Genomic DNA, 55,451 nt, shown 5'->3' with positions numbered 1-55,451 from the left:
TTTGCGTTGTCTTGTCGACGGCGGACGCCAAGGGCCCGCTGGTCGCCTGGAACGGCGCAGCCTGAGCTGGAGCAGCCTGACCCTGGGCCAGCGCTGTCCCGCTAGCCGCCATCAGCAGCAGGCCCAGAAAAAGCGCTCTATTCATGCCGCACCTCCGACCTCTCACTACGCCTAGCGCACACCTTCGGCAAACTATCGTCGCTTCGGCGGCAATCGCAACTAACTGGTAAGGCATGAGGATTAAGCCAGTCAGATGCGAGTGGGGGGCGGCGCCGTGCATACGGCGCAGCAAGCATGCGTTGGCAAACCTTCGAAGGTCCGGAGTGCATGTTGGACGAGCAACAGGTCGAAACCACGGTTTACTCCTTAGCAGGCGTCCCGAAGGCGCCCGCCGAGCGTCGAAGCTGCGAACGCTACTTAAGCCTCCTCCGGGTCGGATCGCTCCTGATTGACGACCGGCGCGAGCTTTGCCTGATCAAGAACATATCGGCAGGCGGCATGCTGATCCGTGCCTATTCCGACATTCCCGAAGCTGCGCGGCTCTATATCGAGCTCAAGCAGGGCGAGCCGATCGGTGGCAAGGCGTTGTGGGTGAACGGCGAGCATGTGGGCGTTGAGTTCGACACCCCGATCGATGTGCTGTCGCTCATCTCCGGCTCCGCTGATGGCCTCCGCCCACGGATGCCGCGCATCGAGATCGAATGTAACGCATGGGTTCGCCAGGGCGCCACGATGCATCGCGCACGGACCGTCAACGTCTCGCAAGGCGGCTTGCGCGTCGAGGCGACCAGGGAACTGCCGGTCGGCGCGAACGTGGTCGTCACGCTTCCCGGCCTCTCGCCTGAGCAGGGCGTTGTCCGTTGGGCCGATGGCGAGACCTGCGGGATTACGTTCAATCGCGTGCTGGCCCTCTCACAGTTGGTGGGCTGGCTTGGCGAGCGCCAGGATCGCGATCGCGCCGCGAACTAGCCTTTGCCGTCTTTCGGCGGGCGCGTCATTTCTTCGAACCAGCGGCGCTCTTCCGCATTCATTCCGCGTTGGGTCACCGCTGGTCGTCGGTGAAGGGGCTGATCCTTTTGCCGGACGGCCGCCCGCGGAATGTGCTGCATTACCACCTCGCGATTCAGACTGTTGGTGAACGCGATTCCCGCGAGATTGCCGCGCACCCAGGCCACATGACCACCGACGCTCAGGTCCTTGCGACGGAGGATTACGGGCACGTCACGGGCGACCAGCCCGTTTCCTTGGATCAGCGCGCCATGCTCTGAAAGGTCCCGCAGTACGACGGTCCGCGCCCGGTCCGGCCACTCGAGCGTCGCCGCAAGGAATACCTTCGATCGAGGAGATCCACGGCGACTTTGCTCTGACGGGGGTTGACCGAGAGGTTGCATTCTCTCGGCATATCATTCGCCGTTACCGGCGATGGTTATCGATTGGTCCGATCTGGACGCAACAACAGCATCAAGTTGTTGGCGGGCATGATGCGCGTCTCCTCAAGGCGCAGACCGCGTTCGGCGGCAGCCGCCGCGAAGTCCTCCACCCGGCGAAGGCCCCAGGCCGGGTCACGCGCTTTCAAGTCCTGATCGAACGCAGCGTTGCTCGGCGCCGTTTCGATGTCGTCTTTCAGCCACGGACCGTAGAGGATCAGCGGCGCCCCATCGGCAAGAAGGCGAGCTGCGCCATCGAGCAAGCCGAGCGCAGAACTCCACGGGCTGATGTGCACCATGTTGATGCTTAGGAGTGCATCGGCGCGATCGATGCTCCAGTCGGGTGAAGAGGCATCGATTGCGATCGGCGGACGCACATTCGGGAGTCCGGAATGCTCGCGCCATGCTTCGATCGAGGCCAGTGCGTCCCGATGCAGGTCGCTCGGCTGCCATTCGAGAGCCGGAAAGCGCTCCGCGAAGTAAGCAACGTGCTCGCCCGTTCCGCTCGCGATCTCCAATACCAGCCCACTTGCGGGCAGCCATTCCTCCAGAACCTCGGCAATGGGCTCGCGATTGCGCAGCGCTGCGGGTGCAGAGCGACGAGCACCGGCCGCAGCCGCCTCGTAGAAGCGACGGTTGTCGGTCAAACGCTTTGCCCCAGGAGGCGACGCGCGCGCAGGTAAAGCTCCAGTCGCGTCGCCGTTAGAAGGCCCAACGCAAAGCCGATGAAGGCGTCGGTAAGGAGCATGGCGCTACTGCTTGGATGACCGACGGCGGAGTCGCCGAAGATGGCCTTGGCGCCGAGCTTCAGGGCGACCAGCGCCGCAAGTAACACAACTGCCAGAGGCGACGATCGCTGCGTCAGATCGCCGTTTTCGGGGTTGCGGGTCATGTGAATAAGCTTGCCGCGATGCCAGCCGAGCACCGCACCCACAGCGACGCCCGCTATCATCAGCAGCCAACCCATCTGCGGCGGCATCAATGAATAGAGGGTCGTTCCTGCAAGCAGCACGTAGATCGCCGGCGCAATCCACAGCCGCTCCGGGTTCAGCGGAAGCTCCCTCCTCATCCGCCGAAAGCGGATCGCCAGCACAATCGCGATGACAACGAACGGAAGTGCCGCCGTCAGCCAATTGCCCTGCGGCTGCATGCCCCTCGCCTCCTCTACTCGGCGGCCTGAGCCGGTTCCGGCGCCCGCCAGGTCAGAATTGGCTTGCGGGCCGCCAGGGTCTCATCAAGTCTCCGCCGCGGCGCATAGATTGGCGCCGCCTTGAGGCTCTGGTCGCCGGCCTTCGCGCGTTCCGCGATGGAGCGCACCGAGGCGATGAACTGGTCGAGGCTCGCCTTTGATTCCGTTTCCGTCGGCTCCACCAGCATTGCGCCATGGACGACCAGCGGGAAGTACATGGTCATCGGGTGGAAGCCCTCGTCGATCAGCGCCTTGGCGAGATCGATCGTGCTCACGCCGCCTTCGAACCCGCGGTCGGAAAAGATCGCCTCGTGCATGCAGGGACCGCTCTTCGCGAACGGCGCGTCGAGCACGCCTTCCAGGCTCCGGAGGACGTAATTGGCGTTGAGCACTGCATCCTCGGCGACCTGCTTCAGGCCGTCGGCGCCATGGCTGAGGATATAGGCGAGCGCGCGGGTGAACATGCCCATCTGGCCGTGGAAAGCGACCATCCGCCCGAAGCCGTCCGGATGCTCTTCGCCGGCATGCTCTTCCTCGACCATCTTGAAGCTGCCGTCGCGGTACTTCGCGGCGTAGGGAATCGGTCCGTATGGAGCCAGCGCCTCCGACAAGACCACTGGGCCGGAGCCAGGCCCGCCTCCGCCGTGGGGCGTCGAGAAGGTCTTGTGCAAGTTGATATGCATCGCGTCGATGCCGAGGTCGCCGGGACGAACCTTCCCGACGATCGCGTTGAAGTTCGCGCCGTCGCAATAGACGAAGCCCCCAGCTGCATGGACCGCGTCACTGATTGCCTTCATGTCCGGCTCGAACAGGCCGCAAGTGTTCGGGTTGGTGATCATCACCGCCGCCACATCCGGCCCCAACCGCGCCTTCAGCGCCTCCAAGTCGACGCGGCCGGCGGCGTTCGCCGGGATGTTCTCGACGCGGTAACCGGCAAAGGCCGCTGTCGCTGGGTTGGTTCCGTGAGCACTCTCAGGGACCAGGACGACCTCGCGCTTGTCGCCGCGCGCTTCGAGTGCCGCGCGGATGCAAAGCAGACCACATAGCTCACCGTGTGCGCCCGCCTTCGGGCTCATCGCGACGCCGTGCATGCCGGTGAGGTTGAGCAGCCAGAAGGCGAGCTCATTGATCACCTGAAGCGCGCCCTGCACTGTCTCCTGCGGCTGTAGCGGGTGAACGTCGGCGAAGCCGGGAAGCCGCGCGACCTTCTCGTTGAGGCGCGGGTTATGCTTCATCGTGCACGACCCGAGCGGGAAAAGGCCGAGGTCGATCGCGTAATTCTGACGCGACAGGCGCGTGTAGTGGCGCACCGCTTCGGGCTCGCTGAGGCCGGGCAGCGCGATTGGCCGCGACCGCTCCAGCCCGCCGAGCTTCGTCGCACGCTGCGGCATGTCGGCGAAGTCGACCCCGGTGGTCTCGCCGCCATCGATTTCGAAGATCAAAGGCTCTTCGAGCATGAGCGCACGGTTGCCCGTCGTGGTCTGGGCCTCACCCTGCTCGTTGGATGGGGCGGACGGTCGCCAGCCTGAAGGATTGACGGTCACGCGCATACCTCCTTCAGCGCCGCTTCCAGGGCACCAATGTCCTCGTCAGTCACGACTTCGGTAACGGCAACGACCAGTCCGTTTTGCAGGTCTTCTATCCCTGGATAGAGCCGCCCAAGGGACACGCCGCCGAGAATGCCCTTCTCGACCATCGCGTGAACCGCCGGCCGCGCCTCGACCGGAAGCCGGAGTGTGAATTCGTTGAAGAAACTGTTGGTGACAAGCTCCACCCCCGGGATATCAGCCAGCCGATCGGCCGCCTCGCACGCGCGCGCGTGATTTAAGGACGCGAGCTGCCTCAGGCCCTTTTCGCCAAGCAAGGTCATGTGAACCGAAAACGCTAAGGCGCAGAGGCCGGAGTTCGTGCAAATATTCGACGTCGCCTTTTCGCGACGGATGTGTTGCTCACGCGTCGACAGCGTCAGCACGAAGCCGCGCTTGCCTTCGGCATCGACCGTCTCACCGGCCAGGCGGCCCGGCATCTGGCGGACAAACTTTTCGCGGGTGGCAAACAGGCCGACGTAAGGGCCGCCGAACTGCAGCCCGACGCCGATACTCTGGCCCTCGCCGACGACGATGTCCGCGCCCATCTCGCCCGGCGATTTGATCAGGCCGAGCGCGACGGGCTCGGTAACCACCGCGATCAGGATCGCACCCGCGGCATGCGCCGCCTCGGCGATCGGCGCCAGGTCGGTGATCCGGCCGAGGATGTCCGGGTATTGGACAACAACCGCGCTGGTCTCGCCATCAATGGCAGCGATCAGACTTTCCACGTCGGTTTCTGCTGTCAGCCGGGGAAGCGATGTCTGGAGATTGTCCTCAGTGAACTTCGCCATCGTCCTGGCGACGCTCACATAATGCGGGTGCACGCCGGACGAGATGATCGTCTTGTTCCGCCGCGTGATGCGGTGGCCCATGACGATCGCTTCCCACATCGCCGTCGAGCCATCGTACATCGACGCGTTTGCCACCTCGCAGCCGAAGAGCCGAGCGACCTGCGTCTGGAACTCGAACAGCATCTGCAGCGTGCCCTGCGCGATCTCGGGCTGGTAGGGCGTGTAGCTGGTCAGGAACTCGCCGCGCTGGATGATATGGTCGACGCTCGCCGGAATGTGGTGCTTGTAAGCACCGCAGCCGAGGAAGAAGGCCCCGTCGCCCGCGACCATATTCTTGCGCGACAGCGCCGTCATGTGCCGCTCGACCGCCATCTCCGACGCGTGCATCTGCAGGTCCTCAATCGGACCGCTTAGCCGCGCCTCCTCGGGCACGTCGCGAAAGAGTTCATCGATCGAGCCGGCACCGATCACGCGCAGCATCTCACTGCGGTCGGCGTCGCTCAGCGGCAAATAACGCATCAGTTTGGCTTCCTCATGATGAAGCGAAGGCGGACGTAATCGGCGATATTGGAGCCCACGCGGTCGGCGACGGCAGTACCGATCTCGGCGCGTTCGGCTTCGGGAACCTGCGCCCGGTCAAGCCAGCCGCGACGGAAAGTCGTGACCCACTCGTTGACGCCGTGATCGACGCGGGTCGGCCGCTCCATCAGGCGGGCGTCGATCTGCTCGAAACCGGCGGCTTCGTAAACGGCGGCAAATTCCTCGGGGGAGGCGTACCAGTTGCTCGCCTCAATCGGCGGTACGTAACCGCGGATGATCAGCTCCTCATCGAGCGCATCGCGCAGTTTCCTGAGATTGCCTTCGCCGCCCATCTCGCCCGCGAACCGGCCACCGGTCTTCAGCGCCCGGAAGATCGCGCGCGCCGACTGCTCTTTCTCCAGCACCCAATGCAAGGTCGCGTTCGAAAAGACGGCATCGAACTCGGACGAGAAGGTCATGTCGGCAACGTCGAGCAGCACGGCGTCGATGCCCTTGGCGCGCGCAGCGGTGATCATTTCGGGAGAATTATCGATGCCGAGAACCGTCGCGCCGCGCTCGACGATCTTCTGGGTCAGCGTTCCCTCGCCGCAGCCGATGTCGAGGATCCGCTCCCCACGTTGCGGATCGAGCAGATCCAGCGCCGCGCCGCCAAGCTCGGCCACGAAGCCGCCGACGCGCGCATAGTCCGCGGCGTTCCACTTGCTGGTCGAGGCGGCAGCTGGACTCAAAGGGTCTTGATCCAGTCGCGGTAGGCGCCCTCGTCCATCAGGCCGTCTAGTTCGCCCGGATTGTCGAGCTTGATCTTGAAGAACCAGCCCTGGCCTTCGGGGTCGCTGTTCACGAGCGCCGGATCGTCGGCGACCGCCTGGTTGCCTTCGACGACCTCGCCCGAAACCGGCGCATAAACGTCCGAAGCAGCCTTCACGGATTCGACGACCGCCGCTTCCTGGCCCTTGTTCACCCGGCGCCCGGCATCCGGCACTTCGGCGAACACAATGTCGCCCAGCGCTTCTTGCGCATGGTTCGAAATGCCGACGGTCGCGGTGTCGCCTTCGACGCGGATCCATTCATGTTCTTTGGTGAAGTACAGGCTCATCAGGTCAGGCTCCCTTGCGGTGATAGCGGTGGGGGACGAACGGCATCGGCACGACGCGCGCATCGAACAGCTTTCCGCGCTGCTCGAGCTTCAGCGCCGTTCCGGGCTCGGCGAAGGTGATGCCGACATAACCCATGGCAATCGGCCGCTGCAGCGATGGTGAGAAGCCGCCGCTGGTGATCCGCCCGACTTCATTGCCCTCGCCGGTCAAGATGAGGGCACCTTCCCGGACCGGCTGGCGCCCTTCAATGTCGAAGCCGACCCGAAGCGTCGGCGGGCCGTTCTCCAACTCGGCAAGAATGCGCATGGCGCCGGCGAAACCGCCATCGGCGCGGCGCCGCTTGTTCAGCGCAAAGTTGAGGCCCGCCATGACCGGCGTCGTCCGGTCGTCCAGGTCGTGGCCATAGAGCGGAAGGCCCGCCTCGAGCCGCAACGAATCCCGCGCGCCAAGGCCGATCGGCTTCACGCGCTCATCGGCAATGAGCCAATCAGCAAGCGACTGAACCGCGATCGCAGGAATGGAAATCTCGAACCCGTCCTCACCCGTATAGCCCGAGCGGCTGATCCATAACGGGTGGCCGAAGGCGCGGAACGGTCCGCCTTCCATGAAGCCAAGCTGCGCGACGCCCGGGATTGCGGCGTCGAGAACCTCGGCGGCCTTCGGCCCCTGAAGGGCAAGCAGCGCCTGCTCCTTCATATGGTCGATCACCACATCGGGCATGCGCTGCGTCAGATAATCGATGTCGCCATGCTTGGTCGCGCCGTTCACGACGACGTAAAAATCATCGCCTCGGCGCGTCGCCATCAGGTCGTCGATGATCCCGCCCTCTTCATTGAGGAGCAGCGAATATTTGGGCTTCATGTCCTTGGCCGACTTGAAGTCGCCCGGCATCACCCGCTCGAGCGCTGCGTCGACACCGCGGCCGTGGATGAACAGCTGGCCCATGTGACTGACATCGAACAGACCCGCATTTTCGCGAGTCCAAAGATGCTCAGCCATGATGCCTTCATACTGGACGGGCATTTCATAGCCGGCGAACGGGACCATTCGGGCACCCTTCGAACGGTGCCATTCGTCGAGCGCGAGCTTGTCGAGCGGAGTTGCCAGGCCGGCCCCGCCTTCGGGATCGCCGCTGTAAGGCGTTCCGCGCGCCTGGTTCTCGTCGGTCGGACCGGAATGGACTTCTCGGCTCATCAAGGCGCTCCTGCAGACGTCAAGCGACAGCCTCCACCCCTTCGGTTTCACCTGCCGCCCCCGTCTGTCCCTAGAGCCTGAGAGCTTTGCCCCTTCGGCGGTCAACCGTCGCACGAGGCTTCGGCGGACACTTTCCAGACTGTCAGGTCAGCGCGGTCCTTGGTGCCTGAGAGATTCCGGAGGCGGTTGCTCCTTCGGCGCCGTTCCTAGGAACGAGCTCTCCCGCGCGGCCTTTCCGGCGGCCGAAGCCTCCGGTGACGAGGCGTGCCTTGGCCGCGCCCCGTCGCCGAGTCAACGCGACTTTCGGTGAAGTCTTAGCGTGTTGCGTTGTAGCGGAGCTGATCCTGCGTCAGCTGGAAGCCGATGAGGTGTTCAAACGTAGCCTTGGCAACCGCCGAACGCACGGTCGGATCGGCGAGCGGGTCCTGCGCCGCCTCGGCCTCGCCCGCCTTACGCGGCCGCGTGATAATCTCACGCACGTTCTGCGGAAGCGTCGCGGCGGCGCGATTGACACGAATGGTCGCCTGAACCCGGGTCGAGGCATGTAGGCCGCCAGCCGGGAAGCTCAATACGGCTTGTCCGACCCGCTTGGCCACGATGTCCTGCCCGCCCTGCATCGCAACATCGAAGTACGGCAGCACGACCTGCCGCGCTGGGCCTGCGTCCCGCCTCAGCGCGACGATGGTGAACGTCGCCGTCGAGGCCACGTCGTTGCCGGCATCGGCGCAGCTGCTCTGGATGTCCGTGATAGCCGCGCTCACATCGATGGCGCGCGAATCAGTGCTCCCGGCCGGATCGAAAAGGGTGATATCGCCGGTCGCAGCGGGAATGCCGAGAATCGGACAAGCGCTCCGGATAGCGTAGATGCCGCCTCCGTTTTCAGCGGTGATGTCGCCGGCGTGACGGCAGGCGCTGAGCATGATGACAGTGGCGAGTGCGGCGAGGCGGAGCTTCACTTGGGCGCGTTCCTTACGTCCACGAAAGTATGGCCCCGCGTCATAGGAAGGGCCTTCTAAGGCTGCAAGCGATGCCTTACATGGCCTGCACCGTGCCTGAACCCCTTAGCTCACTCCCGCCCCTTCGCCTGCTGATTGCGGCGCCGCGCGGCTTTTGCGCCGGCGTCGATCGCGCCATCCAGATCGTCGAGCTTGCGCTCGAGCGTTTCGGTGCGCCCGTCTATGTGCGCCATGAAATCGTCCACAATCGCTTCGTGGTCGAACGGCTGCGCCAGATGGGTGCGATATTCGTCGAGGAGCTTGATGAAGTGCCGGATGACCGCCCGGTCGTCTTTTCGGCGCACGGCGTGCCGAAGTCGGTGCCGGCGGCGGCGCGCGACCGCAGCCTGAGTTACGTGGATGCCACCTGTCCTCTCGTTTCCAAGGTCCATCGTCAGGCCGAACGCCTGATTGATGAAGGACGCCACATCCTTTTCATCGGCCATGCCGGCCATCCGGAAGTGATGGGAACGTTTGGGCAGGTGCCTGAAGGCTCCATGACTCTCATCGAGACGGTCGAGGATGTTGCCGACCTTGACCTGCCCGATGGAAATTTGGCGTTCCTCACTCAGACGACGCTCTCGGTCGACGACACTGCGTCGATCGTAGAGGCGCTCAAGGCCAAGTTTCCCGAGATACGCGTACCCCGTAGCGAAGACATTTGCTACGCGACCTCGAACCGGCAGGCCGCCGTCAAGGCGATTGCGGCGGAATGCGAGCGGATGCTCGTGATCGGTGCGCCCAACAGCAGCAATTCCCTGCGCCTTGCCGAAGTCGCCGAGCGGATGAGCGTGCCGGCGCGGCTGATCGAGCGCGCGGAAGATATCGACTGGGATTGGCTTGGGCATCCCCGGACGGTCGGCATCACTGCCGGGGCGTCGGCGCCCGAGGTGCTGGTACGCGAAGTAATCGACGCGATTAGCGCACACTTCGACGTTCGCGAGGAAATCGCCGATCACACGCCCGAGCGAATGGTCTTCAAGCTGCCGCGTGAGCTTGTCGCCTGACCGACCTTCCGAAAGTCGAAATGTACACGGATGGCGCGTGCCGGGGGAATCCCGGCCCGGGCGGCTGGGGCGTATTGCTTCGCGCAAACAGCGGAAGCGAGCGCGAAATTTCGGGCGGAGAGCCCCTGACCACCAACAACCGAATGGAGTTGCTGGCCGCGATCCGCGGGCTGGAGGCGCTGAAGAAGCCTTGCCGCGTCCAACTGTTCACTGACAGCAATTATGTCAGGGACGGCATCACGCGCTGGATCCACAACTGGCAGCGCAACGGATGGCGGACGTCCGACAAGAAGCCGGTCAAGAATGCCGAACTGTGGCAGGAACTGATCGAAGCCAGCGCGCCGCATCGCATCGAATGGCATTGGGTGAAGGGTCACAGCGGCCATCCAGAAAATGACCGCGTCGATGCACTTGCCTGCGCGGAAGCGGACAGGCAGCGCGCATTACATCGGCTGTGATGACAGAAAGTTCACTTGTCTCCCCGTCGTGAGAGGCATTTATCCCCCAATCATCACCGACTCTCTCGTTCCCCCTGTTCGTTGAAAGCCGGTGGGGGGAGGCTCGCACGCAGTCTCCCCCGTTTCATCCGAATCGCGACGGAGCAAAGACCGCTGGGTCGATGTGCGCGACGCTAGGGTCCGGTTCCTCAGCCAAAAGCACTGATGCGGCGAGCTTTCCTGCTGCCGGCGAGGTCTGGATTCCGAAGCCGCCCTGCCCCGCGCACCAGAAAAAACCGGATACTTGCGTGTCGAAGCCGTAGACCGGCAAACGATCGGGTGCGAAGCTCCTGAGGCCGGCCCAAGTGCGCTCGACACGCTCGACCGGCCAATCGACCACGCCCTGGAAGCGATCGATGGCGGTGGCGATGTCGATTTCCTCGGGCGCGGCGTCGCACGGATCGCTCTCGATCTCATCGTGCGGGCTGAGCCAGATGGAGTTGTCCGTCTCTCCCTTGAAGTAGAACCGTCCTTCCGCGTCGTCGATCAGCGGAAGTTCCTTCAGGCCTGTTTGCCCTACACGAAGCTGCACCATCGTGCGCCGCTTCGGCGCAATCCCTAGCCGGCGGACCCCGCTGCGCTCCGCCACCTCGTCGGCCCAGGCGCCGGCAGCGTCGACCAGGATATTCGCGGATAGTTCGGACCCATCGGCGAGGCGGATTGTCCAGTTTTGCCCGTCGAAAGCGGCACTTTCGAACCGGGCGGATGTCCTCACCTCTCCGCCGCGCTTTCGAAACTTGCGCAGGAAGCCGGCGTGTAGCGCAGCAACGTCGATATCCGCGCAGCCCGGCTCGACCAGCGCCTTGATCCAGTGCGGCTTCAGGCCCGGAACGACTCGATCGAGCTCGGCGCGATCGATGCGATAGGCTGTGACGTCGGCTGGAACTTCCGGCCAATCGCCCTCCGACAAATGGATACCGCCGCGTTTGTGGAGGAAGCTGCCGTCGGCAAAGTCAGCCGTCGGATTAGCGAGAAACGCCGCCGATGCTGACGACAATTTGGCGACCTGCGGACCGCCGTAGCTTTCCAGGAAGAATGCCGCCGACCGTCCGGTCGAGTGGTACCCGCAATGATCTTCGGCCTCGATGATCAGCGTCCGCCGCTTGCCCGCGACCTCGGCGCCCAGGCTCGCGCCGGCAATGCCGCCGCCGACGATCACGATGTCCCAATTGCTCATTCGAAATCACGGTTACGAATTGGAAAGCCATACCGTCTAGAGCCTTCTGCTATGTTCAATGGGGCATTTACCGAGCTGCTTTTGATTGGCCTCGCCGCCTTGCTGGTGGTGGCGGCGGTCATCGACGTGCGCACGTTCACCATCTCCAACAGGCTGAACGCGACCGTGGCTTTGCTCGCCCCGCTCTATTGGCTGTCTATCGAACTGGCCATTTGGCCGGGCGTCGCGGTTCAACTGGCCGGCGGTGCAGCGGTATTCGTGCTGCTTGCTGGCGCTTTCTATGCCGGGATGATGGGAGGCGGTGACGTTAAGCTCGCTGCCGCTTTGTCGTTGTGGCTTTCACCTTCAGCAATAATCAAATTTCTTGTCCTGATGTCACTGGCCGGCGGAGTCCTGACTCTCGTCGTGCTCGCCTGGCACAGGGCAAAGCGCCGGGAGGGACGTCCAGAAATCCCATACGGTGTCGCGATCGCATTCGGCGGTCTCGCGATTCTCGCCCAACGCTTTCTTAACCATTTTGCCTGATGTGTGAGGCTGTTCTGGGGGCCCTTCTAGGGGAGGCGATTGCGCCATGGATGTGAAGAAGATCGCTCTGCTCGTTGGAGCGCTGGTCATTGCGGTGGTTACCGCCATCATGGCCAAGAATATGTTCGCAGGTGCTGGAGCGCAGCAGGCTAATGCTGCGCCGGCTGCCGTCCCTGTCGGGCCAAAGGTGCTCGTCGCGAAGAAGGCGCTGCCCGTCGGCACGATCATCGACGCCGACAGCTTCTCCTATCAGCCTTGGCCGAAGGAGCTCATGCAGAGCGCCTATTACATCGAGGGCTCGCCCGACGCGAACCCGCAGGGCCTGCTTGGCACCGTCGTTCGCTATGCGATCACGGCCGGCCAGCCGGTCACTCGCGGTTCGATTGTTGGCCCTCAGGACCGTGGCTTCCTCGCTGCAGCCCTTGGTGCTGGCATGCGTGCCGTCACGGTTCCCGTGAACGCGTCGTCCAGCGTCGCTGGCTTCGTCTTCCCGGGCGACCACGTCGACCTCATGCTCACCCAGCAGGTTGAAGGCGGCGGCCAGGGTCCGGCCCTGAAGGTCACCGAAACCATCATCCGCAATGTCCGTGTCCTGGCGACCGACCAGCGCGTCACCGACAAGGACAAGGACGGCAAGACTGAGGTTCGCACCTTCTCGAACGTCACGTTCGAAGTCACGCCGCGCATCGCCGAGAAGATCGCCGTCGCGCAGAGCCTCGGCACGCTGTCCCTCTCGCTCCGTTCAATCGCCGACAACACGGCCGAACTCGAGCGCGCGGTTGCGGCCGGGGACGTCAAGGTCCCGGCGGGTACCAATCCGCAGCAGGAGCGTCAGATGCTGCTCGCAGTGGCCAACCAGCCGGCTGACAGCAACACGACCTTCTCGACCGGTGGCGACGTGTCGCGCTTTCAGCGCCGCACTGTCCCGGCCAAGCAGGCGCAGCCGCAGTTCGCGGATGCAATGGCTGGCATGGGCAAGGCCCTTGGCCAGGCGATCGGCTCTGCCGCCGGTGGTCCGAAGCCAGTGAACAATGGCGTCCGCGTCGTCCGCGGCAACGACGCCAACTGAGGAGCTCGCTAAGATGAACACTCGCAACATCGAAAGCCGGGCTCGCCTCGGCACGGCGATCGCAGCACTGGCCCTCGGCCTGAGTGCGGTCGCAGCCGAGCCGGCGATGGCGGCGCAGCCCAAGGCTTACGCTTCCGGCGCCTACCGCCCGACGCAGCAAGTGCAGCTGTCGGTTGGTGAAGGCCAAATGATCAACTTGCCGCGCAGCGTCGCGAGCGTCTGGGTCTCGAACCCGAAGGTCGCCGACGTCTACGTAAACAATCCTCACTCGATCAATCTTTTCGGTAAGGATTTCGGCGACACGACGGTGATCGCAACCAGCGCTGGCGGCGAAGTTGTCTACGGTGCGCAGGTCAAGGTCAGCCAGAACCTGCCGACCATCAATGAGGTTCTGCGCGCCGCGATGCCGGAGTCGGACGTTCGCGTCATGACCGTCGGTCAAACCGCGATCCTCAGCGGGACTGTCGCTTCGCCGGAAGATGCGGCCTTCGCGCAGACCCTTGCCTCGTCGGAGCTCAACCCGGGCGTCGATATGTCGAAAGACGGCGCAATGTGTAAGGTTTGCGTCATCAATCGCCTCCGCGTTGCAACACCGCTTCAGGTTACCCTGAAAGTTCGCGTCGCCGAGGTCAGCCGCGACCTGCTCAAGCAGATCGGGGTCAACCTCTTCTCGACCGACTCCACCAGCGGCTTCAAGTTCGGTATCGGACAGGGAACGCCCGCTGCTGGCGGGAACCCGTTCCGCGTACTCAGCCCGATCGTCGGCGGCGGCACCCTCGGTGCAGCCGGCAAGCTCTTTGGTCTCGACCTGACGGGCGCGCTCGACCTTGCCGAGACTGACGGCTTGGTCACGATCCTGGCTGAGCCGACTCTGACCGCGCTTTCGGGTGAAACCGCCAGCTTCCTGGCCGGCGGTGAGTTCCCGATCCCGGTGTCGCAGTCGCTTGGCGCGGTTACGATCGAGTACAAGCAGTACGGCGTTGGCCTCGCCTTCACACCGATCGTGCTTCAGGACGGCCGCATCTCGATGCGCGTTCGCCCGGAAGTCAGCGAACTGTCGGATGCCGGCAGCGTCAATCTCAACGGCTACAAGGTCCCTGCGCTGACCACGCGTCGCGCCGAGACGACCGTCGAGCTTGGCTCAGGCCAGAGCCTGATGATGGCCGGTTTGCTCCGCAACACCGCCTCGAATGGTCTCGATAAGACGCCGCTGCTTGGCGACTTGCCGATCCTTGGCTCGCTGTTCCGCTCGACGAAGTTCCGTCGTCAGGAAACTGAACTGGTGATCATCGTCACGCCGTACCTGGTGCGTCCGATTTCCGGCCGGATGGCAATGCCGATCGACGGCTATCGTGCCCCGAACGACGCTGAGCGCCAGCTCGAGGGCCAGGTTTTCAAGGGCGTTAGCGGCAGTCCCGCCCGCGTCCCGGCTCCCGCCCCCGGCATGGCCGGTGGTGCTGCCGCAACTGCTGCTCCGGGCTTCAAGCTGTGACCCGCCGCTCGCTTAGGAAGGATGCTGCCATGCGTTCGAACTTCGGTCTTCTGATGGTTGCCACGGCGGCGCTCGCCGGCTGCGGCTACACGCCGCACGATCTTCCCGATCGTGGCGTGGAAGCGGTCAATGTTCCGGTGGTGACCCGCGCCGACTATGTATTCGATGCGGCTGCCTCTGGCGGGATGCTTTCGCCCGTTGAAAAGGGCCGACTCGACAGCTGGTTCCGCGGTCTCGACCTCGGATATGGCGATTCGATCTACGTCGATGCGCCTGGCGCCGATGCGGCTCGATACGATGTCGCTCAGGTTGCGGGCAATTATGGCATGCTGGTCCAACCGGGTGCACCGGTCACGGCCGGTGCGGTTGCTCCCGGCAGCGTTCGCGTGGTCGTGACCCGCGCTCGCGCCGAGGTCCCGGGCTGCCCGAACTGGCGCATCCCGTCGCAGCCGAACTTCCAGAACCGCACGACTTCCAACTTCGGTTGCGGCGTCAACTCGGCTCTGGCCCAGCAGATCGCCAATCCGGAAGATCTTCTCCACGGCCGCGAGGGCACGACGGTTGTCGACCCGCGCACCGGCACCAAGGCGGTCAATTACTACCGCTCGCAGGCGCCGACCGGCACGAAGGGTCTTGAGCAAGTTACGACGAAGGGGAACTGATAATGAACGCTCCGTTCCAGGCTCGCGCAGGTTTGCGTGATCCCTTCACCGCCTTCGTGTGCGACGATGCCACGGCGGACATGCTGCGCCCGGTTGCGGTCGAGCACGGCTGGTCGCCGGAGAAGGTCAACAAGGGCGGGCTGCGCAACGCGGTCCAGTCGCTCTCCGTCTCGGCGAGCCCGAACATCCTGTTCGTGGACCTCAGCGAGTCGGGCGATCCGCTCAACGACATCAACGCGCTCGCGGAAGTTTGCGAGCCGGGCACGATCGTCATCGCGGCCGGCGCGGTCAACGATGTCCGCCTCTATCGCGACCTCGTCGCGAGCGGCATCCACGACTATTTGCTGAAGCCCTTCACGGTTGACCAGCTGCGCGACACCTTTGCGCATGCGCAGATGATCCTGTCAGGACCGCGCGGCGAGGCTCAGGCCGACAAGCCGCACGTGATGGCCGCCGTCATTGGCGTCCGTGGCGGCGTCGGTGCTTCGACGATCGCAACGTCGCTGGCGTGGCTGCTTGGTGAGAAGGCGCGTCGTTCGACCGCCCTCCTCGACCTCGACGTCCACTTCGGCACAGGCGCGCTGGCACTCGACCTCGAGCCCGGCCGCGGCCTGACCGACGCCATCGAGAACCCAAGCCGCATCGACGGCTTGTTCATCGAGCGTGCGATGGTTCGCGCCAACGAGCGTCTGTCGGTTCTGTCGGCGGAAGCGCCGATCAACCAGCCGCTGGTCACCGACGGCACCGCTTTCTTCCAACTCCAGGAAGAGATGCGGAACGCCTTCGAATCCACCGTGCTCGACCTCCCGCGCCACATGCTGATTCAATATCCGCACTTGGTCCACGACGCGCACGTTGCCGTGGTGGTCGCCGAGCTCACGCTCGCCGGCACTCGCGACACGATCCGCGTACTCGCCTGGCTCAAGTCGAATGCGCCGCAGACCAAGGTTGTCGTCGTTGCCAACGGCGTCCCCTCGGGAGGTGCGCTCGAGATCAGCCGCAAGGACTTCGAACAGTCGATCGAGCGTCCGGTGGATATCGCCTTCCCGTACGACGCGAAGCTGGCCGCCCAGGCCGCCAAGCTCGGTAAGCCGCTTGCGGAAGTCGCCAGCGGGAAGATGGCTGCGCCGTTCAACCAACTGTCGAGCGTCGTTCTCAGTCATGCGAGCGAAGAAGGTGCTGCGACCGAGTCCGCGGCTGCGGCCGGGGCAAAGTCTCTCGTCGATAATCTGAAGTCGATGCTGAGCAAGCCCAAGGACAAAGCCGCCTAAGCGTACACCCGTTCCCTGCCGGCGCCGCAACGCGCCGCTGGCAAGATTGAGAGGCGAAGGCACTCATGCTCTGGTTGATCATCCTCATCGGTCTCGTCGGCGCCGTCGGCCTCGGCTACATGGCCATGAGCGGCCCCTCTCCGAGCAAATCGGTGAAGCGTCGCGTCGAACTGATCCGCGAGCGGCACGGTGATGTGATCGCCGGCAATGCCCAGGCGCAGATCCGCAAGCTCTTTGCGCAGCGCTCGAGCAAGCTTGAAGGCTATGCCTCGACGCTGATCCCCAAGCCTGCCCTGCTGCGCAAGCGGCTGGAGATGACGGGCAAGGAGATCACGCTCGGCAAATATGCGCTGATCTGCATCGGCATCGTTGCGGCGATCACGATCGGACTGACCTTCAAGGGTGCGCCTTTCATCCTGTCGCTCCTGCTCGGCCTATTCTTTGGCATCGGCGGACCGCACTTCGTCATCGGCAAGATGATCAATCGCCGGGTAAATAAGTTCAATTCGAACTTCCCGGACGCGATCGAGCTGATGGTGCGCGGCCTGCGGTCGGGTCTGCCGATCACGGAAACGCTTGGCATCGTTGCCTCGGAAATCCAGGGCCCGGTGGGACTGGAGTTTCGCTTGGTGTCCGACAAGATGAAGATCGGCCGCACGATGGAGGCCGCGCTTCAGGATACGGCTGACCGTCTCGGCACCCCGGAATTCCAGTTCTTTGTCATCACCCTCGCTATCCAGCGGGAGACTGGCGGTAACTTGGCAGAGACCCTGTCGAACCTGTCCGACGTGCTCCGCAAGCGCGCCCAGATGAAGCTCAAGATCCGCGCGATGAGCTCGGAATCAAAGGCTTCGGCATACATCGTCGGTTCGCTTCCGTTCGTGGTGTTCACAATGGTCTGGATGATTAACCCTCATTACATGGGCGGCTTTTTCTCCGATCAGCGTCTGATGGTCGCCGGGCTCGGCGGGATGGTCTGGATGGGCATCGGTGCCTTCATCATGGCCAAGATGTGCAACTTTGAGATCTAAGGGAGGCAAGGTAGAACATGCAGGCTGCACCCGCCTCCGGACCGACCGTTCTCGGTTTCGACGTCATCTACATCGCGACGATGCTCAGTGCCGTCGCAACCTTCGCCGTGATGCTCGCAATCTATGCGGCGACGACGGTGAAGGATCCCATGGCCCGCCGCGTCAAGGCGCTCAACGAGCGTCGCGAGCAGCTCAAGGCCGGCATCGTTGCGTCGACCAACAAGCGCAAGAGCCTTACGAACCGCAACCAGGCCGCTGACCGCGTCCGCGGCATCCTGACGCAGTTCAAGATGCTTCAGGACGACCAGCTGAAGAAGACTCAGCAGAAGCTGATGCAGGCCGGTATCCGTACCAAGGATCTCGCCTTCTTCATTATCTTCGCCCGGTTCGTTCTCCCGGTCGTCCTCGGCGTCGCAATCGTGGTTGCCTTGTACGGCATGGGCATGTTCCCCGAGTGGGGCTGGCTGCGCCGTTACATGACGGTCGCTGGCGTGCTGGTCGGCAGCTACAAAGCCCCGGACATCTGGCTGAAGAACAAGGTCACGAAGCGCAGCCACGCGATCCGCAAGGGTCTGCCCGACGCGCTCGACCTTCTCGTCATCTGCGCTGAAGCCGGTCTAACCGTCGACGCCGCCTTCGGCCGCGTGTCGAGGGAACTCGGCAAGGCCTATCCGGAGCTCGGCGACGAGTTTGGCCTGACCGCCATCGAGCTAGGCTTCCTGTCGGAACGTCGCCAGGCGTTCGAGAATCTCGCCAACCGCGTCGATCTCGAAGCCGTCCGCGGCGTCGTCACGACCATGATCCAGACCGAGAAATACGGTACGCCGCTCGCTTCGGCCCTGCGCGTGCTCTCGGCCGAGTTCCGCAACGAGCGCATGATGCGCGCGGAAGAGAAGGCTGCGCGTCTGCCGGCGATCATGACCGTACCGCTCATCCTGTTCATTCTGCCGACCCTGTTCATCGTCATTCTGGGTCCGGCAGCCTGTTCCATCAACGACAGCTTCCTGCACGGCTAAACGCCAGTTCCGGAACGCGATGCCGCGCCCATGCGTAATGGGTGCGGCATCATCGTTGTTGGGGATACGAAATGAGCGTTACGACCGATCCGAACGTATGGATCATCTACGGCTTGGTTTTCCTGCTCGGCCTGCTGGTCGGCGTGTTCCTGACCACCGGCGGCCGCCGCAAATGGAAGGCGCGTTACGACGGCGAGGTAGAACGTCGCCGCGAATTGGAAAAGGCGCATGCGGAGCGCGAGAAAGATTGGACAGCGCAGGAACGCGAATGGCGTGAGCGTGATTCGCTGCGAGGCGCCGCGGTCAGAAGCGGCCGTGATCCGGTCGACGACCGGCCGCTCTAACTAGCCTTCGATTTTCGAGAAGTCGGCGACGCCGTTCACGGCGTCCCGGAACCGCATTAGCAGGTTTAGGCGCCGCTCCCGCTTGGCGGAGTCCGGATCGTTGACCGTGACATGATCGAAGAAGTCGTCGATCGGCTTCCTGAGCGAGGCCAGCGCCGCCATCGCTGCCGTGAAGTCTTCGCTTTCGATTGCTGACGAGGCTTTGGGTTCGGCGTCGTCGAGGGCGGCGATCAGGGCCCGCTCCTGCGGCAGGTCCGCGCCGGCCGTTCCCAAAGCCATCTCGGCAATAGCCTCACGCATTCCGGGCTCCTCGACGAGGACGAGCGGGTCTTCCTCGCCCGTCTGCGGGATCCCCTGCTCCTCGCGCGAGCTCAGAACCTGCGGCCCGGTCCAGTCTTCCTTCTTCAGGATGTTGGCCGAACGCTTGTAGGCGGTCAGAAGGTCAGCGCCCTCGGGCGTTTCCACGAATTGCTGCAATGTGTTCACGCGCGCCAGAAGCCTCACCAGATCGTCTTCGCCCCCAAGCGAGAACACCGCATCGATCAAATCGTGCCGCACGCCCGCGTCGCGCTGCTGCACTTTCAGGCGGTCGGCGAAGAAAGCGATGACCTCAGGCGCCGTCCGATCGAGCCGGTGAACATTGCCGTCGCCGCCAAGCTGTCCAGCGAGATTGGCCAGCGTCCCGCGCACGGCGCCAGTCAGGTTGAGTCTCAGGCCGTTGCTGACGATGATATCGATCGACGAGATTGCCGCCCGGCGAAGTCCAAACGGATCTTTCGAACCCGTCGGCCTTTGGTCGATCGCGAAGAACGCGGCGATCGTGTCGAGCTTGTCCGCCAGCGCGACAGCCGCGGAGACGGGGGCGCCGGGCGCGGCATAATGGTCGCGGATCGCGTTGGCGACATCGTCCGGTTCGCCTTGCGCACGCGCGAGATGGCCGCCGATGATGCCTTGGAGCTCCGGAAACTCGCCGACCATGCCGGTCACGAGATCCGCTTTTGCGAGGCGAGCTGCTCGTTCGGCCTGCTGAGGATCGGCATTGACGAATCCCTGCTCCGCCAGCCAGCGTGCGATCTTCGCTATCCGGTCGACCTTTGCAGCGACCGTGCCCAGCCTCTCGTGAAAGACGATGCCGTCGAGCTTCTTCGCCTGCTCTTCCAGCGGGACCTTGAGGTCCTGTTCCCAGAAGAAGCGGGCGTCCGACAGGCGCGCTGCGAGGACCCGTGTATTCCCCTCCGCGATTGCCGCGCCGCCGTCGTTGGCAGCGATGTTCGCGACGCAGACGAACGCCGGCGCCAGCAGCCCGTCCGCTCCCGTGCAGGCGAAATACTTCTGGTTCGTGCGCATCGTGAGCACGATCACTTCGCGCGGCACATCGAGGAATTCAGGATCGAAACGGCCGAGCAGCGGCACCGGCCACTCGGTAAGGCCCGCGTTCTCGACCACCAAGCCCTCGTCCTCCAGCAGCGTCAGGCCGGCGTCGGTCGCCGCCTTCTGCGCTTCGGTGCGGATGATCTGCTCGCGCTCGTTCTGGTCGACGATGACGTGGCAGGCGCGCAGCTTCTCGACATAATCGTTCGCGCCGCCGACGGTGATTGGTCCGGGATGATGGAATCTGTGGCCGACGGTCGTAGCACCAGCGACAACGTCGCCCATGAAACCGGGCAAGATGGACTCGCCGAGTATCGCAACAATGCCTTGAAGGGGCCGCACCCATCGCAATTGGCCGTCGCCCCACCTCATCGACTTGGGCCACGGAAAGTCATTGATGATGCGAGTGACCGTGTCCGCGAGTATTACAGCGGAAGACTGGCCTGGCTTTTCGACCAAGGCGAAATACACACCGTCTCGCTCTATCAACTGCTCTCGCAGTAACCCCGTCTTGCGCAGGAAGCCCTCAAGCGCCTGCGGCGGCGCCGAGGTGCGCGGACCCTTCAGTTCCTCGCGGCTCGCCTCGGTCGCATCCGCGACATCGCGGGCAAGCAGAACCAGCCGCCGCGGCGTCGAATGCGTGTCGATCGGACCGACAGATAGGCCAGCCGCTTCGACATGCTCCGCGAATAGCCGCGCGAGGTCGTTGCGCGCCTTCGCCTGCATCCGCGCCGGGATTTCTTCCGACAACAGTTCGAGCAGGAAATCAGCCATCAGGCGGCCCGCTCCAGCCAGGCGCCGCACGCCGCCTTCGCGAGATCGCGGACCCGGCCGATGTAGGCCTGCCGTTCGGCGACGGAGATGACCCCCCTCGCCTGCAGCGTATTGAAGACGTGGCTGGCCTTGATTGCCTGCTCATAGGCCGGGATTGGCAGCTTGGCCTCTAGGCAACGCTCGCACTCGACGGCCACCTTTCGAAACAGGTCGAACAGGGAGTCCGTGTCAGCGACCTCGAAATTGTAGGTCGACATTTCGAACTCGTTTTCGCGGAACACGTCGCCGTAGCTGACCCCTGCGTCGTTGAATTTGAGGTCGAAGACGTTGTCCACGCCCTGAATGTACATGGCCAGCCGTTCGAGCCCGTATGTCAGCTCTCCCGTCACCGGCCGGCATTCGAACCCGCCGACCTGCTGGAAGTAAGTGAACTGCGTCACCTCCATCCCGTCGCACCAGACTTCCCAGCCGAGGCCCCAGGCGCCCAGAGTTGGACTTTCCCAGTCGTCCTCGACGAAGCGGATGTCATGCTTCAGCGGGTCAATTCCGATCTCGGCCAGGCTGCCGAGATAGAGCTCCTGCAGATTGTCCGGGCTCGGCTTCAGCACGACCTGGTACTGGTAATAAGAGCCAAGCCGGTTGGGATTTTCGCCGTAGCGCCCGTCGGTCGGGCGGCGGCACGGCTGCACGTAGGCGGCGCGCCACGGATCAGGCCCGAGCGAACGCAGTACGGTGGCCGGATGGAAAGTCCCCGCCCCCATTTCCATGTCGTAGGGCTGCAGGAGGACGCAGCCCTGCGCGCCCCAATAGCGGTGGAGCGTGAGGATCAGGTCCTGGAAGCTCAAGCTCAAGAAATGCGCCCCGTCAGATGCCAGTTTGTCGTTAAGGCGGGGCTTTGGCGGATGCGTCGCAGAGGGGCAAGTCGCTCTTCAGGAAACGGCAAGCTTGAGGACCTAAACCCTAAGGCCCACATTCGGAAGGCATGATGAAAAAGCTGCTCCAGCGCTTGTTCGCTCCCGTCGCCGCCCTGCTCGCGCTGGGATCGGCCGTCCCCGCCACCGCGAGGGCGGCGGTCGCTCGCCCGGCCTTGTGGTCGGTGTCCGACGCGGACACGACCATCTATCTGTTCGGCACCATCCATTTGCTGCCGGAAAACTACAGCTGGCGCTCGGCGAAGCTCGATCAGGCCGTCGGGACGTCCCAGCAGCTCATGGTCGAGACCATCGTCGATCAGAAGGATCCCACCAAGCTGATGAGCGCGATGGCTGCGCTCGCCTTCAACACGCCGAATCTTCCGCCGCTCGCCGACCGCGTCGACCCGAAAAGCCGCCCCGCGCTCGCCCGCTCGATAAAGAAGAGCGGCTTCCCGCCCCAGGCCTTCGACCGCATGGAAACCTGGGCGGCCGCCTTCATCCTGCTCGGCAATCAGTTCAAGGACATGGGCCTGAAAGGCCAGGAGGGCGTGGAGATCGTCCTTCGCAACAGCTTCTCGGGTCAGGGCAAGCCGATCGGTGAGCTTGAGACGAACATGGAACAGCTCGGCTTCTTCGACAAGTTGCCGGAGAAGGCTCAGCGGCAGCTCCTCGAAGGGGCGATCGAAGAGGGCAAGTCGATGAGCACCGACTTCCAAGAAATGCTGGCCTCCTGGGCTCGCGGGGACGTTGCCGGCATCGCCCGCTCCTTCAACCGGGACCTTGCGGGTTCGCCGGAGCTCGAACAGGCGCTGATCAAGCAGCGCAACGCCAACTGGAGCAGGTGGATCGAACAGCGGATGCGCCAGCCCGGCGCGGTCATGCTCGCTGTAGGCGCGGGCCATTTGGCCGGGCGCGATTCGGTCATCGACCTGCTTCAGCGCGAAGGTTATCGCGTCCGCCGCATCCAATAATGCCGCGACTGGCGCGCCGTGGCGCCTATCCGTCGAGAAGAATTCGCATTTTACGGAATGCGCTAGACATTTCTTAATCTGTCGGTGACCATCATCTCTAGGTATCGGGCTGGGGGGTCTGATGCGCTTTGAGAGCTGCTTTGCGGGCTTATCTCCGCCACGGAATTGGCACGTACAGCGCGTATTCTCCGGGATTGTACGGACTCTCTTGGCAAGTCGCATCCCCTACGACCGGCTCATACCCGGGAGGGTGTAGGATGCTTGCTGTACTGGCCGCCGCCTCATTAGCCGCCGCGATTCCCGCGGTGCCCGCCGCTGCTCCGGCTGCCGCCCCGGTAAATACGAAGACTAATCCGGCAATGTTCGTGGTCAGCGACAACGACACGACCGTTTACATCTTCGGCACTTTCCACGCTCTCGACGGCAAGGGCGAGTGGTTCAACGACCAGGTCAAGGATGCATTTGAGCAATCCGATGAGCTGGTTCTTGAGACTGTCATCCCGGAACATGCTGGAAAGCCCGTCATTGTCGGCCCCGCGGCGTCACAACCGCTTCGCGTCGTCGCTCCCTCGGCTTCCTTCCTCGCCAGCACGCGGATGGCCATCAACGCTGGCAAGGCGCAGGGCATGCAGGTCGGGAATGGAGCCGACATGGTGCTTCGCCACGCCGCCGACGCCGAAGGGAAGCCGGTCGAAGGGCTCGAAACGCTCGAGTCTCAGATCAACATGTTCGCGACCATGAAGCCAACGCCGGCGACGACCACGGCTACTGCGAAAGATTCGACGCTTAACCTCTCGAAATCGATGGCCGACATGCAGTCTGCCTGGAAGCGCGGCGACCAGAGCGTTTTCGTCCACATGCTAAGCTATCTCGAGAACAGCTCGCCGGACACTTACCGCGTGATGTTCACCGAGCGTAACGGGCGCTGGGCGGACTGGATTCGCGCCCGCATGCAGACGCCAGGCACAGTGTTCGTGGCGGTCGGCGCCGGCCATCTCGCCGGCAAGGACAGCGTGCTGGTGCAGCTGGGCGAGCGCGGCATCTACTCGACACGCGTCAACTGAAGCGCTGAAACTTGCGTTTCCGGCGCTCCTGCACTAGGGCGCCGCATCCCTTAGCCATGGTCATCCCTGGAGGCGTGGCGGGGACATTTTTGTAATCGGAGAATGCGAAATGAGCGATCAGCTGACGCTGCCCGCCGAAGCGCGCGACGGGCTTGGCAAGGGAGCCTCCCGTGCACTGCGCCGCGATGGACGGGTACCCGCCGTGGTTTACGGCGAGAAGAAGGAACCTCTCTCGATCCATGTCGAGGAGAAGCTTCTCAACAAGATGCTTTCAACGGGCCACTTCATGAACTCGGTCGTGATGATCGATTTCCAGGGTAAGCCGCACCGTACGCTACCGAAGGCCGTGGATTTCCACCCGGTGACGAGCCGGCCGATCCACGTCGACTTCCTGCGGATCGGCGAGCACACCAAGGTGCACGTTGCGGTCCCGATGCGGTTCGACAATGAAGAAGCCTCGCCGGGCCTGAAGCGCGGCGGCGTCCTGAACGTCGTCGTCCACGAACTCGAAATCGTCTGCGACGCGGCCCACATCCCGAGCGAGATCCACATCGCGCTCGACGGGCTGGAGATCGGCGATTCGATCCACATCAGCAACGTCAAGCTGCCGAACGGCGTCACGCCGGCGAACACGGAAGACGACTTCACGGTCGCCACCATCGTCGCTCCGTCGGCAATGAAGTCCGAAGAGGAAGAGACTGCCGCGGCTGGCGAAGTCCCGACCGTCGAGGGCGGCGCCGAGGAAGGCGAGACCGAAGGCGAAGGTTCGGAAGAGTCCGAAGGCTAAGCTTTCCCTTCTTGAATTCAGGAACCGCTCGCCCTCACCGGCGGGCGGTTTCTTTTTGCGCGTCGCACACGCTAGGGGACGCCGATGCAATTATGGGTCGGCCTCGGGAATCCCGGCGCGAAATATTCGCTGCACCGGCACAATGTCGGCTTCATGGCGGCCGACATCATCGCCGAAGTGCATGACTTCGGTCCATGGCAGAAGAAATTCCGCAGCCTCATCGCCGAAGGGCGTATCGGGCGCCATCGCGTCCTGCTGCTGAAGCCGCAAACGTTCATGAACGACAGCGGCGACGCCGTTCAGCAGGCGCTCCGCTTCTACAAGTTGGACGAAGAAGCGCTGACCGTCTTCCATGACGAGCTCGACCTCGCGCCATTCAAGGTGAAGGTGCGCGTCGGCGGCGGTCTCGCCGGACACAATGGCCTGCGTTCCATCGACGCCAGCCTCGGCCCCGAATTCCGCCGCGTCCGCATCGGGATCGGGCACCCCGGCCCCGGCCGGAAGGATCTCGTGACGCCTCACGTGCTCGGCAATTATGCCAAGATCGAGATGGAACCGCTGTCCGACATGCTCGCCGCTATCGCCGCGGAAGCGGAATGGCTGGCGGACGGCGACGACGCCCGCTTCATGAGCGAAGTCGCGCTCCGAATGCAGCAAAGCGAATGAGCCGCAGCCTGTTCGTCACGAAGCTGTACGAAGCAATGCTCGAGGATGAAGCATTGCTCGATGATCTCGCGCATTCGATCCGCGCGCTGTCCGAGGACGATGTGGCTGGCATCCGTTGGAGCCGCGAGCACCGTTACACTGGCTATACCAGCTACGCCTCTCTTAATGATCTGCCGCGCCGCGACCCGGCCTTTGGCGACCTCTCTAAGCTGCTGACGAAGCATGCCGTCGCCTTCTCAGAGGATTGCGCCTTCGACCTTGTGCGCAAGCCGAGGCTCGACAGCCTGTGGGTGAATTTGCTCCGCGGGCCCGGCCATCACAGCGCGCACATCCACCCGCACAGCGTCATCTCGGGCACGCTTTACGTGGAAGTGCCGAAGGGTTCGGGGGCGATCAGGTTCGAGGATCCCCGCCTGCCTTTGATGATGGCGGCGCCGACCAGGCGGACCGACGCGCCGGTGGAACTTCAATCCTTCGTAACGATCCAGCCGCAACCGGCACTGCTGCTGCTATGGGAAAGCTGGCTCAGGCATGAAGTGCTCCCCGGGACTGGCCGCGGGGAGCGCCTCAGTGTTTCATTCAATTTTGCCTGAGGTCAGGCGGCGATCTTGATGCCGCTCTCATGATAGGGCGACGGGGCCATGCGCGCCTTGTCGACCGCGATACCGCCGAGCTCGTTGGCGAAGCCGTGGTTGACGTCGCGGTGGTGCGCCTCGTCGGCACGAACCACCAGGACGACGTCACGCAAGGTGGCGCTGTCCGGCAGGTTCCAATAGCGCTTGGCCACTTCCGGAGCCGGCACATTCTTGCTCCGGCCCTCGTCAATTTCCTTCAGGTAAAGCGTGTAGCTGAACACCGCCTCTTCCTCGAAATAGCCGACTACCCGGTGCGCAGTCTTGGCCGAGACCAGGTAGAGCGCGAAAAAGGCGAGATAGAAGACCCATTGCACGCCGAGGATCACAAGCCGCTCGAATAGCGTCGGCTTCGCCACCTCGATGAAGGTCATGAGGTGCATGCGCTCGTTTTCCGCTTCGTCCATGAGCGTTCGAATCCAGCCCTTGTCGTCGCACATGCGGCGGAGGCACTTCAGGTGGTTGATGGTCGCGCCGACCATGCCCGGAACTGCAGCTACGGTCTCCAGGACGATCGCACGGTGACCGTAGCGCTTGGCGAAGAAGGTGTCGGCGCAGAACCGCAGCGTCTTGGTGAAGCCATAGGCTATGCGGTCGGATAGTCCGTTAGGCGCATGGTGAACGCAAATATCGACTACTGGCGCGGACATCATATTCTCCTTGTTATCAAGCACTTGGTTGAAGTCGCTGCAGCTTACTAGCGAGGATCCCCCCGCGCCTGACTAGGTAATATTCCGGAGGGCGTCGGCACAGCAGGCCTTCTCCTCCGCGCCCGCAGCGGCTAACGGCTTGCGCGTTCCCCCTCACTGGAGAGACCATGGGCTTCCGCTGCGGCATCGTTGGCCTGCCGAACGTTGGCAAATCGACGCTATTCAATGCCTTGACCGAGACCGCCGCCGCGCAGGCGGCGAACTATCCCTTCTGCACGATCGAACCGAACGTCGGCCGCGTCGCCGTGCCCGACAAACGCCTCGACGAGATCGCGAAGATCGCGGCCTCGGCGCAGGAGATCGAGACCCAGATCGAGTTCGTCGACATCGCCGGTCTCGTCCGCGGCGCGTCCAAGGGCGAAGGACTGGGCAACCAGTTCCTCGCCAACATCCGCGAGGTGGACGCTATCGTTCACGTTTTGCGCTGTTTCGAAGGCGGCGACGTGACGCACGTCGAGGGACGCGTCGATCCGATCGCCGACGCTGAGACCGTCGAGACCGAGCTGATGCTCGCCGACCTCGACAGCCTCGAGCGCCGCGTGCCCAACCTCGTCAAGAAGGCGCAGCAGGGCGACAAGGAAGCGAAGATCGAAGCGTCGGTGCTCAGCCAGGCGCTCGACCTGCTCCGGGCCTCGAAGCCCGCGCGCCTGACGCAGCCCAAGGATGTCGAGGAAGAAAAGGCGCTCCAACGAGCCCAACTGCTGACCGCCAAGCCCGTCCTCTACGTCTGCAACGTCGACGAAGGCGAAGCGGCCAGCGGCAATGCCCTGTCCGAGCGGGTCTTCGCCAAGGCGGCGAATGAAAACGCCAAGGCAGTTGTGATTTCGGCTGCCATCGAGGCCGAGATCGCGACCCTTCCGAACGAAGAGCGCGAGGTGTTCCTGTCAGACCTCGGCCTGCATGAGACAGGCCTCAACCGCATGATCCACGCGGCCTACGAGTTGCTCGGCCTCATCACCTTCTACACCGCTGGCCCGAAAGAGGCGCGCGCCTGGACGGTCCATCGCGGCGCCAAGGCGCCCGAGGCTGCGGGCGAGATCCACACGGATTTTGAGCGTGGCTTCATCCGCGCCGAGACGATCGCGTTCGCCGATTTCGTAAAGTGCAACGGCGAAGCGGGCGCACGCGATGCCGGCAAGCTGCGGTCGGAAGGCAAGGAATATGTGGTGCAGGACGGCGACGTTATGCTGTTCCGCTTCAACGTCTGATGTCCCGCTCCACGAACCGTTGCGCCATCCGCAACGTCAGCAGCACCCACAGCATTCCGAATGCCCATCCGCCGACGACGTCGCTTGGCCAGTGAACGCCAAGCATCACGCGGCTGAGGCCGATGCACAGCGAAAGCATGATTGCGCCGGCCACCGCGGGCCGCCGGCACTTGCCGCCCTCCGTCAGGACTAGCGCCAGCATCAAGTAGAAGATCATCGAGCTGTTCGCGTGGCCGCTCGGAAACGACTGAGTCTTCACTACGACCAGGTGAGATTCGAAATCCGGTCGGGCGCGCGCAATCCAGTATTTCTGCGCCTCGCTCAGTCCGCGGCCAAGCATCGTCACCGCGATGACGACGACAGGCAGCCGTCGATGACCGGCAAGCCACAGCCCAATTGCGGCGATGACGCTCGCGGCGATGAGAACGGTGGGCTCCCCGAGAAGGGTGAAACCTCGCGCCACGGCGACGAGCGCTGGATGATTCCCGGCGTACAGCGCTTCGTAGATCGAGCGGTCGACTGGGCCGCCGCCGAGCAGCAGCATCGCCAGCCACACGGCGGCGAGTGCTACGATTGCAAGTGCATAGCGGACGGCAGTTGCGGAAGTTCGAGCAGAAGTCATTCCGCTTCAACCCGAATGGCCGCGGCGCGTTTCACGCCGCGGTGAAGTTCAGAATTTCATCCCGGCCCGGATGCCGATCGTCCGCGGCCGTCCGGGGACGATCAACGTCCGGGTGCAGCTTCCGCAGTTCACGCCGCGCGACAGCTCGTCGGTGCTGTCGAACACGTTGGTGACGAAAGCTTCGACGTTCCACGTCGGCCAGTCCAGCCCGGTGAAAAGGTCGACCACGGTCGAAGAACGGATCTTGCCCAAGTAGGAATTGGGATCGACGAGCAAGAAGGTGCCGGACTGCAACTGGAGCGACCGCAAAGATGCGAGCGCCGAGCCCTTGTAGGCGATGCCGCCCTGCACGTGCGCCTTCACATCGCCCCAAGCGGGGAACGTGTAACGGGCCGTTGCCGAGCCCTTGAACTTCGGTGTCACCGGCAGGCGGCTGCCGCTTGGAACCGAGTTGAAGCTTAGGCTGCAACCGGGCGTCGTGTCGGAGAAGTCGCCGCACACGTTCCCCTTGGTCTTGGCGTCGGTGTAGGCCATCGCGGCGTTGAGTGTCAGGCCGCCGGCGACATAGTTCACATCGGTCTCGATGCCGTTGATGTCGGCGTCCTTGCCGTTGTGAATCTCGGTGAAGCTGTTCTGGCCGAGGAAGCTGAACTGGAACTTCTTCCAGCGCTGGTGATAAACAGCGCCGTTCCACCGCACGCGGCCGAACGTCGTCTTCCAGCCAAGCTCATAGTTGATCAGGAAGTCGGCGGCGTAGGGCTCTATCTCGCCGCGCCGGTTGATGCCGCCGGGGCGGAAGCCCTTGGACCAGGTCGCATAAAGCATCACGCCCGGGCGCGGTTTCCAGGTCCCGTTGAGGCGATAGATAAATCCGCTGTCCTTGACGCGTTTCGGCTTGACCGTGCCGTTGGAGAACACGCCGAGGTTGGTGCACGGGCCGCCGCTAACCGCCGCGGGCAGGAAAGCGGGAATCGGGATGCCCGCGAGATATGCCTCGCGAAGTGTCATGCCGTTTTCGAGGTAGCAGCCTGCAACGCCCGTGCGGCTGCTCATACCAGCATTGAATGGGAAGGCGGAGAAGGGACGGCCATCAGCCGGATCGATGCCGGGATTGCGGCCGAAACCGAAGAACCCGATCAGGCTGTTGTCGAACTTGTAATAACGTCCACCGGCCGTGAGCGTGACATTCTTCAAGATGTCATAGCTCGCTTCGCCGAACGCCGCATAATCCTTGTCGACGCGCTTCTGCTGCGTCAGCCACAGCGTTCCAGGGTGGTCGTTGACTGACACTTCGGGCGCAAGGCCGGTGACCTTGTAGTCCTGGTGAATAAGGTTCGATTGCCGCTGGTAGAAGAGGCCCGCGATCACTCGGAACGGCTGGTCGACCGGGGATGCAAAGCGCAGCTCCTGGCTCATCTTCTTGAAATGGTCGGTGCCGATGATGAACTGCTGCGGGTTGATATAATTGCCGTACGGCGGCGCATCCGACGTCACATGGTCGACGAGCGGGAAATAAGCGAGGCCGCCATAGCTCGCATAGAGCTGGTCGTAGGCGTCCGTGTAGTCGGCGTAATCCTGAACCGAATAGGTCGTGCGGTCCATGTAGGCGCCGGCATAGGTCACGTCGAAATTGGCGATCTTGCCCTGAACGGTCAGTGCGGCCTGCCAGAACCGGTCCTTGCGGACGTCGTCCTGAAAGCGGTCGATCTTGTACTTGCCCAGATTCGGATCGAAGAAGAACGCGCCGTTCGACTTCATCTTCTGGTACATGAAGGTCGGCGTCACCGTCCAATTGTCGTCGAGATCGACCTTCAGCGCGGCGCGGCCGCCATAGGTGTCGACGTCGTTCTTGTTCTTCTTCTCGAGCCCTGCATTGGTGACCGTCAGCGGCGGGACCAGGCCTTCGCTCGGCAGATAGTAAGTCCGCGTGCCGAAGATATTGTCGATGAAGCCGGCGTCCTTCTGGTAGAAAGCGACGCCGCGGAACGCGATGTTCTTGGCCACTGGCAGATTGATCATGCCCTCGAGCTTGCCGCCCACGCCGCCGTGCGCGACAGAGTTAAGCTCTCCGTCGACCCGGCCGTAGGTCTTCCCCAGCTCCGGCTTGTTGGTGATGATGCGGATCGTACCCGCCTCGCTCGATGCGCCGTAGAGCGTTCCCTGAGGACCGGCGAGGCTTTCGATGCGGGCGATGTCGTAGATGTGAACGTCGAGCGTGCCGCCGATCGTCGTGACCGGCTGCTCGTCGAGATAGGAGCCGACGGAGGGCAGCGATCCCGAGTGGTTGCCGTCGCCGCCCGTCGCGACGCCGCGCATGTACACCACGGTCACGCCCGGCTGCGCCGACTGGAAGCTCACCGAGGGCAGTTGTTTCGTGTATTGCTCGAAGTTCGAAATGTTCAGCTGATCCAACCGCCGCGTTCCGATGGCCTGGACGCTGATGGGGACGTTCTGGAGATTTTCCTCGCGCTTGGTCGCGGTGATGACGATTTCGGTCGGGTCGGCAACATTGCCGTCCTGCTTTTGCTGGACCACCGGCGGCGGGGCCGTCACGTCGGTCGCATTGGTGGCAGGCGCAGGTGATTGGCCGGTCGTCTGCGGCTGCGTGTCTTGCGCGAAAGCCGGCGTTGCAAGCGCCGTCGATGCGAGGAGCCCAAAGGTAAGAGCCCGAAGCTTGCGGTCCGTCATTTACGAATGCCCCCATTCGGCTGAGTGACAGTATTGCGACAGAGCGCCTCGTGAATGTCAACGGATTGTCGGGGGAGCGCTGACGATTGTTCCGCCACCGTTGCGTTCAAGTCGCGGCTTCCGGATAGGCCTCGATCACCGGTCCCAGTGCACGCTTGAGCGGACCGAGGTGCGGCTCGTACGCGCGCCATTCGTCGGTCGCGTCGCGATAGATCGGCTGCCGCACCTGCTCCGAACTTGCAGTGCGCACAGCGCGGTCGGTCTTGTAAAACTCGAGGCACGCCGGCTCGAAATCCAGCCCGCAGTAATCGAGGAGCGCGCGCACCTCAGTCTCGGTATCCTCGACCATCCGCTCGTAGATCACCCGATGAACGCGCCCAGGCCGAACCGCGTCGACATGCGCCATCAGCCGCACATAGTCCGCGTAATAGCGACCGACGTCCTCCAGATCGTAAGTGAACGGCTGCCCACGAGCGAAGTGCTGGCGGAAGTTCGACAGGCAGCACGCCAGCGGATGCCGCCGCGCATCGATGATTTTCGCGTTAGGCAGGATCAATTGGATGAACGGCACGAACAGCCAGTTGTTCGGCAGCTTGTCGATGAAGTACGGTTGGTTGGTTCGGCGCTGGACGCCTGCTCGCTTGAGATATTCTTCACCGAGTTCGCGCCGCTCCTCAGTCGAGAGAGCCAGCACATCTTCCGGATACCGGCCCACCTTGCGCGCAAGCGCCGGTAGATCGGGAAGCTCTGACGTTCCCTCGACCTGGCTGTGCGAGGCGAGGATCTGTTCGACCAGTGTCGATCCTGCCCGCGGCATGCCGACAATGAAGATGGGGTCCCGTGCATCACAGCCCCCTACCCGTTCTTCAAAAGCGTTTGCCGTGAAGAGGTCGATGCACCGGTCGACCGTCCGCGTCATCCGCGCGCCATCATAGGGCTGGTTCTTCAGCCGTAGCGCATTGGCCTTGGCATAATGGCCGAACGCCTCGTCGGCGTGCCCACGGTCATGCATTGCTTTGCCTAGCGCGAAGTCGAGGTGGAAGCGGTCCTCGTCGCCGAGGTCCGGCCGAAGCAGCGCCTGCTCCATCACCTCAACGTCTACAGCGCTGAACTTCACGGTCTTCAGGTTGGCGAGGCTCCACCAGGCCTCGCCGAGGGTCGGGCGGATGGCGATGGCCTTGCGATATGCATCGATGCCCTCCGCCTGCCGCCCGACTGTCTTCAGCATGTGGCCATAGCTTAGCCAGACTTTCGACTGGCCGGGCGACCGCGCAAGAACCTGCTCGTAAATGCCGATGGCTTCGTCGAAGTCGCCCAGGCGGCCGAGCGTCGCGGCCTTGAGGTTCAAGTGGCTGGCATCGTCAGGCTCGATCGCAAACACGTCGTTGAGCACGTCCATCGCCTCAGCGGGGCGGCCCATCCGGCCAAGCACTAGCGCAAGGTTCGCCCTCGCCGCCGTCCATCCAGGCGCAAGCTCCACCGCTCGCCGGAGCAGATTCTCCGCGTCTTGCCAGCGCCCAATTCGTGCCGCCAGCTCGGCCAGCATGCGGATCGCTGCGGCGTCGAACGGATCTTCCTTGAGGTGCGGCTTAAGCAGTCGTTCCGCCACGTCCAGCCGGTTCTCGTTAAGCGCCAAAGCCGCCTCGATCAGGCGCGGATGAAAATGGGTTCCGACAGGTGATTGGCTCGCCACCCGCGCAGCTTAGGAAACAGCCGGTCTTACGCCAAGCCGGGCCTGCCGCTATGCGCCCGTCCATGATCTACTTCGAAGACTTGGTCGTCGGCGCGGAGACCGAATTCGGCTCCTATGACGTGACGCGCGAGGAAGTTCTGGAGTTCGCGCGCAAATACGATCCGCAGCCCTTCCATCTTTCGGACGAGGCAGCAGCAAAGACTCATTTCGGACGATTGGCTGCGAGCGGCTGGCACACGACGGCAATGACTATGGCCGTGCTCGCGCGCTATTCGGTCAACCACGAGCAGGCCGGCTTGGGATCGCCCGGCATCGACGAACTTCGCTGGAAGAAGCCGGTCTATCCGGGTGACACGCTCACCGTGCGCGGGAAGATCGTCGAAAAGACGCCGTCACGCAGCAAGCCCGAAATCGGCTCCTTCCGCACCGAGACGACGGTCACCAACCAGAACGGCGAGGTCGTGATGACCTTCACGTCGATCGTCCTGATACGCCGTCGTCCCGAAGGCGCGAAGGACTAGCGCGGGTGGTTCGTTCGGCGATCCGTCCGGTCGCGCCGTTCGAAGGCGCTCCAGTTCGGCTCGGTGGAGATTGTTGTAGAAGACGCCGTGCGGGTGCCTGACATCGTGATCGCCCCGTGTTGGCGCGAGGACCAGTATGACCGCTGACGGTCCGTCCAGCGATGTGGCCGGCGGTAGCTGTCGTAGACGTAGTAGCCGGTGCCCGGATAATAATAGTCGTCGTACCAGCCGTAGCCGAGGCCGCCATAGTAGCCGGGATAGGCGCCATAGCCGCCGTACGGACCATAATTGGCGCCATAATAGCCATTGCCATAGCCCAGCCCGACGCCAACTCCGCCGTAGCCGTAATCGCCATAGGCGCAGCCGCTGAGCGCGGCGGCGGCGATGGTTGTGATGAAGGGGATTCTAAAACGCATGGCACACCTGCCAACTAGAGGAGACTTGGTGTGCAAACGGTCAGGAACGGGCCCCGTTCCTGATCGTCATTTCGGGATTCTCTTGCGTTAGAAAGGCTTAGCCCGCGATACCTTCCTTAGCCTTGGCGCGGCGGCTCTTCGCCTGGTTCTCCGGATCGAGCGGACCCGTAACCCGGACGACGCGCTTCGCCTCATGCCAGAGGTTCTGATAGGCGAGGTAACCGAGGATCGCACCGAACAGCAGGAAGATCGCAACCGCGAGGCCTGCCGCATGGCGGCTAGCGAGGTTCGGTTCGGCCGTCCACACCAGGAACGCGGACACGTCCTTGGCCATCTGGTCGACGGTCGGCTTCGTTCCGTCCTCGTAGCTCACCTGACCTTCGCTCGTGAGCGGCGGCGGCATCGCGATGTTGAGGTTTGCGAAATACGGGTTGAAGTGCAAGTTCGGCGGCGTCTTGGCGTCCGGGAACGCCTTCAAAAGCTCTTCGCCCTTCTCGTTCTTGTAGCCTGCCTGGTTCGCGTAGCCGGTGAGCAGCGAATAGACGTAGGCAGCGCCGCCCTCACGCGCCTTAGTGATCAGCGACAGGTCAGGCGGAAGCGCATTGTTGTTGGCAGCGCGCGCCGCAACTTCGTTCGCGAACGGCGACGGGAAGGTGTCGGACGAAAGCGCCTTGCGTCCGGCCGGCTCGCCCGTTTCCGGATTGATCGACGGCACCTGCGTCTTCCAGTCCGACGCAATCTTCTTAATCTCGGCATCGTTGTAGCCGATGTGCTTGAGGTCGCGGAACGACACCAGCTTCAGGCTGTGACAGGCCGAGCAGACTTCACTGTAGACCTGGAAGCCGCGCTGCAGCTGCTGGTTGTCAAACTTGCCGAAAGGCCCGTCCGACGCGAGATGAAGCTCCTTATGCTCCTTGTGGAACTCGTCGGATGCCAGCGGCGCCGGCGGATTACTGAAATAGGTCGCCGCATTGCTGATTAGCGAGATCAGCAGGACCCCGGCAAAGACCAGCCCAACGAGAAAACCGATGACACGGACCATTTGTCTGTGAGCCCCTTACTGCACGACGGCGGCGGCGCCGCCGCGCTTCTTATTCTGCCCCAGCGGAGCGGCTTCCGCTTCCTCGCCGTGAAGCACGCTTTCCGAGATTGAGCTCGGCAGCGGGAGCGTCGTCTCGAACTTCGAAACGAGTGGCAGGATCACGAGGAAGTGGAGGAAATAATAGGCCGCAGCCGCCTGACCTAGCGCCACGTTCAGCGGCGTGATCGGCGCGCCGCCGACATAGCCGAGGATCAAAACGTCGATGACCAGCAGGACGAAGAAGCGCTTGAACACGGGGCGATAGCTGCCCGAGCGAACCGGCGACTTGTCTAGCCACGACAGGAAGAACAGCAGCAGGATCGACGCGAACATCGCGAGCACGCCCCACAGCTTCGCCGGCAAGATGAAGTCCACGGTGAAGGAGCGGAGGATCGCGTAGAACGGCCAGAAATACCATTCGGGTACGATGTGCGCCGGCGTCGCCAGCGGGTTCGCCGGGATATAGTTGTCCGGGTGGCCGAGGTAGTTCGGCGCGTAATAGGTCACCAGCGCGTAGACCAGCAGGACAACGGCGGCGAACCAGCCGTCCTTGGCGGTGTAGAACGGGTGGAAAGGCAGCGTGTCACGCTCGTCCTTGACGTCCACGCCGGTCGGGTTGCTCGAACCCGGAATGTGCAGCGCCCAGATATGCAGGATCACGACCCCGGCAATCACGAACGGCAGCAAATAGTGGAGCGAGAAGAAACGCGTCAGCGCGGCCTGGTCCGGCGCGTAGCCGCCGAGCAGCCAGATGCGGATCGGCTCGCCGACCAGCGGGAAGGCCGAGAAGAAGCCGGTGATGACCTGCGCCCCCCAGTAGCTCATCTGCCCCCATGGCAGGACGTAGCCCATGAAGCCGGTCGCCATCATCAGCAGGTAAATGACGAGGCCGAGCATCCACACCAGCTCACGCGGCGCCTTGTACGAGCCGTAATAAAGGCCGCGGAAAATGTGGATGTAGGTGACGAGGAAGAAGAAGCTCGCGCCGTTCATGTGGGCGTAGCGGAGCAGCCAGCCCGCGTTGACGTCGCGCATGATCAGCTGGTTGACCGAGTTGAACGCGCCGTCGGTCGATGCCGTATAGTGCATCGCCAGCACAATGCCGGTGATGATCTGGATGGTCAGGAACAGCCCCGCGAGGACGCCGAAGTTCCAAAAGTAATTGAGATTGCGCGGCACGGGATAACCGCCGCCGATAGCGCCGTAGACAACCCGCGGAAGCGGCAGACGCTCATCGATCCAGCGCATGACTGGATGCTTGGGTTCGTAAGGCTTGGCCCAGGAAAAGCTCATCTGTTCTCTTACCTCAACCGATCTGGACCGTCGTTGGCGACGTAAACTTATACTCAGGGACCACCAGGTTCTTCGGTGCCGGACCCTGCCGGATACGCGCGGCGGTGTCGTAGGCCGAGCCATGGCATGGGCAGAAATAGCCGCCGAACGGCCCCCGGTTCTCACCCTCGCCAATGCCCAGCGGCACGCAGCCGAGGTGGGTGCAGACGCCGAGCGTGATCAGCCAGTTCTGCTTGCCCGGCTTGGTGCGCTCCGCCAGCGTCTGCGGATCGCGCAGCTCCGAAAGCGGCACCGCGTTTGCCTCGGCGATTTCCTTCGGCATCAGGTTGCGGATGAAGATCGGCTGCTTGCGCCAGGTGGTCTTGATGCCCTGCCCAGGCTGGATTTTCGAAATGTCGACTTCGGTCGTCGCCAGCGCGAGGACGTCGCCTGACGGCGCCATCTGCACGAGCAGCGGCGCGATCGCGGCGACAGCGCCGACGCCCGCGAAACTGACTGCCGCGACGTTCAGGAAGTCGCGGCGCCGAACTCCATCTTGTGACCCTGTGGTGTCGGAAACCTCAGCGGACGTAGCCTTGGTGGCCATGCTTCCCCTTTTGACGCGATTTTCCTGTGCCGAAAGGCACGTGAGCGACCACGCACCGGACGTTGTCCAGCGCGATTGGCGGGCCTGATAGCGAGCGCTTTTCATACTGCCAAGGGGCAGCAGCACGCAGTCTCATTCGCTCAAGCGCCCGATAGCCGCGCCCATCCGAACTTCTCTGCCGGCAGGCGTCCGATATGCTCTTACCGACTATTCGACAGGAGTAAGCGTCATGAGCTGGTTCATCGGGCGGACCGAAGCCCTTTCCAACACCGAGGCGGCAAGGCGAAAAGCGCTCGAGCGCCTGCGGTCGCTGGCCGAGCTCGACGATCCGGAAAGCCTCGTCGTGCCCATCCTGCTCGACGCAATCCTGATGGCGGAGGCCTATCGCGGCGCGCGCCACCAGGTGAGCTTCCTGCCCGAGCTGACGCGAAACGTCGATGCGCTGCTGCGCGAGCTCAATATCGTCGACAAGACGAAGGAATGGGCCAACGGCTGACCTACGGCCTTTATCCCGCATCAATCGTAACGGCTGCGAATAGATGTTATCGTGCGAATCGCCACGCGGGGGTGGCGGGAATGGCCGGCTATCGCCTCTATTTCATGAGCCGCTACAGCGGTCACATTGAGCATCGCCGCGAATTTTTCGCGGACGACGACGACGCGGCCATTTCGATTGCCGTCGGCTGGAGCACCGGCCAACCGATGGAGTTGTGGGAAGGCGATCACAAGCTGAAGCGCTGGGAAGCCGAAGTCATCGACCCCGATTGATCGTTATCACCTTGGTTAACCGCTCTCCATTCGACGCGCGAAAGCCACTCATCATGGTTTACGCCCCTACCGCGTAGTGCCTTTCGAAAACCGCCGCCTAAGCTCCTCATTCTCGGGGGCTTTTCACATTTAGATTCGGGGCGGGGACCAGTGCGTTCACTTTTCAATTTCTCACCGCGAGATATCGCGATCGATCTCGGCACGGCGAATACCGTGGTTTATGTCCGTGGCGTGGGCATCGTCACCAGCGAACCCTCGGTGGTCGCGATGGAAACTCATAACGGGGTCCAGCGAGTCCGCGCCGTTGGCGACGACGCCAAGCTGATGATGGGCAAGACGCCGGAAAATCTTCGGACGATCCGCCCACTCCGTCAGGGTGTCATTGCCGACCTCGAAGTCGCCGAAGAAATGATCAAGCATTTCATCCGAAAGGCGCACGGCGGTCCCAGCCGCTTTTCGCGCGGCCCGGAAGTCGTGATCTGCATCCCCTCCGGGGCCACTAGCGTCGAGCGCCGGGCGATCCGCGATGCCGTGAACAATGCCGGCGCAAGCAGCGTGTCGCTGATCGAAGAGCCGATGGCGGCCGCGATCGGGGCGGGCCTGCCGGTCACTGAGCCGATCGGATCGATGGTCGTCGATATTGGCGGCGGCACGACCGAAGTCGGCGTCATCTCGCTCCAGGGTCTCGCCTATTGCCGCTCAGCACGAACCGGCGGCGACAAGATGGACGAGGCGATCAGCGCTTACGTCCGCCGCAATTTCAATCTGCTTATAGGCGAAGGCACTGCCGAGCGCGTGAAGCTGGAAATCGGGATCGCCCGCCCGCCGATCGACGGCAAGGGCACCGTCTGCCACGTCCGTGGCCGGGATGTGACACGCGGCGTTCCCGGCGAGATCACGCTCGATCAGGCGCAAGTCGCCGATGCGCTGGCAGAGCCGGTGAACCGCATCGTCGAAGTCGTCCGCTCGGCGCTGGAGCATACCCAGCCGGAAATCGCAGCCGACGTCATCGACCAAGGCATTACGATGACGGGTGGCGGCTCGCTGCTGCGCCAGTTGAGCGGGGTCATCGCAGACGAGACCGGCCTTCCGGTTCGCGTCGCCGACGATCCGATGAGCTGCGTTGCGCTTGGCGCCGGAAAAACGCTCGAGGACAAAGCCTATAGCGGTGCGCGTCTCGCGGCTTGATCGGACATAGAAAAGGCCCGCTCCTGCGCCAGCGAGAGCGGGCCTACCGAAACCGACCGCAGTGCCGAGGATCGGTACTGCTGTTTAGGCCATTTAACCTATATTTAACAGCAAGAATTTTCGCGCTGCCGTACCAAAATCGGATCAGAAATGGTGCGTGCAGAGGGCGAGAAGCAGGATGATCGGGAGCGGAATGCCGATCAGCCAAAGCAAAATGGAGCGCATCGCTACAGTCTCCTTGTTTTGAGTCGGCGGGAAAATGGTTCGCTGGCGGAACAGGTTCCATCTCCTGATTCAGATGTAATATCTGGAGTGAAATATTCGCCGCCCCCCTGACTCCTCGCGCTGCCTCGGGAATCTGGGGCCCCAAGCTCGAATCACGCTGCTGAGACCGGCGCCACCCGTCGGCCATGCACTCGTTCGGGCAGCAACGATTCAAGAGCGAGGGCAACACCCATGGCGACTGACGCAGGCACGATACTTTCTCGTATCAAGGATGAGGAGCTTGACTGGGTCGACCTCCGATTTACCGATCCCAAGGGCAAGTGGCAGCATCTGACCATGGCGTCGGGCGTGATCGATGACGATATGCTGACCGACGGCTTCATGTTCGATGGCAGCTCGATCGCCGGCTGGAAGGCCATCAACGAGTCCGACATGATCCTGAAGCCGGACCTCGACGCCGCTTATGTCGATCCGTTCAGTGCGACTCCGATGCTGGTCCTGTTCTGCAACGTCGTCGAGCCCTCGACCGGGGAGCTTTACGGCCGCGACCCGCGCTCCACCGCAACCCGCGCCGAAGCCTATCTCAAGCAGACCGGCATTGGCGACGACGTGTTCGTCGGCCCGGAAGCCGAGTTCTTCATGTTCGACGACGTCCGCTTCGAGGACGGCTACAGTGCCAGCGGCTTCAAGATCGACGATGTCGAGCTGCCGACCAACACCATGCGCGAATATGACGGCGGCAACCTCGCTCACCGCCCGCGCGCCAAGGGCGGCTATTTCCCTGTCGCCCCCGTCGATAGCGCCGGCGACATCCGCGGCGAGATGGTCTCGACCATGCTGGAAATGGGCCTGCCCATGGACAAGCATCACCACGAGGTCGCCGCGGCTCAGCACGAGCTTGGCCTGACCTACGGCGGCCTGGTTGAGACGGCCGACCGCATGCAGATCTACAAGTATGTCGTACACATGGTCGCCCATGCCTACGGCAAGACCGCGACCTTCATGCCCAAGCCGATCGCGCAGGATAACGGCAGCGGCATGCACACCCACATGTCGATCTGGAAGGGCGGCAAGCCTTTGTTCGCCGGCAATGGCTATGCGGGCCTCAGCGAAATGGCGCTCTACTTCATCGGCGGCGTCATCAAGCACGCCCGCGCGCTGAACGCGTTCACCAACCCGACGACCAACAGCTACAAGCGTCTGGTCCCCGGCTTCGAAGCGCCGGTCCTCCTCGCTTACTCGAGCCGCAACCGCTCAGCCTCGTGCCGCATCCCTTATGGCGCGGGCGAGAAGGCCAAGCGCGTCGAGTTCCGCTTCCCGGATGCGCTCGCCAATCCGTATCTTGCTTATTCGGCGTTGCTGATGGCGGGCCTCGACGGCATCCAGAACCGCATCCATCCGGGCGATCCGATGGACAAGAACCTGTACGACCTGCCGCCGCAGGAGCTGGTCAACGTCCCGACCGTTTGCGGCTCGCTTCGTGAAGCACTCGTGTCGCTCCAGAACGACCGCGCGTTCCTGACCAAGGGCGACGTTTTCAGCGACGATCAGATCGATTCTTACATCGAGCTGAAATGGGAAGAGGTCATGCGTTGGGAAACAACCCCTAGCCCTGTCGAATTTGACATGTATTATTCATCATAATGGCAGCGCGCGTTTAAGCCTGCTTCAGCGATGCCGGTGGAGGGCGCCCTTCCCACCTCCCACAGCTCTTCATCGGCTTCGCCTGTCCCCCTTAGGAGGGGACGTAATCCGCACGAACCGGCTGGCCCGCGACTCGGGGCTTTGGCGTGCCCCTGACGAACATGACGGAATAGCGATCGGCGCGAATCGGCCGCCAGTCGGGTGAGCGATAAAGCATCGCTATCATTGCCTGATCGTCGGTCGAAATCAGCGCCCATTGAAAATTCCAGCGCTTCTGCGCCGTGTCGAATGCTCGCCGATCGCCGTTCTGGAGCTTCTTGAAGTCGACCACGAACGGTCCGCCATAGAGGTCGGTCCGGCCGTCGATGAACGGCCTGATCCCGTGCAGGATCAGTGGCCCGCCGAGGCTGTAGCTGTTGAGCACCGGCTTATCGCGAAGCGCCGCAGGTACGCTCGCCAGCGCGGCATTTGGGTTCACATGCGAGTCCGGCGGGGACAGCGGCCGCACGAGCGTCACGCCGACGAGCAGCACGAAGGTCGCCGCCGCAATACGCAGGAACCGCATCCGGGCCGCGACGTCGGCCGGCTTCTGCTCTTCCTCCTCTGTCGCCCCGACCGGCTTCGCGATCAGCAAGCCTGCAATAATGATGAAGAGCACTTGGTGCCGCATGTGCTGAAACGCGAGGTGGAGCATGCCGAGAATGATCAGCAGGCGTACCGGCGCGATCTTCGCCCCGCGTCCAAGGCAAATCGCCAGCACAAGCAGCAACGCATATTCGAACCCCGGCGTGAAGCTCATGTCGGTGGGCCGAAATTCCTGAATGAGCGTGATGTTCTTGTCGGTGAATGCCCCGATCGGCATCAGCAGCGTCGTGTAGGTATTGGGGTTCGCGAGGCAGGCGAGGCCGCAAAGCACGCCGAACGTGCTCCAACCGACGATCACCCTTTTCTTGTCCGGCTCCTCGATCAGCGCCTCGAGCGCGAACGGCGCAATCAGCATGAGGCCGAGCGCGAAGCTGGCGTGCAGATTGACCCAGAGAAGCATCACCGCGACCAGCCACAAGGACGGCGCCTTCCGGCGTTCCCGGGCATGCATCAGCTGCACGGTCCAGAAGGCGAGCAGCGGCCATGTCAGCACCATCGGCCGCGCCAGCAGGAACGGCACCATCGTCACCGTGATCGCGATCAGCAATGCCGCGACGACCACCGGCTTCAACCAGCGGCTGATCTCCAGCCACAGCACTAGCATCAGCGCGAACAAGGATGCGCTGACGAGCGCCGCGATTCCGCCCCAGCCCGCCAGATTGTAGGCCGCGCCCATCACGACTTCGGACAGCCATTCGTGCGCGACCCATGGCCGGCCGGCGGCGGAGAAGGAGAAGGGATCAGTGTGCGGCACCGTCCCGTGCGAGATCATCCACTGCCCTGCGGCAAGGTGCCAGCTGACGTCGCCATCGCCGAAGATGCGATCGGCGGTACCGAACGCAAACGGAATGACGAGCGCGAAGACGAAGAGAACGACGAGATTGAGGTCGATGCCGCCAAGCAGCGACGATCCTGCATCAGCCTTCTTCGCCCCCCCCGCTTCCATCAATCCTCCTCGATCCGGCTCGCCGTCTTGGTCTCGCGCATCTTCAGGCACGCGACGAGGTAGATCGCGCAAAGAAGTGAAATGTAGATGTAGAACCACGGCTCGTGGCCGATATTCTTTAGCCACAACGCTATATATTCCGCCGTGCCGCCGAAGATGGTGTTCGCGAGCGCATAGGGCAGCGCGACACCAAGCGCCCGGATGTCTGCCGGGAACAGCTCCGCCTTCACGATCGCGTTGATCGACGTGTAGCCGGTGACCATCACCAGCGCCGCCATCACCAGAGCGAAGGCCGCCGCAACCTCGGTCGTGCGCGCGAGGGCGGTGAAGATCGGATAAGTGAACAGCGTCCCACAGATCCCGAAGCCGATCATCAACGGACGCCGCCCCACCTTGTCCGACAGCCGCCCCGCCAGCGGCTGGATCATGAGCATGATCGCCAGCGCTACCGTCATCATCTGCGATGCCGTCGCCTTGCTGAACCCGCTCGTGTTGGCGAGGAACTTCTGCAGGTAGATCGTGTAGGCATAGAAGGACGCCGTGCCGCCAGCGGTGATACCGATCACCAGCAATGCTTCACGCGGATGATCGCGGAAAAGCGTGAAAATGCCCGACCGCCGTCGCTCGGGCCGATCGGCCAGCCTTTCATAGCTCATCGTTTCGTCGAGCCGCCGGCGGATGAAATAGACGACCACCGCCAGCAAGGCGCCGACGACGAACCCGATGCGCCAGCCCGATTCCCCCATCGCCGCCTCGCCCAGCACGGCTTGCAGGAACACGAGCAGCGCGAGCGCGGCCAGCTGGCCGCCGATGATCGTCACATAAAGAAAGCTCGACCAGAAACCACGCCGGTCGCGGTCGGCCATTTCTGACATATAGGTCGCGCTCGACCCATATTCGCCGCCGAGGCTCAAGCCCTGGATGATGCGCGCCAGGAGCAGTGTCGCAGGTGATAGCAGTCCCGCTTGCGCATAAGTCGGCGCGACCGCGATCAGCAGCGACCCGACGCACATGAGCGACACCGAGAGGGTCAGCCCCGCCTTGCGGCCGCGATGGTCGGCGTAAACGCCCATCAGCCACGCGCCGAGCGGGCGCATCACGAAGCCCACGGCAAAGATCGCCGCGGTCTGGAGCAGCTGCGCCGTCTGGTCGCCCTTCGGGAAGAAAGCCGGCGCGAAATAGAGCGCGAAGGCGGAATAAACATACCAGTCGAACCATTCGACGAGGTTGCCCGCCGAGCCGCCGAGGATGTTGCGGAGGATGTGACGGGGCCGGTCGGCCGCCTGGCTAGCCACGAGCCTCCCCGCGTGCCCGTGCCGCGGCGCCGTGGCCGTAGATGAAGTAAAGCAGGATCCCGATCCCCTGCGCCGCGAAGAAGAACATCTGGGTCCGGTTCGGCAGACTGATGAACAAGTAGAGGCAGCCGAGGATGCCGACGGCGGCGACAAGCGGCGCTGCAGGCGCGCGGAACTTGCGCTCCCGGTTCGGCTCACGGCGGCGCAACACCAGCATGGCGGCGCAAACCGCGATGAACGCGGCCAGCGTCCCCGCGTTGGCGAGCGCGGCGATTGACGTCAGCGGGATGAGGCCGGCAAAGACCGAGGTCACCACTGCGGTGAAGATCGTGATCCGGACCGGCGTCCCGCGGCTCGACACGCGCGCAAGGCTGCTCGGAAGCAAGCCGTCGCGCGCCACGGTGAAGAAGATACGGCTCTGTCCGAAGAAGAAGGCGAGGATGACCGTCGGCAATGCGACGACCGCCGACGCGCCGAGGATGCGCGCCGCCCACGGCTGGTTGATCTGGCGAAGGATAAGCGCCAGCGGCTCGGCGCTGTTCGCAAAGCCCGTGTAGGCGACGGCGCCAATCGCCGCCGCGGCCACCGCCATGTAGATGGCGACGCAAACGATCATCGATCCGACAATGCCGATGGCAAGGTCGCGGCTGGGGTCTTTCGCTTCTTCCGCCGCCGTCGCAATCGCGTCGAAGCCGTAGAAAGCAAAGAAGATGATCGCCGCCGCGGCCATCACGCCGACCTCGCTGCCCGACGCCCCGCTGCGCGGGAAGCCGAACGGCATGAACGGATGAAAATGCGAGGCGTCGAACACCGGCAACGCAACGGCGATGAACAGCGCCAGCGCCGCGATCTTGATCAGCACGAGGATGGCGTTGAGCGTCGCGCTTTCCCGCGTTCCGGCAATGAGCAGCCCGGCGACCACCCAGATGATGAAGATGGCGGGCACGTTGATGACGCCGCCCAGCTCGGGCCCCTGTATCAGGGCGTCAGGCAAGCCCAAGCCGATCGACTTCAGGAACCCCGAAGCATAGCCGGACCAGCCGACCGCCACCGCGCTCACCACCAACGTATATTCGAGGATCAGCGCGACCCCGATCATCCACGCGATCAGCTCGCCGAAGACCGTGTACGAATATGTATAGGCCGAGCCCGACGCTGGGATCATCGTCGCGACTTCGGCATAGGCCAGCGCCGCGCACGCACAGATGACGCCCGCGATGGCGAATGACAGGATGACCGCCGGACCGGCCTTGCCTGCACCGACGCCGATCAAGGTCAGGATGCCCGTCCCGACAATCGCGCCGACGCCAAGCGCCACGAGGTGCGGCCAGGACAGCGACTGCTTCAGCCGATGCTCCGCCGGCATATCCTCGCGAGCGACGATCGTCTTGCGGACGTTCCAGTTCTTCATGTCTCGGGCTCCCCTCCCCCCGTCCCGCCTCAACGCCGGGATCCACCTGTCCGCACGGTAGAAAAGAAGGCAGGTTCCTGGTCAAGGGGTGCCGGCTGCGCGGGGTTGAGAAAGAGCGCAGGCGCGAATGTTCCCAAAGTTCGCACTTACGCGGCCGATTTCGCGGACCGAAGCCAAGTCATGCAAACCGCTCGCACGCTATGCGGCCGACATTGGTGTGTAGGACAGGGGAAGTCGAAGGGCGGCTTCGACCCGTTCAGGTCATTATTGCAGCGCGCGAATCAAACCAGGTCCGGCACCAGTGGTGAAGTCCAGGGTCAACAATAGCAGGCTCACCAGGACGGCCAGATTGGCCTTTTTCCCTGGCACCAAGATTCCAGCAATTTGAAGCAGGTAATAGAGGCCCAATTCGACATAGTCGTAACGCTCGTAACCGGGAATGGCGACAGAGCCCACCAGCCAACTGCGGCCCAAGTAGGTCGTGATATTGGATGCGAAAATCAGGCTAAAAATCAGACCCTTCTGCCGGAAGAAGTGGTCGTCCAAGTTATTCCCGCGCTCTTCAGGTTCCGGAAAGACCCAACTGGCGGCCACGTAATAGAGTCCGGTCACGAGAAGACCGAAAGCCAGCGTCATTGGGCCTACCGATATCCGGTCTTGCAGCGTCCATGCCACAACCCAGAAACTCGAAATGTCCAACATCAAGAAGATGGCGAGTAACGGCGTGAGGAGCCCGAGCCGATGGCCGTCGTTATGTTGACGTAGCGCGGTGTGCCGCAGCCGAATGGACCGAGCGAAGCCCGTGAGGACTTCAGCCAGCGTCAGGCCGAGCACTACTGCGTATAACGAAAAGACCCAGTTGAGCTTGTCCATCGTTGCGCAACACTAACGAACGGAGAACGGGAGTTACACCCTACCGCCGCTCAGGCCGGCAAGGCGTCCGCTTTCCACCCCAAGCCGCCATCGGCGCACCGACGGCAATTAACAGCCATCCGGAATTAGTGGCTTACGTCCGCTCTTGCCGGTGGAGAGCTGTTCCACACTTCGCGCGCGAAACGCCACGTGCCGTCAGCTTGCCGCTTCCACACCTGCATGTATGTGCCGTGGTCGAGCACTGCTGCACTGCCGTCGACGGGTGCCAAGCTCCAATCGAAGCGTCCAAACTCAGTCGCCCAACGGTCGCCAACGAAAACTTCCTTGTCGCTAAGAACGAGGACGGACGTGCGGTACTTTGTCAGGAAGCCTTTGTACCACTGCTCGACGGCCTTCTTCCCGCTCACGTGCGGCTCTCCGGGCGGGGCTATGATTGCCGCATCGTCGATGTAGGACATGAAACGGGCGACATTGTTGGTTCGAAGGCTTTCATGGAACGCACCAGTCGTTGCCACGAATGCCTTTTCGTCCGAAGCGCTGGTGGCGGGCGTATGTCTCGTCTCTTGCCGGTCACACCCGGCCAAAAGCGCAGCGCACGCGAAGACCATCCAAAGACATCTCGCCATAATGCCTCCTGCCGGCGAATCTCGAGGCGCTAAAAAGATCGCGTAGGACCACTTAGGATGGTGGCGTACGAATGTCTGCTTTCTACCCATCACTGCCGCTGGCGAAGTGGCAGCATTCGACCCATTCCGGCATAAGCGGTAGCGAACCAACTGACTTGTGGAATGAACGTGACGAGTGTCTCAGCAGCGCGGAGGCTTCGACAATGGCCCCAGATTCCAGAGCGCCGCGGTTCCACATTCCAGTAGTCTTCAGAGCGATCGTTGTGGGGCTTCTCGTCGGCATGATCCCGGCGAATGTCTGGCTCATTTTCCTCCTCGCGCTGAAGCTTCCTGTGCCCGCCGCGATCATCGGGGAGCTTTTTTTCCTCGCGGTCTACATCTGGTGGGCGCATGGCGGTGGGCCGCCCAAGCGACTGCAGTCTGTTCGCGCTGACTATTTCCGCAAACGGCGGCTGTCCGCGCAACAATGGGCGTGGGGGCTGGTCGCCGCGATCAGTTTCGCGGTGACCGTGCACTCGGCCATTACATTGCTGTTTCGCTTCGTTCCCTATCCCGCCGCTGCGTTCCGCCAGGGATATGACCTCTCCTACATCCCCACGCGCCAGCTCCAGTATCTCGCTTGCATCGTCTCCGCGTTATCCGCGGGCGTGTGCGAGGAGATCGGCTTTCGCGGCTACATGCAGCGGCCGATCGAGGAGCGGCACGGCGCACTCCTAGGGATCCTAGTCTCGTCGGTCTTGTTCACGCTGCTGCATCTGACGAAAGGCTGGGTGCTTCCGGGGATGGTGCCGATCGTCTTCGGCGCCGGCGTGCTGCTCGGCGCCCTCGCTCGGGCGGCCGGCACCTTGTGGTTTGGGATCCTCGGCCACTGGATCATGGACATCGGGCTGTTCCTGTTCTGGTGGACCCAAGTCGCCGGCACCTTCGGCCAGCGGCCGATCGGCGAGACCGGAATCGATCGCGCGTTCATCTGGGAAGCCGACATCTTCTGCGCGGCACTCCTCGTCGTGCTCGCGGCGATCACAAGGCTGCTCAAGATGCGCGACGAAGGACCATCGTCGGCGGTCCCACGCATGGGGGCAACTGTTTGAACGCGCACGCGGACAGTGTCCGCTTTCGACCCATTGCGGACATTGGCACTGTGCGCGATTAATCCCGCATGGCGTTCGCCCACATCGTGGAAGCTATGTCTTCGCGAGCGCCGATAATCATCGGCGTGGCATTCATTGCGGCGGTTGCCGGCGCATGGTCGAACGCCTCACACTGGCCGTTCTACGCACTGGCGGTTGTGCTGCTTGTGTTGGCCGCTGTCGTGTGGGTGCGGCGGGCTCCGGCCCGACAGCTGAAGTCGAAGGAGCAGTTGGGCTTTCGTCGCAATCGTGAGTGGCTTGGGTTCGTCTTCTTCGCGAAGGGAATGCCGCGCGGCTATTACGCCCTGGCACTTGTATCGTGGTTGGCTGTCGTCCTGACCGGCTTTCGGTTTCCATATGCTGCTGTGGCGCTATCCGGAACGGCTCTCACGCTTGCGTGGGGCGAAGACAGACGACGCTATCCCACGGAGAAGCTGAATTAAGGGAGTGTCCGCTATCCACCCAAAGTTGCCATTAGCGAAGTGCCTTCGAGCCTTTGCAGACAATCAACGCGCTCCGCGAGGATCTCAAAGATAAAGTGGTCCCTAGTCGCCCGGCATAAGCCTGCTGCACTCACGACTTGCATGCACCTCCGCCGGGCCAGCCGGCCCACCCGGGTCCGCGGACGACGCGGCCGGGTTTGGCGCCGGTGTGCTTGCCATCCTTCCATACCTGCACGCCGTTGACGAACACGTCCTCGACGCCGGTCGCAAGTTGCTTGGGCTTTTCGAAGGTCGCGTGGTCCTGGATGGTAGCCGGATCGAACACGACGACATCGCCGTAATAGCCGGGCGCTAGCCAGCCGCGATTCTTGATGCCGAGGTTAGTGGCGGGAAGCGATGTCAGCCGACGCACGGCGTCCGGCAACGTCGCCGCTTTCTCGTCGCGGACATAGTGGCCAAGGACGCGCGCGACATTGCCGTAGGCGCGCGGGTGGCTGCTCGACTTCAGGAACACGCCTTCGGGCGCTTCCGACGATTCATCCGACCCGAAGCTCATCCACGGCAGTCCGACGGCGCGCTTCACATTGTCCTCGCTCATTAGGAAGTAGACGGTGCCGACGCGGCTATTGTCCTCGATGACGAGGTCCATCGCCGTCTCTTCCGGGCTCTTGCCGCGCATCTTCGCGACCTCGGCCAAAGTCTTGCCGGTGAGCGGCTTCAGCTTCGGGTTCTTGAAGGCGATCAGCAGCACCTTGTCCGGGCTTCCTGAAAGCAGAAGCAGATTTTCCCAGTCGTTCGACGGGGTGCGCATTTCCTTCATCACCCGCTCGCGGGTCGTGGGGTCCTTCAGGCGCTTGATCCAAGCTTCGAGGCCGCCCGACTGCACCCAGGTCGGCATGGCGGCGTCGAGGCCGGTGGCACCGGCGGTGTAGGTATACATGTCGGCGGTAATGCGCTGACCCTTGGCGCGCGCCGCCTCGATCCGCGCGATGGCGCCGTCGATCTTGCTCCAGTTCGGCTGGCCGCCCTGCTTGAAGTGGTAGATTTCGGCGGGCGCGCCGGACTGCCGGCTGATCTCGATCAGCTCGTCGATGGATTCGAGAAGGCGGTTACCCTCCGAGCGCATGTGGCTGATGTACATTCCGTCGCATTTGCCGGCCTCGGTCGTGATCGCGGCGAGCTCCGGCGTCTCGGCATAGCTTGCCGGGGCGTAGATAATCGACGAGCCGACGCCCATCGCGCCTTCCTTCATCGCCTGCCGAACCAGCGCGCGCATACGGTCGAGCTGCGCGGGCGTCGGGTCGACGTCCTTCTCGCCAAGCTCGTGCACGCGGACGGTGGTGGCGCCGATGAAGGAAGCGACGTTGGGCGTAACGCCCTTCTTCGTGATGTAGTCGAGATATTGGGCGAGCGTGGTCCAGCGGATCGGATATTTGATGTCGCCCTGCCGCTGCACTTCCAGCTTCTTCATTTCGGGCGTCAGCGGGCCCATCGAATTGCCTTCGCCGAACACTTCGAGCGTCACGCCCTGCGCCGTGTCGCTCAGCCCGCGCCCGTCGACGATCAGGCTTTCGACTGCCCAGCTCAGCATGTTGATGAAGCCCGGCGAAACGGCCTTGCCCGTCGCGTCGACGGTGCGCGCGGCAGTACCCGGCGCGTGCGGTCCGACATAGGCGATCTTGTCGCCCTTGAGCGCGACGTCGCCGACATAGGGCGCGCCGCCGGAACCGTCGTAAATCGTCCCGCCGCGGATGAGTACGCTATAGTCTACCGGCGGCGCCGCGGAGGTTGCAAACAGGCCGGCGACGGCCATGGCAAGCGCAAGCGATTTCTTCATTCAAATATCCCCCAATCGGCGCGATGCTGCACGATGCAGGCCATTCGCGCCAACGGGAAGAGTTTTTCCACCATTAAGCGCTAGGCTTGGCGCATGATCGACCTCGCGAGGGACCGCCGAATGCCAAGTCAGGACCGTTTCATCACGCTCGACGGGATGAGGGGCCTTGCTGCGCTGGTGGTTGCGGGGTCGCACATAAGCGAGCTGGTCGGGCTCGGCGACCCGCCGCACGCGCACCTCGCCGGCGACTTTTTCTTTGTGCTCAGCGGGTTCGTGATCGCGCATGCGTATGAGCGGCGGATGGCGACGACGATGCGCCCGATCGACTTCATCCGCGTGCGCGTGATCAGGCTGCACCCGCTAATTGCGCTGGGATCGGGCATCAGCCTGGCCGCAGCGCTGGCGGGTAGCTTTTCCGGCGACGGTCCTGGCGCGGCGATGATGCTGTGGACGGCGGTTGCGGCAATGCTGATGATCCCGGTTCATTCCGGGTCCTGGCCCGCCGATTTCCCGCTCGACGGGCCGGCTTGGTTCCTGTTCGCCGAATATGCCGCTAACATCGCTTTCGCGCTGCTCGCCGTGACGCTGACAGCCGCGCGGCTTCGCCTTATTCTTCTGGCCGGGATTGCGATGCTGTTGGTCCTGGCGGTCGGGCCGGCCGGGCTGGAGAGCTACTGGCGGGTTGACCTTGTCGGCTTGTCCCTGCTGCGGGTCGTTTATCCATACTTCGCGGGCGTCCTCATCAACTGGCTACATCGAACGGGGGCGTCAGCGCCGGGCATCTCGCCGTTGCTGGCAATGACCATCCTGTCGGCGATCCTGCTCGCGCCCTTGACCGCTTTCGACACGGCGTTCGAATTCGCCATGATCGTTGCGGTGTTCCCGCCGCTCGTACTCGCAAGTGCGCGCGACCGGCTGACCGAGAGGCAGGCAAAGTGGATGCTGATCGCTGGCCGTCTGTCCTATCCGCTCTACATGCTCCATTTCCCGCTCGCCGTATTGCTGGTGCCACTGGCGCTATCCGCGCTTCCGCCGGCAGCAGCGCTTGCGTCGGTCATGCTGGTCGTGGCCGGCGCCTCCCACCTCGCGCTTCGCTATTACGACGAGCCGCTGCGCGCGTGGCTGAGCACCTGTTGGCGGAGCGCGCAACGGCAGACGATCGTCGCGTGACGCCGTGATTCGGCTAGAGTCAGCTTTCGACCGATTGCAGACATTAGCTCGGTTGCGCATCATGCTGTGATGTCGCTCGCAGCGTACAATCGGTTCGTCGTCCGAAGCACCGATGTTACTTGTTGGGCGGTCGTGATTGTTGCGGTCCTGATGTGGCTCGCAACCCTCGTTGATCACTTCCTGCGAATTGGCGGGGGATGGGACGTTCAGATTATCTGGATTGCCCCAATCATCGTGGCCGGGACTCTTGTCACTCGGTTGCTAAGTCGCATCATCTTCAGATGGATAGGCGTGCTCGACTTGCGTCAGCTTCCCACCCATTTGAGACATCGGCAGCTTAGGTGTGCTTTCGACCCGTTGCGGCATTCTCTGATCGCCTCAATGCTACGTCGTCGGGCGGCGAGCGACGGCAACCAAACTGACACCAAAAGGCATCGGGATTCGGCCGATCAGTCCTGCCTCCAGTCCAAATACGGCCTCCAGCATCGTATTGAGGAGCTCACTTGGCATTGCATCGTCGGCCGAATCTTGACGACGTAATTTTCCAATCAATCGCGAGGCCGCAATCAGTGGGAAGAGCACACTGTTGAAATAGCTGTTCAACTCCACCGCGTAGCCGGTCCTTTCGAACAACTCGGCCAGCCGTAGCTTTGAATAACGGCGATGATGATGGTGAGCGACGTCGTGCGCGCTCCACATCCACTGGTTAGCTGGAACCGTCAGCAGCAGTGCGCCTCAGGCTTCAGCAACTTCTGGATCGCGGTCAGCGCGCCAACATCGTCCGCGACGTGCTCAAGTACATCGAGCAAGGCGATGACATCATACGATTCCGGCGCAAACATTGAGAGGTCTGGAAGCTTCGCCTCGAACACGCATCGACCGAGCCGCGCGCTGGCCAGTTCGCGAGCGGTGAGGTCTAGTTCACAGGCATCCACCGTTCCAAACTCTCCGAGCATCCCGAGGTTGTGGCCGGTGCCACATCCGACTTCGAGCACCCGCGTGCGGTTCGGCGGCTGAATCAACCGTTCGATGAGGCTTGCAAGGATTCGGCGGCGCGCAACGAACCACCAATGCTCCTGATCCAACTCCGCCATCCGTTCGAAGACGGCCCTTTCCATCAGGCGGACTCTTTGTGGAGCGAGATTGCAGGTTGCGCGCGAATGCCAATTGTATCGCGGACGACATAAAGGGGACGCTGCTTCGTCTCGGTTAGAATTCGCCCCACATACTCACCAAGAATCCCGAGCGAGATCAGCTGGACTCCGCCCAGGAAGAGCATCGAGACCATCATCGATGCGTAACCCGGCGTCATAATCCCGAGGATCAGCGTGCGAGACATGATCAAGCCAGCATACCCGAGCGCGAAGATGGCGACCGCTGCCCCAATATAGCTCCAAACGCGCAGCGGCGCGGTCGATGCAGAGGTTATCCCGTCGAGTGCCAAGGTCCACAGTTGCCAGTAGTTGAACTTCGTCGAGCCGACATTCCGCTCAACTCGGTCATATTCGACCGCTGCCTGGCGGAACCCAGCCCAAGCGAAAAGCCCTTTCATGAAGCGGTTGCGCTCGGGCAGCGCACGGATCACCTCGACAACTTTTCGGTCAAGCAGTCGGAAATCGCCCGCATTCTCGGGAATCTTGTCGGTCGATATCCAGTTGTGGGCTCGATAATAGAGGTCGGCGGTGAGCCGCTTGGGAAGCGGATCGGACGACCGGCAGCGACGCACGCCGAAGACCATGTCGAAGCCCGCTCGCCATTTCTCGACCATTTCAGCCAGCACCTCGGGCGGGTCTTGGAGATCGACGTCCATTGGAACAACCGCTCGACCCGCCGCGTAATCGAGGCCCGCCGAGATCGCGGCTTCCTTTCCAAAGTTGCGCGACAGTGAAAGCGCTTGAATGCGAGAATCTTTCGAATGCGCCGCTGCAATGGCCGCGAGTGTGGAATCACTGCTGCCGTCGTCGACGAATAAGATTTCCCAGCCTTCGCCCCGCCACCTCGTCAAGAATTGCGGACACACGCTCCACGAACAAGTCTATGGCCGCCTCTTCATTCTTGACCGGCACGATGACCGAGAGGAGCGGTTCAAACGTGCCAGTGGGCCATGGTGCGATCTCACGCGACCGGCTAGGGATGTGGCGGGGCTGGTAGGACATGTCCGTGGGGCCGAGAATTAAAGCGGTGTGCAACGGAGCAGCGGCTGCGTACTCCCAACCTGATCTCTAAGTTCAAATTCGTAAGCGTGCCTCGACAGGTCCGCCTTCACCTTGTCGGTGGTAAAATTGCCATCCAACCGGTGCGTCTCCACAATGATCCGTGGTCGGAAGCGTTCGAAGAAATCACTATCTGTAAAAATCACACTCTCGGCTCCTTCGATATCGCATTTTATGAAGTCGACGCGGTGGAGGTTGTATCGTTTCGCGATGCTAGAGAGTTTGAAAGACGGGACCCGGGTAGCCGCACTCACCCGGTTGCCTACACACTCGATGGCTGACGAGCCTAAATTTCCTTCCGCTGAAAAGGCGATGCCCTCGTCGTGACTCCAGACGGCGCCTTCGAGTAGTTCTATCCGGTTACCGCTGATGCTCGCGTAAAGCGCGAAATTCTTCTTGATTGCGCTGATGTTCGCCGGATCCGCGTCTATTGCGATCACGGCTCCATTGGCGCCGCATTGTTCCCTGAATAAGATCGAGGTCAGTCCGGAATAGGCGCCTAAATCCAAGGCAACACAACCGTCGGCGAGATGCGCGAACTGGATATACTGATCGCCCGTGATTAAGGGCTCGGCAAGGGCATTGAAGAAGACGGGGTGCAACGGGAAACCGGGAACGTCGTGAAATTTCGGGGAAGAGTAATCGACTAATTCGAGGCCGTCGGTAATTTCAGCAACAACCGCACCGTGATAGAAGTCGAAGTCATTGACTACGTCGTTCGCATAAATTGCGTGTTTTCGCGCGAGCCTGACAACTCGACGGCCGTCTCCAATTTCAACTGTGGAATGATCGAACGCAGCTGTCAGGCCGTGCTTCTGCGCGGCTCGCCGTACGACGTTGGGGTGAAAGAGTGACATAAACACCGGCAGGATCGTCGCGTTCAGCAGTTCACTGCGCTGAATGGCCGATTTAAATGGCTGCATGTAACTCATCGTTTTCCCCTAGCGCTCCCAACGTGGGTGCGGATCTTCGCCAATTATGATTAATGCCCAGTATACGAAGTGCTGCGCGAGCGTTGGTCCATCGCGTGGCAGGTCGGTTGTAATGGCAGCTTTCGACCCAAAGCTGCCATTGGAACTGTTAAGCCGGGCACAATACGAGCTTGCCTTCAAGGCCACCGCTTTCCAGTCGGCGCTGGGCATTCGGCACATCCGCGAACGATATTCGCTCGGCGACCTTGGGTTTGATGCGGCGCTGACTCAGTAATTGGAAAAGGCAGGCGAGGTCGCTCTTGAACCAGTCGGGATGCCGCGCCCGCATGACGTTGATCGAGTAGAAGCGGGTCCGCTTCCCGCCGGGCAGCCAACCCCACAGATACATCCGCGCAATCATCGCAAGAATCGCAAGCATGCGCAGCTTTGCCTGGACGCTCGCGCAAAAGCCGATTGCGACAAGGAGGCCGCCGCGCCTGAGCGACTGGAATGAACGCCGGTATCCATCCTCACCGATGTCGTCGAACACGACGTCGAACCCGTCCGGCAGGACCTTCGCGAAGTCTTCGTGCTCGCAGTCGATCGGCGTCGCTCCGAGTTCCCGGATCAGCCCCGAGTGCTTGCTGTTCGCAGCTCCCCAGGTCTCAATGCGGCGATCCGAGCGAGCGAGAGCAGCGCCTGGCCAACCGCCCCGCCGGCACCGTGGACGAGAATGCGCTGACCCGGCTTCACCTTCGCCGAGCGGTGCAGCATTTGATACGCCGTAGTCCAGCTTAAGATCAGTGTCGCTGCTTCGGCTGGATCGATCCCCTGTGGGACGATTGTGAGGTCCTTCGCCTTGAGCAGGCGATAAGTCGCGTCTGAGCCGACGACCGTCATGTCGGCAACGCGGTCACCGACTTTGAACTGGACGACGTCGGGATGGACCTCGTCAATCTCACCGACGACGTCGTAGCCCATGACGAACGGTAGCTTGTAAGCTGCGGTTTGCGGATAGAGGTGCTGCCTGAGGAGGGTCTCAGTATAATTCACCGAAGAAGCGAGCACTCGGACCCGCACCTCGCCGGAACCTGGAGTCGGGATTGGAAGGTCTACGACGCGGAGGCATTCCGGTCCGCCATATTCGAAAAGCTGCACGGCATGGTTGACTGCCGACATGTGTTCGAACCTCTTGGTACAAGAGTGCGGCTAATCA

Annotated in this window: 58 protein-coding genes and 2 riboswitches (1 of these 60 running past the window's edge); of the genes, 25 read left to right on the top strand and 33 right to left on the bottom strand. The window is 62.8% G+C overall.

Annotated features, from left to right (window positions below; all coding sequences use genetic code 11):
* On the bottom strand, window positions 1-145 hold the 5' portion of the coding sequence (locus ABD704_RS00290) for an aspartyl protease family protein (RefSeq protein WP_344697697.1). Its footprint begins 848 nt before the window's first position; the window shows 145 of its 993 coding nt (coding positions 1-145); the start codon lies at window positions 143-145; its stop codon lies beyond the left edge, outside the window.
* Window positions 146-294: 149 nt separating this feature from the next.
* Between ABD704_RS00290 and ABD704_RS00285 the strand changes: the two genes are divergently transcribed.
* Complete coding sequence (locus tag ABD704_RS00285; RefSeq protein WP_344697696.1) at window positions 295-969, top strand: PilZ domain-containing protein; 675 nt, start codon at window positions 295-297, stop codon at window positions 967-969.
* Here ABD704_RS00285 and ABD704_RS00280 read toward each other — a convergent pair.
* The 9 genes from ABD704_RS00280 to ABD704_RS00240 all read right to left on the bottom strand — a co-directional run bounded on the left by ABD704_RS00280 (window position 966) and on the right by ABD704_RS00240 (window position 8,783).
* Window positions 966-1,391 carry a PilZ domain-containing protein gene (locus tag ABD704_RS00280; RefSeq protein ID WP_344697695.1) on the bottom strand — a complete coding sequence of 142 codons (426 nt, stop codon included), beginning with the start codon at window positions 1,389-1,391 and terminating at the stop codon, window positions 966-968. The two genes, ABD704_RS00285 and ABD704_RS00280, sit on opposite strands and share 4 nt — an antisense overlap.
* A 35-nt stretch (window positions 1,392-1,426) precedes the next feature.
* Complete coding sequence (locus ABD704_RS00275) at window positions 1,427-2,074, bottom strand: DUF938 domain-containing protein (protein ID WP_344697694.1); 648 nt, start codon at window positions 2,072-2,074, stop codon at window positions 1,427-1,429.
* Window positions 2,071-2,577: a CcdC protein domain-containing protein gene (locus ABD704_RS00270; RefSeq protein WP_344697693.1), complete on the bottom strand. Its 507-nt coding sequence runs from the start codon at window positions 2,575-2,577 to the stop codon at window positions 2,071-2,073. Before ABD704_RS00270 ends, ABD704_RS00275 begins: the two co-directional genes overlap by 4 nt.
* A 14-nt stretch (window positions 2,578-2,591) precedes the next feature.
* The gene (gcvPB, locus tag ABD704_RS00265) at window positions 2,592-4,166 is read right to left on the bottom strand and encodes an aminomethyl-transferring glycine dehydrogenase subunit GcvPB (RefSeq protein WP_344697692.1); all 1,575 of its coding nucleotides are present in this window, start codon (window positions 4,164-4,166) and stop codon (window positions 2,592-2,594) included.
* Window positions 4,157-5,515 (bottom strand): aminomethyl-transferring glycine dehydrogenase subunit GcvPA, encoded by a 1,359-nt coding sequence (gene gcvPA / locus ABD704_RS00260; RefSeq protein ID WP_344697691.1) that lies wholly within the window; start codon window positions 5,513-5,515, stop codon window positions 4,157-4,159. Before gcvPA ends, gcvPB begins: the two co-directional genes overlap by 10 nt.
* Window positions 5,515-6,264 (bottom strand): class I SAM-dependent methyltransferase, encoded by a 750-nt coding sequence (locus ABD704_RS00255; RefSeq protein WP_344697690.1) that lies wholly within the window; start codon window positions 6,262-6,264, stop codon window positions 5,515-5,517. The genes gcvPA and ABD704_RS00255 overlap by 1 nt, the downstream gene beginning before the upstream one ends.
* Window positions 6,261-6,632, bottom strand: a complete 372-nt coding sequence (gene gcvH / locus ABD704_RS00250; protein ID WP_344697689.1) for a glycine cleavage system protein GcvH — start codon at window positions 6,630-6,632, stop codon at window positions 6,261-6,263. The genes ABD704_RS00255 and gcvH overlap by 4 nt, the downstream gene beginning before the upstream one ends.
* A gap of 4 nt (window positions 6,633-6,636) precedes the next feature.
* Window positions 6,637-7,827 carry a glycine cleavage system aminomethyltransferase GcvT gene (gcvT, locus tag ABD704_RS00245; RefSeq protein WP_344697688.1) on the bottom strand — a complete coding sequence of 397 codons (1,191 nt, stop codon included), beginning with the start codon at window positions 7,825-7,827 and terminating at the stop codon, window positions 6,637-6,639.
* A 60-nt stretch (window positions 7,828-7,887) separates the two neighbouring features.
* A riboswitch (glycine riboswitch) is annotated at window positions 7,888-7,969 on the bottom strand.
* Window position 7,970: 1 nt separating this feature from the next.
* A riboswitch (glycine riboswitch) is annotated at window positions 7,971-8,062 on the bottom strand.
* Between the two features lie 79 nt (window positions 8,063-8,141).
* On the bottom strand, window positions 8,142-8,783 hold the full coding sequence (locus ABD704_RS00240; RefSeq protein WP_344697687.1) for a hypothetical protein: 642 nt from the start codon (window positions 8,781-8,783) through the stop codon (window positions 8,142-8,144).
* Window positions 8,784-8,863: 80 nt separating this feature from the next.
* Between ABD704_RS00240 and ispH the strand changes: the two genes are divergently transcribed.
* Window positions 8,864-9,829: a 4-hydroxy-3-methylbut-2-enyl diphosphate reductase gene (gene ispH / locus ABD704_RS00235; protein WP_344700439.1), complete on the top strand. Its 966-nt coding sequence runs from the start codon at window positions 8,864-8,866 to the stop codon at window positions 9,827-9,829.
* Window positions 9,826-10,287 (top strand): ribonuclease HI, encoded by a 462-nt coding sequence (gene rnhA, locus ABD704_RS00230; protein ID WP_344700438.1) that lies wholly within the window; start codon window positions 9,826-9,828, stop codon window positions 10,285-10,287. The genes ispH and rnhA overlap by 4 nt, the downstream gene beginning before the upstream one ends.
* Before the next feature lie 124 nt (window positions 10,288-10,411).
* Here the strand turns inward: rnhA and ABD704_RS00225 are convergent, their stop codons facing one another.
* Window positions 10,412-11,503, bottom strand: a complete 1,092-nt coding sequence (locus ABD704_RS00225; protein ID WP_344697686.1) for an NAD(P)/FAD-dependent oxidoreductase — start codon at window positions 11,501-11,503, stop codon at window positions 10,412-10,414.
* Between the two features lie 51 nt (window positions 11,504-11,554).
* Between ABD704_RS00225 and ABD704_RS00220 the strand changes: the two genes are divergently transcribed.
* The 8 genes from ABD704_RS00220 (at window position 11,555) to ABD704_RS00185 (ending at window position 18,913) form a co-directional block, all read left to right on the top strand.
* Complete coding sequence (locus tag ABD704_RS00220) at window positions 11,555-12,028, top strand: A24 family peptidase (protein WP_344697685.1); 474 nt, start codon at window positions 11,555-11,557, stop codon at window positions 12,026-12,028.
* Window positions 12,029-12,074: 46 nt separating this feature from the next.
* On the top strand, window positions 12,075-13,097 hold the full coding sequence (cpaB, locus tag ABD704_RS00215) for a Flp pilus assembly protein CpaB (protein ID WP_344697684.1): 1,023 nt from the start codon (window positions 12,075-12,077) through the stop codon (window positions 13,095-13,097).
* Window positions 13,098-13,110: 13 nt separating this feature from the next.
* Complete coding sequence (locus ABD704_RS00210) at window positions 13,111-14,589, top strand: type II and III secretion system protein family protein (protein ID WP_344697683.1); 1,479 nt, start codon at window positions 13,111-13,113, stop codon at window positions 14,587-14,589.
* Window positions 14,590-14,618: 29 nt separating this feature from the next.
* Window positions 14,619-15,251 (top strand): CpaD family pilus assembly protein, encoded by a 633-nt coding sequence (locus ABD704_RS00205; RefSeq protein WP_344697682.1) that lies wholly within the window; start codon window positions 14,619-14,621, stop codon window positions 15,249-15,251.
* A 2-nt stretch (window positions 15,252-15,253) separates the two neighbouring features.
* Entirely contained in the window at window positions 15,254-16,522 is a 1,269-nt protein-coding gene (locus ABD704_RS00200; RefSeq protein WP_344697681.1) for a pilus assembly protein CpaE, read from the top strand.
* Between the two features lie 65 nt (window positions 16,523-16,587).
* On the top strand, window positions 16,588-17,553 hold the full coding sequence (locus ABD704_RS00195; RefSeq protein ID WP_344697680.1) for a type II secretion system F family protein: 966 nt from the start codon (window positions 16,588-16,590) through the stop codon (window positions 17,551-17,553).
* 17 nt (window positions 17,554-17,570) lie between these two features.
* Window positions 17,571-18,569, top strand: a complete 999-nt coding sequence (locus ABD704_RS00190) for a type II secretion system F family protein (protein WP_344697679.1) — start codon at window positions 17,571-17,573, stop codon at window positions 18,567-18,569.
* Window positions 18,570-18,640: 71 nt separating this feature from the next.
* A complete protein-coding gene (locus ABD704_RS00185; RefSeq protein ID WP_344697678.1) occupies window positions 18,641-18,913 on the top strand; it encodes a hypothetical protein in 273 nt (90 codons plus the stop codon).
* On the opposite strand, the gene glyS is transcribed toward ABD704_RS00185, so the two are convergent.
* Together glyS and ABD704_RS00175 are read right to left on the bottom strand one after the other, a co-directional pair.
* A complete protein-coding gene (gene glyS / locus ABD704_RS00180) occupies window positions 18,914-21,058 on the bottom strand; it encodes a glycine--tRNA ligase subunit beta (protein WP_344697677.1) in 2,145 nt (714 codons plus the stop codon).
* Window positions 21,058-21,888 (bottom strand): glycine--tRNA ligase subunit alpha, encoded by an 831-nt coding sequence (locus tag ABD704_RS00175; RefSeq protein ID WP_425565443.1) that lies wholly within the window; start codon window positions 21,886-21,888, stop codon window positions 21,058-21,060. The genes glyS and ABD704_RS00175 overlap by 1 nt, the downstream gene beginning before the upstream one ends.
* A gap of 155 nt (window positions 21,889-22,043) precedes the next feature.
* On the opposite strand from ABD704_RS00175, the gene ABD704_RS00170 reads away from it, so the two are divergent.
* From ABD704_RS00170 to ABD704_RS00150, 5 genes are all read left to right on the top strand, one after another.
* Window positions 22,044-22,943, top strand: coding sequence for a TraB/GumN family protein (locus ABD704_RS00170; protein ID WP_344697675.1), 900 nt, complete (start codon window positions 22,044-22,046; stop codon window positions 22,941-22,943).
* 257 nt (window positions 22,944-23,200) lie between these two features.
* The gene (locus ABD704_RS00165) at window positions 23,201-24,007 is read left to right on the top strand and encodes a TraB/GumN family protein (RefSeq protein ID WP_344697674.1); all 807 of its coding nucleotides are present in this window, start codon (window positions 23,201-23,203) and stop codon (window positions 24,005-24,007) included.
* 109 nt (window positions 24,008-24,116) lie between these two features.
* The gene (locus ABD704_RS00160) at window positions 24,117-24,794 is read left to right on the top strand and encodes a 50S ribosomal protein L25/general stress protein Ctc (RefSeq protein WP_344697673.1); all 678 of its coding nucleotides are present in this window, start codon (window positions 24,117-24,119) and stop codon (window positions 24,792-24,794) included.
* 84 nt (window positions 24,795-24,878) lie between these two features.
* Complete coding sequence (gene pth / locus ABD704_RS00155; RefSeq protein ID WP_344697671.1) at window positions 24,879-25,460, top strand: aminoacyl-tRNA hydrolase; 582 nt, start codon at window positions 24,879-24,881, stop codon at window positions 25,458-25,460.
* Window positions 25,457-26,053, top strand: coding sequence for a TIGR02466 family protein (locus ABD704_RS00150; RefSeq protein WP_344697670.1), 597 nt, complete (start codon window positions 25,457-25,459; stop codon window positions 26,051-26,053). The genes pth and ABD704_RS00150 overlap by 4 nt, the downstream gene beginning before the upstream one ends.
* Window positions 26,054-26,055: 2 nt before the next feature.
* On the opposite strand, the gene ABD704_RS00145 is transcribed toward ABD704_RS00150, so the two are convergent.
* Window positions 26,056-26,742, bottom strand: coding sequence for an alternative oxidase (locus tag ABD704_RS00145; RefSeq protein ID WP_344697669.1), 687 nt, complete (start codon window positions 26,740-26,742; stop codon window positions 26,056-26,058).
* A 167-nt stretch (window positions 26,743-26,909) separates the two neighbouring features.
* Between ABD704_RS00145 and ychF the strand changes: the two genes are divergently transcribed.
* Window positions 26,910-28,010, top strand: coding sequence for a redox-regulated ATPase YchF (gene ychF / locus ABD704_RS00140; protein WP_344697668.1), 1,101 nt, complete (start codon window positions 26,910-26,912; stop codon window positions 28,008-28,010).
* On the opposite strand, the gene ABD704_RS00135 is transcribed toward ychF, so the two are convergent.
* The 3 genes from ABD704_RS00135 to ABD704_RS00125 form a co-directional block, all read right to left on the bottom strand.
* Entirely contained in the window at window positions 28,000-28,632 is a 633-nt protein-coding gene (locus ABD704_RS00135; protein WP_344697667.1) for a phosphatase PAP2 family protein, read from the bottom strand. The genes ychF and ABD704_RS00135 overlap by 11 nt on opposite strands.
* A gap of 48 nt (window positions 28,633-28,680) precedes the next feature.
* The gene (locus ABD704_RS00130; RefSeq protein ID WP_344697666.1) at window positions 28,681-31,320 is read right to left on the bottom strand and encodes a TonB-dependent receptor; all 2,640 of its coding nucleotides are present in this window, start codon (window positions 31,318-31,320) and stop codon (window positions 28,681-28,683) included.
* 106 nt (window positions 31,321-31,426) lie between these two features.
* The gene (locus tag ABD704_RS00125) at window positions 31,427-33,013 is read right to left on the bottom strand and encodes a tetratricopeptide repeat-containing sulfotransferase family protein (protein WP_344697665.1); all 1,587 of its coding nucleotides are present in this window, start codon (window positions 33,011-33,013) and stop codon (window positions 31,427-31,429) included.
* A 62-nt stretch (window positions 33,014-33,075) separates the two neighbouring features.
* Between ABD704_RS00125 and ABD704_RS00120 the strand changes: the two genes are divergently transcribed.
* Window positions 33,076-33,534 carry a MaoC family dehydratase gene (locus ABD704_RS00120; RefSeq protein ID WP_344697664.1) on the top strand — a complete coding sequence of 153 codons (459 nt, stop codon included), beginning with the start codon at window positions 33,076-33,078 and terminating at the stop codon, window positions 33,532-33,534.
* Here the strand turns inward: ABD704_RS00120 and ABD704_RS00115 are convergent.
* From ABD704_RS00115 to petA, 4 genes are all read right to left on the bottom strand, one after another.
* Complete coding sequence (locus tag ABD704_RS00115) at window positions 33,531-33,950, bottom strand: hypothetical protein (protein WP_425565341.1); 420 nt, start codon at window positions 33,948-33,950, stop codon at window positions 33,531-33,533. The genes ABD704_RS00120 and ABD704_RS00115 overlap by 4 nt on opposite strands.
* Window positions 33,951-34,047: 97 nt before the next feature.
* The gene (locus tag ABD704_RS00110) at window positions 34,048-34,992 is read right to left on the bottom strand and encodes a cytochrome c1 (protein ID WP_344697663.1); all 945 of its coding nucleotides are present in this window, start codon (window positions 34,990-34,992) and stop codon (window positions 34,048-34,050) included.
* A gap of 15 nt (window positions 34,993-35,007) precedes the next feature.
* Window positions 35,008-36,324 carry a cytochrome b gene (locus tag ABD704_RS00105; RefSeq protein WP_344697662.1) on the bottom strand — a complete coding sequence of 439 codons (1,317 nt, stop codon included), beginning with the start codon at window positions 36,322-36,324 and terminating at the stop codon, window positions 35,008-35,010.
* A gap of 13 nt (window positions 36,325-36,337) precedes the next feature.
* A complete protein-coding gene (gene petA / locus ABD704_RS00100) occupies window positions 36,338-36,910 on the bottom strand; it encodes a ubiquinol-cytochrome c reductase iron-sulfur subunit (RefSeq protein WP_344697661.1) in 573 nt (190 codons plus the stop codon).
* Between the two features lie 229 nt (window positions 36,911-37,139).
* Here petA and ABD704_RS00095 point away from each other — a divergent pair, with 229 nt between their 5' ends.
* From ABD704_RS00095 to glnA, 4 genes are all read left to right on the top strand, one after another.
* Window positions 37,140-37,406: a hypothetical protein gene (locus ABD704_RS00095; RefSeq protein WP_344697660.1), complete on the top strand. Its 267-nt coding sequence runs from the start codon at window positions 37,140-37,142 to the stop codon at window positions 37,404-37,406.
* Between the two features lie 80 nt (window positions 37,407-37,486).
* Window positions 37,487-37,678: a hypothetical protein gene (locus ABD704_RS00090; RefSeq protein ID WP_344697659.1), complete on the top strand. Its 192-nt coding sequence runs from the start codon at window positions 37,487-37,489 to the stop codon at window positions 37,676-37,678.
* Window positions 37,679-37,828: 150 nt separating this feature from the next.
* The gene (locus tag ABD704_RS00085) at window positions 37,829-38,866 is read left to right on the top strand and encodes a rod shape-determining protein (RefSeq protein ID WP_344697658.1); all 1,038 of its coding nucleotides are present in this window, start codon (window positions 37,829-37,831) and stop codon (window positions 38,864-38,866) included.
* A gap of 456 nt (window positions 38,867-39,322) precedes the next feature.
* Window positions 39,323-40,735 carry a type I glutamate--ammonia ligase gene (gene glnA / locus ABD704_RS00080; protein WP_344697657.1) on the top strand — a complete coding sequence of 471 codons (1,413 nt, stop codon included), beginning with the start codon at window positions 39,323-39,325 and terminating at the stop codon, window positions 40,733-40,735.
* Between the two features lie 91 nt (window positions 40,736-40,826).
* On the opposite strand, the gene ABD704_RS00075 is transcribed toward glnA, so the two are convergent.
* The 5 genes from ABD704_RS00075 to ABD704_RS00055 form a co-directional block, all read right to left on the bottom strand.
* Entirely contained in the window at window positions 40,827-42,326 is a 1,500-nt protein-coding gene (locus ABD704_RS00075) for a hypothetical protein (RefSeq protein WP_344697656.1), read from the bottom strand.
* Entirely contained in the window at window positions 42,326-43,621 is a 1,296-nt protein-coding gene (locus ABD704_RS00070; RefSeq protein ID WP_344697655.1) for an MFS transporter, read from the bottom strand. The genes ABD704_RS00075 and ABD704_RS00070 overlap by 1 nt, the downstream gene beginning before the upstream one ends.
* Window positions 43,614-45,032, bottom strand: coding sequence for an amino acid permease (locus tag ABD704_RS00065; RefSeq protein ID WP_425565340.1), 1,419 nt, complete (start codon window positions 45,030-45,032; stop codon window positions 43,614-43,616). Before ABD704_RS00065 ends, ABD704_RS00070 begins: the two co-directional genes overlap by 8 nt.
* Window positions 45,033-45,296: 264 nt before the next feature.
* Window positions 45,297-45,905 (bottom strand): hypothetical protein, encoded by a 609-nt coding sequence (locus ABD704_RS00060; RefSeq protein ID WP_344697654.1) that lies wholly within the window; start codon window positions 45,903-45,905, stop codon window positions 45,297-45,299.
* A gap of 125 nt (window positions 45,906-46,030) precedes the next feature.
* Window positions 46,031-46,420, bottom strand: coding sequence for a YybH family protein (locus ABD704_RS00055; RefSeq protein WP_344697653.1), 390 nt, complete (start codon window positions 46,418-46,420; stop codon window positions 46,031-46,033).
* Between the two features lie 374 nt (window positions 46,421-46,794).
* Between ABD704_RS00055 and ABD704_RS00050 the strand changes: the two genes are divergently transcribed.
* Together ABD704_RS00050 and ABD704_RS00045 are read left to right on the top strand one after the other, a co-directional pair.
* The gene (locus ABD704_RS00050; RefSeq protein WP_344697652.1) at window positions 46,795-47,622 is read left to right on the top strand and encodes a CPBP family intramembrane glutamic endopeptidase; all 828 of its coding nucleotides are present in this window, start codon (window positions 46,795-46,797) and stop codon (window positions 47,620-47,622) included.
* Window positions 47,623-47,690: 68 nt separating this feature from the next.
* Window positions 47,691-48,104 (top strand): hypothetical protein, encoded by a 414-nt coding sequence (locus tag ABD704_RS00045; RefSeq protein ID WP_344697651.1) that lies wholly within the window; start codon window positions 47,691-47,693, stop codon window positions 48,102-48,104.
* Between the two features lie 130 nt (window positions 48,105-48,234).
* On the opposite strand, the gene ABD704_RS00040 is transcribed toward ABD704_RS00045, so the two are convergent.
* Window positions 48,235-49,941 (bottom strand): N-acyl-D-amino-acid deacylase family protein, encoded by a 1,707-nt coding sequence (locus tag ABD704_RS00040; protein ID WP_344697650.1) that lies wholly within the window; start codon window positions 49,939-49,941, stop codon window positions 48,235-48,237.
* Window positions 49,942-50,061: 120 nt separating this feature from the next.
* Here ABD704_RS00040 and ABD704_RS00035 point away from each other — a divergent pair, with 120 nt between their 5' ends.
* Window positions 50,062-51,111 (top strand): acyltransferase family protein, encoded by a 1,050-nt coding sequence (locus ABD704_RS00035; RefSeq protein WP_344697649.1) that lies wholly within the window; start codon window positions 50,062-50,064, stop codon window positions 51,109-51,111.
* Between the two features lie 384 nt (window positions 51,112-51,495).
* On the opposite strand, the gene ABD704_RS00030 is transcribed toward ABD704_RS00035, so the two are convergent.
* The 6 genes from ABD704_RS00030 to ABD704_RS00005 all read right to left on the bottom strand — a co-directional run bounded on the left by ABD704_RS00030 (window position 51,496) and on the right by ABD704_RS00005 (window position 55,414).
* Entirely contained in the window at window positions 51,496-51,810 is a 315-nt protein-coding gene (locus tag ABD704_RS00030) for a hypothetical protein (RefSeq protein ID WP_344697648.1), read from the bottom strand.
* Between the two features lie 20 nt (window positions 51,811-51,830).
* The gene (locus tag ABD704_RS00025; protein WP_344697647.1) at window positions 51,831-52,229 is read right to left on the bottom strand and encodes a class I SAM-dependent methyltransferase; all 399 of its coding nucleotides are present in this window, start codon (window positions 52,227-52,229) and stop codon (window positions 51,831-51,833) included.
* Window positions 52,229-53,116: a glycosyltransferase family 2 protein gene (locus ABD704_RS00020; protein WP_344697646.1), complete on the bottom strand. Its 888-nt coding sequence runs from the start codon at window positions 53,114-53,116 to the stop codon at window positions 52,229-52,231. The genes ABD704_RS00025 and ABD704_RS00020 overlap by 1 nt, the downstream gene beginning before the upstream one ends.
* A 168-nt stretch (window positions 53,117-53,284) precedes the next feature.
* Window positions 53,285-54,256 (bottom strand): FkbM family methyltransferase, encoded by a 972-nt coding sequence (locus tag ABD704_RS00015; protein WP_344697645.1) that lies wholly within the window; start codon window positions 54,254-54,256, stop codon window positions 53,285-53,287.
* Window positions 54,257-54,404: 148 nt separating this feature from the next.
* Window positions 54,405-54,839: a zinc-binding dehydrogenase gene (locus tag ABD704_RS00010; protein WP_344700436.1), complete on the bottom strand. Its 435-nt coding sequence runs from the start codon at window positions 54,837-54,839 to the stop codon at window positions 54,405-54,407.
* Between the two features lie 23 nt (window positions 54,840-54,862).
* Window positions 54,863-55,414: an alcohol dehydrogenase catalytic domain-containing protein gene (locus ABD704_RS00005; protein ID WP_344697644.1), complete on the bottom strand. Its 552-nt coding sequence runs from the start codon at window positions 55,412-55,414 to the stop codon at window positions 54,863-54,865.
* Between the last annotated feature and the right edge of the window lie 37 nt (window positions 55,415-55,451).

Source organism: Sphingomonas limnosediminicola (genome assembly GCF_039537965.1).
GTDB lineage: Bacteria > Pseudomonadota > Alphaproteobacteria > Sphingomonadales > Sphingomonadaceae > Sphingomicrobium > Sphingomicrobium limnosediminicola.
This window is presented reverse-complemented; position numbering and strand designations above follow the sequence as displayed.

Coding starts and splice junctions, on each gene's coding strand:
- ABD704_RS00285 (WP_344697696.1), top strand. CDS start 295: ATGCGTTGGCAAACCTTCGAAGGTCCGGAGTGCATGTTGGACGAGCAA.
- ABD704_RS00280 (WP_344697695.1), bottom strand. CDS start 1,391: ATGCAACCTCTCGGTCAACCCCCGTCAGAGCAAAGTCGCCGTGGATCT.
- ABD704_RS00270 (WP_344697693.1), bottom strand. CDS start 2,577: ATGCAGCCGCAGGGCAATTGGCTGACGGCGGCACTTCCGTTCGTTGTC.
- gcvPB (WP_344697692.1), bottom strand. CDS start 4,166: ATGCGCGTGACCGTCAATCCTTCAGGCTGGCGACCGTCCGCCCCATCC.
- gcvPA (WP_344697691.1), bottom strand. CDS start 5,515: ATGCGTTATTTGCCGCTGAGCGACGCCGACCGCAGTGAGATGCTGCGC.
- gcvH (WP_344697689.1), bottom strand. CDS start 6,632: ATGAGCCTGTACTTCACCAAAGAACATGAATGGATCCGCGTCGAAGGC.
- gcvT (WP_344697688.1), bottom strand. CDS start 7,827: ATGAGCCGAGAAGTCCATTCCGGTCCGACCGACGAGAACCAGGCGCGC.
- ispH (WP_344700439.1), top strand. CDS start 8,864: ATGGCCTGCACCGTGCCTGAACCCCTTAGCTCACTCCCGCCCCTTCGC.
- ABD704_RS00225 (WP_344697686.1), bottom strand. CDS start 11,503: ATGAGCAATTGGGACATCGTGATCGTCGGCGGCGGCATTGCCGGCGCG.
- ABD704_RS00220 (WP_344697685.1), top strand. CDS start 11,555: ATGTTCAATGGGGCATTTACCGAGCTGCTTTTGATTGGCCTCGCCGCC.
- cpaB (WP_344697684.1), top strand. CDS start 12,075: ATGGATGTGAAGAAGATCGCTCTGCTCGTTGGAGCGCTGGTCATTGCG.
- ABD704_RS00210 (WP_344697683.1), top strand. CDS start 13,111: ATGAACACTCGCAACATCGAAAGCCGGGCTCGCCTCGGCACGGCGATC.
- ABD704_RS00205 (WP_344697682.1), top strand. CDS start 14,619: ATGCGTTCGAACTTCGGTCTTCTGATGGTTGCCACGGCGGCGCTCGCC.
- ABD704_RS00200 (WP_344697681.1), top strand. CDS start 15,254: ATGAACGCTCCGTTCCAGGCTCGCGCAGGTTTGCGTGATCCCTTCACC.
- ABD704_RS00195 (WP_344697680.1), top strand. CDS start 16,588: ATGCTCTGGTTGATCATCCTCATCGGTCTCGTCGGCGCCGTCGGCCTC.
- ABD704_RS00190 (WP_344697679.1), top strand. CDS start 17,571: ATGCAGGCTGCACCCGCCTCCGGACCGACCGTTCTCGGTTTCGACGTC.
- ABD704_RS00185 (WP_344697678.1), top strand. CDS start 18,641: ATGAGCGTTACGACCGATCCGAACGTATGGATCATCTACGGCTTGGTT.
- glyS (WP_344697677.1), bottom strand. CDS start 21,058: ATGGCTGATTTCCTGCTCGAACTGTTGTCGGAAGAAATCCCGGCGCGG.
- ABD704_RS00170 (WP_344697675.1), top strand. CDS start 22,044: ATGAAAAAGCTGCTCCAGCGCTTGTTCGCTCCCGTCGCCGCCCTGCTC.
- ABD704_RS00165 (WP_344697674.1), top strand. CDS start 23,201: ATGCTTGCTGTACTGGCCGCCGCCTCATTAGCCGCCGCGATTCCCGCG.
- ABD704_RS00160 (WP_344697673.1), top strand. CDS start 24,117: ATGAGCGATCAGCTGACGCTGCCCGCCGAAGCGCGCGACGGGCTTGGC.
- pth (WP_344697671.1), top strand. CDS start 24,879: ATGCAATTATGGGTCGGCCTCGGGAATCCCGGCGCGAAATATTCGCTG.
- ABD704_RS00150 (WP_344697670.1), top strand. CDS start 25,457: ATGAGCCGCAGCCTGTTCGTCACGAAGCTGTACGAAGCAATGCTCGAG.
- ABD704_RS00145 (WP_344697669.1), bottom strand. CDS start 26,742: ATGTCCGCGCCAGTAGTCGATATTTGCGTTCACCATGCGCCTAACGGA.
- ychF (WP_344697668.1), top strand. CDS start 26,910: ATGGGCTTCCGCTGCGGCATCGTTGGCCTGCCGAACGTTGGCAAATCG.
- ABD704_RS00135 (WP_344697667.1), bottom strand. CDS start 28,632: ATGACTTCTGCTCGAACTTCCGCAACTGCCGTCCGCTATGCACTTGCA.
- ABD704_RS00130 (WP_344697666.1), bottom strand. CDS start 31,320: ATGACGGACCGCAAGCTTCGGGCTCTTACCTTTGGGCTCCTCGCATCG.
- ABD704_RS00120 (WP_344697664.1), top strand. CDS start 33,076: ATGATCTACTTCGAAGACTTGGTCGTCGGCGCGGAGACCGAATTCGGC.
- ABD704_RS00115 (WP_425565341.1), bottom strand. CDS start 33,950: ATGCGTTTTAGAATCCCCTTCATCACAACCATCGCCGCCGCCGCGCTC.
- ABD704_RS00110 (WP_344697663.1), bottom strand. CDS start 34,992: ATGGTCCGTGTCATCGGTTTTCTCGTTGGGCTGGTCTTTGCCGGGGTC.
- ABD704_RS00105 (WP_344697662.1), bottom strand. CDS start 36,324: ATGAGCTTTTCCTGGGCCAAGCCTTACGAACCCAAGCATCCAGTCATG.
- petA (WP_344697661.1), bottom strand. CDS start 36,910: ATGGCCACCAAGGCTACGTCCGCTGAGGTTTCCGACACCACAGGGTCA.
- ABD704_RS00095 (WP_344697660.1), top strand. CDS start 37,140: ATGAGCTGGTTCATCGGGCGGACCGAAGCCCTTTCCAACACCGAGGCG.
- ABD704_RS00090 (WP_344697659.1), top strand. CDS start 37,487: ATGGCCGGCTATCGCCTCTATTTCATGAGCCGCTACAGCGGTCACATT.
- glnA (WP_344697657.1), top strand. CDS start 39,323: ATGGCGACTGACGCAGGCACGATACTTTCTCGTATCAAGGATGAGGAG.
- ABD704_RS00075 (WP_344697656.1), bottom strand. CDS start 42,326: ATGGAAGCGGGGGGGGCGAAGAAGGCTGATGCAGGATCGTCGCTGCTT.
- ABD704_RS00065 (WP_425565340.1), bottom strand. CDS start 45,032: ATGAAGAACTGGAACGTCCGCAAGACGATCGTCGCTCGCGAGGATATG.
- ABD704_RS00060 (WP_344697654.1), bottom strand. CDS start 45,905: ATGGACAAGCTCAACTGGGTCTTTTCGTTATACGCAGTAGTGCTCGGC.
- ABD704_RS00045 (WP_344697651.1), top strand. CDS start 47,691: ATGGCGTTCGCCCACATCGTGGAAGCTATGTCTTCGCGAGCGCCGATA.
- ABD704_RS00040 (WP_344697650.1), bottom strand. CDS start 49,941: ATGAAGAAATCGCTTGCGCTTGCCATGGCCGTCGCCGGCCTGTTTGCA.
- ABD704_RS00035 (WP_344697649.1), top strand. CDS start 50,062: ATGCCAAGTCAGGACCGTTTCATCACGCTCGACGGGATGAGGGGCCTT.
- ABD704_RS00030 (WP_344697648.1), bottom strand. CDS start 51,810: ATGTGGAGCGCGCACGACGTCGCTCACCATCATCATCGCCGTTATTCA.
- ABD704_RS00025 (WP_344697647.1), bottom strand. CDS start 52,229: ATGGAAAGGGCCGTCTTCGAACGGATGGCGGAGTTGGATCAGGAGCAT.
- ABD704_RS00015 (WP_344697645.1), bottom strand. CDS start 54,256: ATGAGTTACATGCAGCCATTTAAATCGGCCATTCAGCGCAGTGAACTG.
- ABD704_RS00005 (WP_344697644.1), bottom strand. CDS start 55,414: ATGTCGGCAGTCAACCATGCCGTGCAGCTTTTCGAATATGGCGGACCG.